This is a genomic window from Pseudomonas sp. CAN1, assembly GCF_030462585.1.
In the GTDB taxonomy this organism is placed as follows: Bacteria; Pseudomonadota; Gammaproteobacteria; order Pseudomonadales; family Pseudomonadaceae; genus Pseudomonas.
This window is the reverse complement of record NZ_JASMRU010000037.1, coordinates 1-43,590: the sequence shown is the minus strand read 5'-3', so window position 1 is coordinate 43,590 and position 43,590 is coordinate 1. Positions and strand designations below refer to the sequence as shown.

37 protein-coding genes are annotated in these 43,590 nt (G+C 67.6%); 22 read left to right on the top strand and 15 right to left on the bottom strand.

Annotation, left to right across the window (positions count from 1 at the left end):
* The 3 genes from QO207_RS27720 to QO207_RS27710 all read left to right on the top strand — a co-directional run.
* A partial coding sequence (locus QO207_RS27720; RefSeq protein ID WP_301535463.1) for an amino acid ABC transporter ATP-binding protein occupies positions 1 to 682 on the top strand: 682 nt, incomplete at its 5' end.
* On the top strand, positions 679 to 1,965 hold the full coding sequence (locus QO207_RS27715) for an FAD-binding oxidoreductase (RefSeq protein ID WP_301535462.1): 1,287 nt from the start codon (positions 679 to 681) through the stop codon (positions 1,963 to 1,965). The genes QO207_RS27720 and QO207_RS27715, both read left to right, overlap by 4 nt.
* 161 nt (positions 1,966 to 2,126) lie before the next feature.
* On the top strand, positions 2,127 to 2,804 hold the full coding sequence (locus tag QO207_RS27710) for a hypothetical protein (protein WP_301535461.1): 678 nt from the start codon (positions 2,127 to 2,129) through the stop codon (positions 2,802 to 2,804).
* A 19-nt stretch (positions 2,805 to 2,823) separates the two neighbouring features.
* On the opposite strand, the gene QO207_RS27705 is transcribed toward QO207_RS27710, so the two are convergent.
* Complete coding sequence (locus tag QO207_RS27705) at positions 2,824 to 3,288, bottom strand: hypothetical protein (protein WP_301535460.1); 465 nt, start codon at positions 3,286 to 3,288, stop codon at positions 2,824 to 2,826.
* 185 nt (positions 3,289 to 3,473) lie between these two features.
* On the opposite strand from QO207_RS27705, the gene QO207_RS27700 reads away from it, so the two are divergent.
* The gene (locus tag QO207_RS27700; RefSeq protein ID WP_301535459.1) at positions 3,474 to 4,091 is read left to right on the top strand and encodes a LysE family transporter; all 618 of its coding nucleotides are present in this window, start codon (positions 3,474 to 3,476) and stop codon (positions 4,089 to 4,091) included.
* Positions 4,092 to 4,126: 35 nt separating this feature from the next.
* On the opposite strand, the gene QO207_RS27695 is transcribed toward QO207_RS27700, so the two are convergent.
* From QO207_RS27695 to QO207_RS27665, 7 genes are all read right to left on the bottom strand, one after another.
* On the bottom strand, positions 4,127 to 4,831 hold the full coding sequence (locus tag QO207_RS27695) for an MgtC/SapB family protein (protein WP_301535458.1): 705 nt from the start codon (positions 4,829 to 4,831) through the stop codon (positions 4,127 to 4,129).
* Positions 4,832 to 5,186: 355 nt separating this feature from the next.
* Positions 5,187 to 6,497 carry a nitrate/sulfonate/bicarbonate ABC transporter ATP-binding protein gene (locus QO207_RS27690; RefSeq protein WP_301535457.1) on the bottom strand — a complete coding sequence of 437 codons (1,311 nt, stop codon included), beginning with the start codon at positions 6,495 to 6,497 and terminating at the stop codon, positions 5,187 to 5,189.
* Positions 6,498 to 6,506: 9 nt separating this feature from the next.
* On the bottom strand, positions 6,507 to 8,228 hold the full coding sequence (locus QO207_RS27685; RefSeq protein WP_301535456.1) for an ABC transporter permease subunit: 1,722 nt from the start codon (positions 8,226 to 8,228) through the stop codon (positions 6,507 to 6,509).
* A 164-nt stretch (positions 8,229 to 8,392) separates the two neighbouring features.
* Positions 8,393 to 9,298 (bottom strand): alpha/beta fold hydrolase, encoded by a 906-nt coding sequence (locus QO207_RS27680; RefSeq protein WP_301535455.1) that lies wholly within the window; start codon positions 9,296 to 9,298, stop codon positions 8,393 to 8,395.
* Positions 9,299 to 9,421: 123 nt separating this feature from the next.
* Complete coding sequence (locus QO207_RS27675) at positions 9,422 to 11,947, bottom strand: TonB-dependent siderophore receptor (protein ID WP_301535454.1); 2,526 nt, start codon at positions 11,945 to 11,947, stop codon at positions 9,422 to 9,424.
* A 312-nt stretch (positions 11,948 to 12,259) separates the two neighbouring features.
* Complete coding sequence (locus QO207_RS27670; RefSeq protein ID WP_301535453.1) at positions 12,260 to 13,228, bottom strand: FecR domain-containing protein; 969 nt, start codon at positions 13,226 to 13,228, stop codon at positions 12,260 to 12,262.
* On the bottom strand, positions 13,225 to 13,758 hold the full coding sequence (locus tag QO207_RS27665) for a sigma-70 family RNA polymerase sigma factor (RefSeq protein WP_301535452.1): 534 nt from the start codon (positions 13,756 to 13,758) through the stop codon (positions 13,225 to 13,227). The genes QO207_RS27670 and QO207_RS27665 overlap by 4 nt, the downstream gene beginning before the upstream one ends.
* Before the next feature lie 162 nt (positions 13,759 to 13,920).
* Here QO207_RS27665 and QO207_RS27660 point away from each other — a divergent pair, with 162 nt between their 5' ends.
* From QO207_RS27660 to QO207_RS27635, 6 genes are all read left to right on the top strand, one after another.
* On the top strand, positions 13,921 to 14,805 hold the full coding sequence (locus tag QO207_RS27660; RefSeq protein WP_301535451.1) for a LysR substrate-binding domain-containing protein: 885 nt from the start codon (positions 13,921 to 13,923) through the stop codon (positions 14,803 to 14,805).
* A 191-nt stretch (positions 14,806 to 14,996) separates the two neighbouring features.
* Entirely contained in the window at positions 14,997 to 16,100 is a 1,104-nt protein-coding gene (locus QO207_RS27655; protein WP_301535450.1) for a M14 family metallopeptidase, read from the top strand.
* Positions 16,101 to 16,220: 120 nt separating this feature from the next.
* The gene (locus tag QO207_RS27650; RefSeq protein ID WP_301535449.1) at positions 16,221 to 17,342 is read left to right on the top strand and encodes an AAA family ATPase; all 1,122 of its coding nucleotides are present in this window, start codon (positions 16,221 to 16,223) and stop codon (positions 17,340 to 17,342) included.
* Positions 17,339 to 17,770, top strand: coding sequence for a hypothetical protein (locus QO207_RS27645; RefSeq protein ID WP_301535448.1), 432 nt, complete (start codon positions 17,339 to 17,341; stop codon positions 17,768 to 17,770). Before QO207_RS27650 ends, QO207_RS27645 begins: the two co-directional genes overlap by 4 nt.
* Positions 17,770 to 19,602: a hypothetical protein gene (locus tag QO207_RS27640; protein WP_301535447.1), complete on the top strand. Its 1,833-nt coding sequence runs from the start codon at positions 17,770 to 17,772 to the stop codon at positions 19,600 to 19,602. Before QO207_RS27645 ends, QO207_RS27640 begins: the two co-directional genes overlap by 1 nt.
* On the top strand, positions 19,595 to 22,498 hold the full coding sequence (locus tag QO207_RS27635) for a bpX6 domain-containing protein (RefSeq protein WP_301535446.1): 2,904 nt from the start codon (positions 19,595 to 19,597) through the stop codon (positions 22,496 to 22,498). Before QO207_RS27640 ends, QO207_RS27635 begins: the two co-directional genes overlap by 8 nt.
* Before the next feature lie 8 nt (positions 22,499 to 22,506).
* On the opposite strand, the gene QO207_RS27630 is transcribed toward QO207_RS27635, so the two are convergent.
* The 5 genes from QO207_RS27630 to QO207_RS27610 all read right to left on the bottom strand — a co-directional run bounded on the left by QO207_RS27630 (position 22,507) and on the right by QO207_RS27610 (position 27,512).
* A complete protein-coding gene (locus QO207_RS27630) occupies positions 22,507 to 23,265 on the bottom strand; it encodes a class I SAM-dependent methyltransferase (RefSeq protein ID WP_301535445.1) in 759 nt (252 codons plus the stop codon).
* A complete protein-coding gene (locus QO207_RS27625) occupies positions 23,258 to 23,761 on the bottom strand; it encodes a MarR family winged helix-turn-helix transcriptional regulator (protein ID WP_301535444.1) in 504 nt (167 codons plus the stop codon). Before QO207_RS27625 ends, QO207_RS27630 begins: the two co-directional genes overlap by 8 nt.
* Before the next feature lie 250 nt (positions 23,762 to 24,011).
* Positions 24,012 to 25,289: an MFS transporter gene (locus tag QO207_RS27620; RefSeq protein WP_301535443.1), complete on the bottom strand. Its 1,278-nt coding sequence runs from the start codon at positions 25,287 to 25,289 to the stop codon at positions 24,012 to 24,014.
* A 143-nt stretch (positions 25,290 to 25,432) separates the two neighbouring features.
* A complete protein-coding gene (locus tag QO207_RS27615; RefSeq protein WP_301535442.1) occupies positions 25,433 to 26,587 on the bottom strand; it encodes an acyl-CoA dehydrogenase family protein in 1,155 nt (384 codons plus the stop codon).
* A gap of 58 nt (positions 26,588 to 26,645) precedes the next feature.
* The gene (locus tag QO207_RS27610) at positions 26,646 to 27,512 is read right to left on the bottom strand and encodes an IclR family transcriptional regulator (protein WP_253449983.1); all 867 of its coding nucleotides are present in this window, start codon (positions 27,510 to 27,512) and stop codon (positions 26,646 to 26,648) included.
* 243 nt (positions 27,513 to 27,755) lie between these two features.
* On the opposite strand from QO207_RS27610, the gene QO207_RS27605 reads away from it, so the two are divergent.
* From QO207_RS27605 to QO207_RS27550, 12 genes are all read left to right on the top strand, one after another.
* Complete coding sequence (locus tag QO207_RS27605; protein WP_301535441.1) at positions 27,756 to 28,532, top strand: enoyl-CoA hydratase; 777 nt, start codon at positions 27,756 to 27,758, stop codon at positions 28,530 to 28,532.
* Between the two features lie 2 nt (positions 28,533 to 28,534).
* Positions 28,535 to 30,064 (top strand): 3-hydroxyacyl-CoA dehydrogenase, encoded by a 1,530-nt coding sequence (locus tag QO207_RS27600; RefSeq protein ID WP_301535440.1) that lies wholly within the window; start codon positions 28,535 to 28,537, stop codon positions 30,062 to 30,064.
* A gap of 33 nt (positions 30,065 to 30,097) precedes the next feature.
* The gene (locus tag QO207_RS27595; RefSeq protein ID WP_301535439.1) at positions 30,098 to 31,300 is read left to right on the top strand and encodes a 3-oxoadipyl-CoA thiolase; all 1,203 of its coding nucleotides are present in this window, start codon (positions 30,098 to 30,100) and stop codon (positions 31,298 to 31,300) included.
* Positions 31,301 to 31,322: 22 nt separating this feature from the next.
* Positions 31,323 to 32,561: a CaiB/BaiF CoA-transferase family protein gene (locus tag QO207_RS27590; RefSeq protein WP_301535438.1), complete on the top strand. Its 1,239-nt coding sequence runs from the start codon at positions 31,323 to 31,325 to the stop codon at positions 32,559 to 32,561.
* A gap of 233 nt (positions 32,562 to 32,794) precedes the next feature.
* Positions 32,795 to 33,544 carry an electron transfer flavoprotein subunit beta/FixA family protein gene (locus QO207_RS27585; RefSeq protein WP_301535437.1) on the top strand — a complete coding sequence of 250 codons (750 nt, stop codon included), beginning with the start codon at positions 32,795 to 32,797 and terminating at the stop codon, positions 33,542 to 33,544.
* Positions 33,544 to 34,473, top strand: a complete 930-nt coding sequence (locus QO207_RS27580; RefSeq protein ID WP_301535436.1) for an electron transfer flavoprotein subunit alpha/FixB family protein — start codon at positions 33,544 to 33,546, stop codon at positions 34,471 to 34,473. Before QO207_RS27585 ends, QO207_RS27580 begins: the two co-directional genes overlap by 1 nt.
* 78 nt (positions 34,474 to 34,551) lie before the next feature.
* Positions 34,552 to 35,802, top strand: coding sequence for an OprD family porin (locus QO207_RS27575; protein ID WP_301535435.1), 1,251 nt, complete (start codon positions 34,552 to 34,554; stop codon positions 35,800 to 35,802).
* 155 nt (positions 35,803 to 35,957) lie between these two features.
* A complete protein-coding gene (locus QO207_RS27570) occupies positions 35,958 to 36,332 on the top strand; it encodes a cytochrome c5 family protein (RefSeq protein ID WP_301535434.1) in 375 nt (124 codons plus the stop codon).
* 16 nt (positions 36,333 to 36,348) lie between these two features.
* Positions 36,349 to 37,743, top strand: a complete 1,395-nt coding sequence (locus tag QO207_RS27565) for a D-arabinono-1,4-lactone oxidase (RefSeq protein ID WP_301535433.1) — start codon at positions 36,349 to 36,351, stop codon at positions 37,741 to 37,743.
* Positions 37,744 to 37,828: 85 nt separating this feature from the next.
* Positions 37,829 to 39,037, top strand: coding sequence for a DSD1 family PLP-dependent enzyme (locus tag QO207_RS27560; RefSeq protein WP_301535464.1), 1,209 nt, complete (start codon positions 37,829 to 37,831; stop codon positions 39,035 to 39,037).
* Positions 39,038 to 39,263: 226 nt separating this feature from the next.
* Positions 39,264 to 40,301: an AraC family transcriptional regulator gene (locus QO207_RS27555; RefSeq protein WP_301535432.1), complete on the top strand. Its 1,038-nt coding sequence runs from the start codon at positions 39,264 to 39,266 to the stop codon at positions 40,299 to 40,301.
* A gap of 93 nt (positions 40,302 to 40,394) precedes the next feature.
* On the top strand, positions 40,395 to 40,847 hold the full coding sequence (locus QO207_RS27550) for a universal stress protein (RefSeq protein ID WP_301535431.1): 453 nt from the start codon (positions 40,395 to 40,397) through the stop codon (positions 40,845 to 40,847).
* A gap of 18 nt (positions 40,848 to 40,865) precedes the next feature.
* Here QO207_RS27550 and QO207_RS27545 read toward each other — a convergent pair whose 3' ends face one another.
* The gene (locus QO207_RS27545; protein WP_301535430.1) at positions 40,866 to 41,264 is read right to left on the bottom strand and encodes an MAPEG family protein; all 399 of its coding nucleotides are present in this window, start codon (positions 41,262 to 41,264) and stop codon (positions 40,866 to 40,868) included.
* Positions 41,265 to 41,349: 85 nt separating this feature from the next.
* Positions 41,350 to 43,590 (bottom strand): transcriptional regulator (locus tag QO207_RS27540; RefSeq protein ID WP_301535429.1); only part of this gene is annotated, 2,241 nt, incomplete at its 5' end.

The following is a 43,590-nucleotide window of genomic DNA, read 5'->3' as shown; positions in this document are numbered from 1 at the left end:
CCTGTCGGTGGAAAGCGGCCTGGTGGTCTGCCTGATCGGCCCCTCCGGTTCGGGCAAATCGACCCTGCTGCGCTGCATCAACGGCCTGGAAACCTACGAGGGTGGCGACATCCTGGTCGGCCAGGAACGCGTCGACCGCCACGCCAAGAGCATCCATGAGATCCGCACCCAGGTGGCGATGGTGTTCCAGCGCTTCAACCTGTTCCCCCATCGCACGGCCCTGCAGAACGTCATGGAAGGCCCGATCTACGTGAAGAAGGAACGCCCGGAGGAAGCCCGTGAGCACGCCCGTGCCTTGCTGGAAAAGGTCGGCCTTGGCCATCGCATGGATGCCTACCCGGACGAACTCTCCGGCGGCCAGCAGCAGCGCGTGGCCATTGCCCGCGCCCTGGCCATGCGGCCGAAGGCGATCCTGTTCGACGAGCCGACCTCGGCGCTGGACCCGGAACTGGTCGGCGAAGTGCTGGCGGTGATGCGCAAGCTCGCCGATGAAGGCATGACCATGGTGGTGGTGACCCACGAGATGGGCTTTGCCCGCGAAGTGGCCGACAAGGTGTGCTTCCTGTATGGCGGGCGCATCGTCGAGGAGGGCGCGGCCAAGGATGTACTCGGCGCGCCGAGCCAGCCGCGCACCCAGGAATTCCTCCGCCGCCTGCTCAATACCGACGGGGGCCAGGCATGAACGCCCAGCCCCTGGTACTGCCGCCCTCGCTGTGGGCGGCCACCGCGAACCCTGCGCCGGCGACACCGGCGCTGGCGGAAGACAAGCAGGTCGACGTTGCCATAGTCGGCGCCGGCTACACCGGGTTGGTCACCGCACTGCACTTGGCGCGCAGCGGCGTGCGCGTCTGCGTACTGGATGCCGGCGAGCCGGGCTGGGGCGCCTCCGGGCGCAACGGCGGGCAGGTGATCCCCGGCCTGAAGCACGACCCCGAGGACCTGCGCCGGATGTTCGGCGGTGACCAGGCCGAGCGCCTGATCGAAGTCGCCGGTGGCGCCGCCGATGAGGTCTACGAGCTGATTCGCCGCTACGACATCGACTGCGAAGCCACCCGCCAGGGCTGGATTCAGCCGGCTGCCTCGCCAGCGGCCATGCGTGCCATCGAGAAGCGCGCCGAGCAGTGGCGCCAGCGTGGCGTGCCGGTGGAGATGCTCGACAAGAGCAGCGTCGCCCGGCGCATCGGCAGCAACGACTACCTCGGTGCCTGGGTCGACCCGCGCGCCGGCAGCGTGCAACCGCTGAGCTATGCCCGTGGCCTGGCCCGTGCCGCGCTGAGCGAGGGCGCCGCGATTCACGGCCACAACCGCGTGACCGGCCTGCGCCGCCACGGCAGCGGCTGGCAGCTGACCACCGATACCCAGCGCACGCTCACTGCCGAGCGGGTGATCCTCGCCACCAACGGCTACACCGATGATCTCTGGCCGAAATTGCGGCAGACGGTGATCGCCGCCAACAGCTTCATCGTCGCGACCAGGCCCTTGCCGGACAACCTGCGGCGCAGCGTGCTGCCCAATGGTGAAGTCTGCTCGGACGCCCGCCGGCTGTTGCTGTACTTCAAGCAGGACGCCCGTGGCCGACTGCTGCTGGGCGGCCGCGGGCCGTTCGCCGAGCCGCGTTCGCCGAGCGACTGGACGCACCTCAAACGCTCGCTGCTGGGCCTGTTCCCGCAGCTGGCCGAGATCGAGTTCGAGTACCAGTGGAGCGGCCGCGTGGCGCTGACCCCGGACTTCATGCCGCGCCTGCACGAACCGGCGCCGAACCTGAGCATCCTGCTCGGCTACAACGGTCGCGGCATCGCCATGGCCTCGACCCTCGGCCGGCATCTGGCAGAGCGCCTGCTGGATCGCGAGAAGGTGTTTCCCTTCCCGGTCACGCCGCTGCGGCCGATTCCCTTCCATGGCCTGCAGCGTCTCTATCTCGGCGTCGGCATCGCCTGGTACCGGCTGCTCGACGCCGTGCTCTGAGGGCACGCCGCCCATCTCGCGAGGGATGGGCGGCCTGCTCCTGCGCCTTTTGCGACAAGCCGATTGACTCGCCCGGGTATCGACGCTTAGCTATCGCGCCGCAGCGAACAGTGGCTGGGTAGACGGCAACGACGGCTTCAACCAGGCAAGGGACAGGCGCGATGAAGGGTGCAGGGAAATGGCTGGCGCTGGTCGGCGGCTTCGTGCTGTGTCTGGCAGTAGCCGCGCTGATCGTGGCTTTCAAGGTGCGTGACAGCGCCAGGGACGAATCGCGCTGGCTGGTTTCGGACATGTGGCAGGCCGAGTACTTCAATCGCGCCCGGCAACGAATCCCGGAAAACGAGGCAATCAATATCCTCAGCCTGCGGCCGGGGGCCTCGCGCCGGGAGAAACTGCTGACGTACGTGGCGTCTCACCAGTGCGGGGAGGCAGAGGCGCGTTGCCGGTTGAATGAACTGTCGAGCGCCAATCTGCTGGTCGATCGCGGAGAGCTGGATTCAGCCCTCAACCTTTTGGCCTCCGCGGTACTGCAGTTGGACAAGACTGGCGACTGCGCCATCGGTGTCGAGTCGAGTCTGTTGCGTTACCACGAGGCGAAGCTGCAGGCCCAGTCGCCCGCCGAAGCCCGCGTTGCCGCCGCGGGCCTGATCGTGAATATCCGTACCAAAGGTGGCCTGATGCGGAACCTGCGCACCGACGCCTGCAATGTGCTGGCGCGGCAGAAGCCCGACCTTTTCCATACTTATGTGGTGCTGGTCGGGCGGGTGATGCAGCAGGGCAAGCCGAGTCTGTTCAAGCAGGGTGCCTTTATCGACAGCACCAACAAGCTGGACTTCTGAACCCGGTGCTCGGCCGACATCAGGCCGTGGTATTCACGCTGTTGCCACTGGTACTGCTGCCCGACTCGGTGAGTGCTTCGGAGTAGGCGGCAGTGGCCGTGGCGACGGCCGCGGAAGCGGCCGACACACGCGCCTGCGCCGCCTGCACGGCGATCATCCTTGCCTGCTGCTGTTCATCGCTCTCGCTGCCGCCGCTCTGGTTGGCCTTGGCCAGGTCCTGTTCGGCTTCCTGCAGTTCCTTCTGCGCCTGCTCCACCGCCTGCTTGAGTTTTTCCAGGGTGCTGTCGGAGCTGCTACTGGAGCTGTCGCTGGCGCCGCCTGCGCCGCCGGCACCTGCAGCGCCCTGGGCGGCGGAGCTTGCGCCGGCCTGGGAGGTGCTGCTGGTGGCCGTACTGTCCTCGGTGGTCGAGGCGCTGGTGGCGGTCGAGTTGGTGCTGGAGGCATAGCGGATGCTGGTGTTGCCGACGGCGCTGATGCTGGTCATGAGAAGTCTCCCGTTGTGATGGTTAGCCGTCGTGGCGGCCGGCGCGGGAGGAAATTGAGAGTGACTTGTTATCGACTTGGTATCGCGGCCGATACGTACAGCGCTGCGCGCCCCGGCCCGCCCGCCGATGGCGGTGCTAGACTGCGGCGATTCTGTCTTCCCCACCCTGACCAGGAGACCTCCCCATGCTGGGCGTGACCGACTACGGCGCATTCCTCATCGCCTTCATCATCCTCCTGGCCATTCCCGGCCCCGGTAACCTCGCCCTGATCACGGCCACCGGCAAGGGCGGCATCCGCGCCGGGCTGGCGGCCACCTGCGGGGTGATCCTCGGTGACCAGGTGCTGTTGTGGATGGCGGTGGCCGGCGTCGCGACGTTGCTGGCAACTTATCCCGCGGCCTTCCATGCCGTGCAGTGGCTGGGCGCCGCCTACCTGGGCTGGCTCGGCCTGCGCATGCTGCTCAGCAAACCCGGCGGCGCGCCCCGTGAAAGCCGCATGGACAAGGGCCGCTACCTGCGCCAGACGATGATGATCACTCTGCTCAATCCCAAGGCCATCGTGTTCTACATGGCCTTCCTGCCGCTGTTCGTCGACCCGGTGAAGCACCAGGGGCTGGTCACCTTCGCTTTCATGGCCGCCACCGTGGCGGTGGTGACCTTCCTCTACGGCCTGATTGCCGTCGTCCTCACCCACAAGCTGGCCGAGCGCATGCGCGCCAACCCGCGCGTCGCCAACCTGCTGGAGCGCTTGGCCGGCGCCTGCCTGGTGGGCTTCGGCATCAAGCTGGCGGCGCTGCGCTAGGCCCGTGCCCCGTGCAATGAATGACGGCTGGCGGATCAGTCGCTGGCCATGCGGTACACCTGCCAGCGTACCGAGCTGACGCCTTTCTCCAGGCTGATGCGGCTCACCAGTCGCTCCAGCTGGGTGGTGGCGCCGTGGTCGCCGAGCAGTTCGGCGCGCACTTCCAGCTTGGCCGGGTTGGCCTGGTCTTCGCTGTGCAGCGATTGCAGGCGCAGGCTGGCGCCGTCGAGGCTGTGCAGCATCAGGCTGCGCACCTGGATCTCGTCCTCGGCGCGGCAGACGATCTCCACGCCGTAGCGCAGTTCGACTTCAGTGGCCGGCAGCACTTCCTGGTGGTTCAGGCGCTGGGCGATGTCGCGCAGCAGGATGTTGGCGCAGAGCACCACGAGGCTGCCGAGCGCGGCCTCCAGCAGCAGGCCCATGCTGCACAGCACGCCGATGGCGGCGGTGCACCAGAGGGTGGCGGCGGTGTTCAGGCCGCGCACGTTGAGGCCGTCGCGCATGATCACGCCGCCACCGAGGAAGCCGATGCCGGAGACCACGTACGCGGCGATGCGCGAGGCATCGCTGGCCAGGCCAGGGACGCTCTGGGTCATCAGCACGAACAGGCAGGCGCCGGTGCTGACCAGGGCGTTGGTGCGCAGGCCGGTGAGGCGCTGGCGCAGTTGGCGTTCGGCACCGATCAGGGCACCGAGAACGAGCGCTGCGGCGGCGCGCAGCAGGAAGATTTTCCAATCCATGATCCACCTCGATTCCGGGTAGAGGCCGGCCAGCAGCCGGCAAGGGCGCAGGCAGGGCCAGCGCGGCATTCGGGGGTATGGATTGCGCAAGGTCGCAAGGCTTCGCCGGAGGCGCCGAAGGTGGGCGCCGCCCGGTGAGGCGGGAGGAATAATGGAGAGGCGTCATCCCGCTCGGGATGCGCAGCGCCACTGTCCGCTGTGATCAGCGAGACAGTGGCAGGGAGATACTGCCGGACGTGCTCGCTGTTCAGACCTGTCGCAATCGACTGGGGCAACTGTCCAAGGCAGGACTCCTGTGTGGGGAACGAAACGCTGCCAGTATCGCCGCGCCTGGCTTAGCAGAGCCTTAAGGCGTTCACTCGGCCTGCGCGCTTTCCTCATGGGCGAGACTCAGCCGGCGAGTATGGAAGTCGTACTCGAACAGCTCGGCGTAGCGGCCCCATTCGATGGCGACCTTGAGCACCCGCTCGGCCAGTTCGGTGTCCATGGATTCCTGCAGGCGGTCGAGGATCGCCTTCTCGGCGATGCTGCCGGTGGGCTCGGCCTGCAGGCTGTCGAGGATGTAGCCGAGCAGGGCGACGCGGCCGCGGCACTGGCGGGCGAACAGGTCCTGGCGCCGCGCCTGGCGGGCAGTGACGTAATGCCGGCCCTGGCGGGTCAGGCGCAGGTCGCCGGCCACCAGCTGGGCCAGGCCGAGCAGGCCGAGGGCCTCGCAGACCGGCAGCAGCACCTCGTCGGGCAGCTCGGTTTCCTCGGCCAGGTGCGGCAGGTCGGCCTGGCCGTTGAACGGCTCGCCGGCCAGCAGCTCCAGCACCCGCTCCATGCGCACCACGTCGGCGTCGGGCAGGCGGTAGCCGGGCTCCACCGCTTGCGGCTGCTCGCCGCTGACGGCGGCTTCGGGGCGCTGGGTCATCAGCGCGTAGACCTCGTCGATCAGTGCGCGGACTTCCTCGGAATCGGCGTTGCGCGGGCGTGGCAGGTCGATGCGCAGCTCGGTGCGCACGCGGCCGGGGTCGCTGGAAAGGATCAGGATGCGGTCGGCCATCATCACCGTCTCCTCGATGTTGTGCGACACCACCAGGATGCAGCGGGTGGTGATGCGCTGCTCCTCCCAGAGTTCGAGCATGTCGTCGCGCAGGGTCTCGCCGGTGAGCACGTCGAGGGCCGAGAAGGCCTCGTCCATCAGCAGCACCTCGGGGTTCATCACCAACGCCCGGGCGATGCCGACGCGCTGGCGCATGCCGCCGGACAGCTCGCGTGGCAGCGCACCGCCGAAGCCGGCGAGGCCGATCAGCTCCAGCGCGCCGTTGGCCAGCCGCTCGCGTTCGGCAGGGCGCACGCCCTGGGCTTCCAGGCCCAGCTCGACGTTCTGCTGCACGGTCAGCCAGGGGAACAGGGCGAAGGACTGGAAGACCATGGCCACGCCTTCCACCGGCCCGTGGATCGGCCGGCCGCGGTAGTTGACCTGGCCACGGTCGGCGCCCACCAGCCCGGCGATGATCCGCAGCAGGGTCGACTTGCCCGAGCCGGAGCGGCCGAGGAGGGCGACGATCTCGCGCTCGTGGAGGTGGAAGTCGACCTGGTCCAGCACCGTGCGCGGGGTGCCGTCGGAGGCCATGAAGGCCTTGGCGACGGCCTTGAGTTCGATCAGCGGTTCGGCATTCATCGCGGGTCCTCAGCGACGGTTTTCGGCGAGCCGGTACAGCCGGCGCCAGAAGAAGCGGTTGAGCAGCATCACGTAGATGCACATGACTCCGATGCCCAGGGCGATGCGGTGGAAGTCGCCGGCATCGGTCATCTGCTTGATGTAGCTGCCCAGGCCGGTGGCCGACAGCGAGGTGTCGCCCCAGCTGACGTACTCGGCGACGATGCTGGCGTTCCACGAGCCGCCGCTGGCGGTGATGGCGCCGGTGACGAAGCTGGGGAACACCGCCGGCAGGTAGACCCGCTTCCATTTCAGCCAGCCGCGCAGGCCGAGGTTGTCCGCCGCCAGGCGCAGTTCATGGGGGATGCTGGCGGCGCCGGCGACGACGTTGAAGAGGATGTACCACTGGGTGCCGAAGACCATCAGCGGGCTGAGCCAGATGTTCGGGTTGAGCTGAAAGTGCACCAGCGCCACCACCACCAGCGGGAACAGCAGGTTGACCGGGAAGGCGGCGAGGAACTGCGCCAGCGCCTGGACCTTCTGCGACCAGCGCGGGCGCAGGCCGATCCAGATGGACAGCGGCACCCAGACCAGCGAGGCGAGGGCGATCAGCAGCATCACCCGCAGCAGGGTCAGCAGGCCCAGGCCGAGTACGTGGAAGGTTTCGGCCCAGCCCACATCCTGATGCACGAACAGCCCGAGGCGGACGAAGGCGAAGGCGCAGGCGAGCACCAGCAGCGCGTCCCAGGCGCGCGGCCACCAGTCCGGCAGGCGCAGCCAGGTGCGACTTGCAACGGTGCCGTCGTGGCGCTGGGGGAACCAGCCCATGGCCGCCTGGAAACCATCGCCGATGCGGTTGGATAGGGCGCTCAGCCAGCGGCTGCGGCGCAGCCAGTCGAGCAGCCAGGAACGCTGCGCGGTGTCGCCCTGGGACTCCTCGAAACGGAAGCGGTCGGCCCAGGCCAGCAGCGGGCGGAAGAACAGTTGGTCGTAGAGCAGGATGCCGGCGAGCATTGCGCCGATGGCCCAGGCGATGGCGCCGAGGTCGCGCTGGTCGATGGCCACGGCGATGTAGGAGCCGATGCCGGGCAGCTTGATGTCCTGTCCGGCCACCGAGATGGCCTCGGCAGCGACCAGGAAGAACCAGCCGCCGGACATCGACATCATCATGTTCCACAGCAGGCCGGGCATGGCGAACGGCAGCTCCAGGCGCCAGAAGCGCTGCCAGGCGGAGAGGCGGAAGATCCGCGAGGCCTCGCTCAGCTCCGCCGGCACGCTGCGGAACGACTGGTACAGGCTCAGCGCCATGTTCCAGGCCTGGGAAGTGAAGATGGCGAAGATCGCCGCGCACTCCACGCCCAGCAGGTTGCCGGGGAACAGGGCGATGAAGGGGGCGATGGCGATGGCCTGGAAGCCCAGGATCGGCACCGACTGCAGCACGTCCAGCAGTGGGATCATGGCCTTCTCGGCGGCGCGGTACTTGGCGGCGATGGCGGCGAAGAGGAAGGCGAACAGCAGCGAGAAGCCCAGCGCGGTGAACATCCGCAGGATGGTGCGCAGCAGGTAGTAGGGCAGGTACAGCGGGTCGAGGGAGATCGGCAGCGCCTCGCCGACCACGAACGGCCGGTCCATCTGCATCGCGCCATAGGCGGCGAGCACCAGCAGCGCGAGCACCAGTGGCAGCAGGCACCAGTCCCAGCGATTTGGCGCGGCATCCCTGAGCGCGGGCGTGGGAGTGAACAGCAAGGCCATGGTCGGGTCTCGTTCGTCAGCGCGCCGGTTGCCTGGGTTTGGGCAAGCATCCGGCGGGTGGCTGACAGGCTGATGACGGTGCCGGCGCAGAAGTCCGGGCGCTGTGCATCAAATGCCAGAGCAAGGTTAAGACCCGGTTAACCACCGGGTCTGCAACGCATTTTTCAGGGCGTGATGAAGCCGCGGATGGTGCTGGTGGTCTTCTCCGGTGCCTCTTCCATCAGCCAGTGCCCGGCACCGGCGACCACCACTTCGGTGACGTTGTCGGCGGCGTTGCGCATGACGATGGCTTCGTTGGCGCCGAAGGATTTTTCCCCGCCGATGGCCATCACCGGCATGCTCAGCCGGGTCTTCACCGAGGTCTCGTTGTCCACGGCGTCCTGGCGGATCGCGCGGAACTGCGCGAAGGCGGCGTGCATGGCGCCGGGGCGGGCGTAGAGCTTGGCGTAGTGCTGGCGGGTCGCTTCGTCGACCTTGTGCGGGTCGCCGGCGAATTCGTTCCAGAAGCGATCCAGGTAGATGCGCTCGCGCCCGGCCACCAGGCGCTCCATGTCCGGGCCACCGAAGTCGAAGTGCCAGAGCATCGGCGAGCGGACGATCTCGTTCCACGGCGGGATGCCCGGAACCGGCGCGTCCATCACCACGAGGCGGTCGGTCTGCTGGGGGTAACGCGCGGCATAGGCGTAGGCGACCATGGTGCCGATGTCGTGGCCGACCACCACCGAGTGCTCGATGCCGAGCTTGGCCAGCACCGCGCGCACGTCGCCGGCCTGGGTCTTCTTCTCGTAGCCGGCCGCGGGGATCGACGACAGGCCCATGCCGCGCAGGTCGGGGACGACCACGGTGTGGTCGCGCGCCAGGTCGTTGGCCAGCGGCGCCCACATGTCGCCGGTGTCGCCGAAGCCGTGCAGCAGCACCACGGCCGGCCCCTTGCCGCCGACCCGGACGTGGATGGTTGCACCGTCCACCGCGATGTCCTGGGTGGTGAACGCCGAAGAGAAGGGCTTTACGTCGGCCTGGGCGGCGAGGCTCAGGGACAGCAGGGAAGCGGTCAGCAGGGCGCGGATCATCGCGGTGACTCCCGTGGGATGGATGGGAGGAGCGTAGACCGCTTTGGCGAAGGTGAAAGGGGCGCGGGCGGCCACCCTGTGGGCCGCCAGCACCGTGGCTTTCACCCGCGCCGTGGCCGTCAATCAGTAGCTGGCGCGGACCGTCAGCATGAAGTTGCGCGGGTCGCCATAGACGTTGCCATAGGTCGAGGTGCCGACCGTCTGGTAGTACTTCCGGTCGAACAGGTTGTTGCCGTTGAGGGCGACGTTCCAGTGCTCGTCCACCTGGTAGTCGACCAGCGCGTTCCACACCGCGTAGCCGCTCTGCTGGTAGTCGAACGGCACGTCGGCCTGGGTCACGGCTCCGGTGCTGTCGTAGTAGGACGCGGTGCCGCTGACCTTGGTCGCGCTCTGGATGTCGACGCCGCCGCCGACGCGGAACTTCGACCAGTCGCCCGGCAGGCGGTAGGTGGTGAACAGCTTGGCCATGTGCTTGGGCGTGATGGTGCTCAGCTCGCCGCCGACGGTGCGGTTCTTGTTGAGGTTCAAGGTGTAGCTGGCCATGACCATCCAGTCCGGCAGCACCTCGCCGGAGATTTCCATGTCCACGCCCTTGCTGACGACTTCGCCGCCGTTGACGTAGCAGCAGTTGCCGCCGAACAGCACCGAGGTGGCGTCGTACTGCGGGTCGAGCACGGCCTGGTCTTCGCGCTTGGTGTAGTAGAGCGCCACGCTGGTATTGACCTTGCCGTCGAACAGCTCGCCCTTCAGGCCCGTCTCGTAGGTCTTGCCGGTCATCGGGTCGARGGTGCTGCCGCTGCCCAGCGGGCCGGCCATGTAGTTCTGCTGCGGCTTGAAGATTTCCGCGTAGCTGGCGTAGGCGGCCCACTCATCGGTGAGGTCGTAGACGATGCCGCCGAACGGGGTGGTCTTGGTCGGTTCGCGCATGTCGACGCGCGACTGCACGCCCCACACGCCGTTGGCCAGGGTCTGGTAGGTCTGGTCGAACTTGTAGCGTTGCACCCGTGCGCCGAGGATCAGGTGCAGCGGCTCGGCCAGCTGCAGGCGCAGGCTGGAGTAGAGGCCGTACTGGGTCTGGCTGTTGGGGCTGTAGTCGCGGGTGACGTCCGGGCGCGGGCCGGGGTCGGTCCAGGGCGTGGAGTTGGGGTCGAACACGTCCACCGCGCCACCGGCGGTGGCGAAGCGCGGGGTGCCCTGCCAGCGGCTGTCGATGTCCTGGTAGTCGCCGCCGACGGTGAGCTGGTGGTTCAGGCCGAACAGGCTGAAGTTGCCGGAGACGTTGGCGTCCCAGAGGTCCTGCTCGCTGCGCTGGGTGATCCAGGTGCCGTAGCGGGTGACACCGGTGCCGGTCACCGGGTTCACCGAGCCCAGGGTGGTGGCGTTGTTGGTCTCGATGGTGTCGTAGATGTTGGTGTAGCTGAGGTTGAGCTTCCAGTCGTCGTTCAGGCGGTGGTCGAGCTTGGCGAAGTATTCGCGGGAGAAACCATCGGCGTAGGCCCAGGTGGTGGACAGCCCGGTATGCCGCGGCAGGCCGAGGTCGACGCCGTTGCTGTAGCGCGGTACGGCGTTGGCGGTGCCGGTCTCGTGGACCTGGTTGAAGCGCATGCCGGCGGTGAGCATGGTGTCGTCGGTGACATCGGCTTCCAGCACGCCGTAGAAGATCGGCTTGTCGGTGGCGCGGTTGTCGGTGAAGTACTGGCGGTCCTGGTAGGCCACCACCGCGCGCCCGCGCAGCTTGCCGTCGAAACCCAGCGGCCCGGTCACGTCCAGCTCGGAGCGATAGTTGTCCCAGGTACCGGCGGAGGCGCTGAACTTCAGCTGGTAGGTATCCAGCGGGCGCTTGCGCACCAGGTTGATGATGCCGCCGGGGTCGCCGGTGCCGCCGAACAGCGCCGAGCTGCCGCGCAGCACTTCGACGTGGTCGAACTCGGCCATGTCGTAGACGTTGGAGGAGTAGAACGAGCCGGCGGTGGTACCCAGGGACATGGGCGCGGCGCCGTCGAGCTGGATGTTCTGGATGGCGAAGCCGCGCGAGTAGTAGTCCTGCAGGCGGAAGGTGCCGCTCTGCACGGTGATGCCCGGCACCGCCTTCATGGCCTCGTTGATGTCGGTGATCTGGCGGTCGTCCATCAACTGGCGGGTGATCACCGAGACCGATTGCGGGGTTTCCTTCAGCGAGGTCGGGGTCTTCGAGCCGACGCTGGTCAGGCCCGGCGTGTAGCTGCCGCTGTTCTCGGTGGCCTGGCCCATGCCCTGGCCCATGATGGTGGTTTCGCTCATCTCCAGCGCGGCGTCTTCCGGCGGGATCAGTACCAGCTGGTAGCGGTTGCCAATGCGCTGCGCGGCGAGGCCGCTGCCCATCAGCATCAGGTCCAGCGCTTCCTCGGCGCTGTAGTGGCCGCGCACGGCCTGGCTCTGGCGCTCGCGGGTCAGCTCGGCGTCGGCGGCCAGCAGCAGACCGGTCTGCGCGGCCAGCTCGTTGAGCTGGCGGGCGAGGGGGCCGGCGGGGATGTCGAAGCTCTGTCTTTGGGCTTGTTCAGCCATCGCTGCCGAGGATACGGACAGCGGAACGACGGCGGCCAGGCTCAGGGCCATGGCGAGGATCAGGGGATGCTTCTTGCTCGGGAAGTGCTGGTCTTGGCGTGACATTCCGGTTCCTTGGCGTCCGGTTATTAGGGGTGTTTCCTAGTAATCCGAAGCAGAACGGAAAATCGGAAGCATTCTCGAAAACTTTTTTCGGGGTGCCATCTGAGCCGGCAGGACGCTGGGCGGTTCGCGAGCAAGCTCGCTCCTACGAAGAGCTCGACCATTCAGGTAGGAGCGAGCTTGCTCGCGAACAGAACCCCAAACGTTGCCGGGCCAGGACGTAGGGCGCATAACCCGGAACGGGTTATCCGCCATCAAGCTCGCGGCGGATAACGCTGGCGCGTTATCCGCCCTACGAAAGCAGCCAGCGCCTGGCTAGCTCCGCGGAACCACCGTCACCCACCAGTCGAAACGCCGCTGCACGCGCACCGGCAGGGCCTCCTCCAGTTGCGCCAGGGCCTGGTCGGTGTCGGCCAGCGGGAAGCTGCCCATCACGCGCAGCCCGGCCACCGCCGGATCGACGCCCAGGTGCCCGCGGCGGTAGCCGCCCAGCTCCTCGATGAACTGCGCCAGGGGCATGTCTTCGGCCAGCAGCAGACCGCGGCTCCAGGCTTCGCGGCGGGCTTCGGCGCGGGTCACGGCGCCGGCCGCGCGGACATCGAAAGTCACCCCGTGGCCGGCCTGCAGGGTGAAGCTGCTGCCGCTCTCCAGGCAGGTGCCGCGCACCGCGCCCTGGTAGACGTTGAGCTGCGTGCGCGAACCTTCCTCGCGCACGCTGAAGCGGGTGCCCAGCGGTTGCAGCAGGCCGGCATGGGTGCGCACCTGGAACGGTCGGCTGTCGCCATGGCCGGTCTCCACCAGCACCTCGCCGGCGTAGAGCACCAGCTCGCGGCGCTCGCCAGTGAAGTCCACATCCAGCGCGCTGCCGCTGTTGAGCCAGATTTGCGTGCCATCGCTGAGACGTTCGCTGCGCCGCTCGCCGACTGCCGTGCGGTACTGCGCGCGCCAGGCGTGCAGGCTGTCGATCGGGTTGGCGGGCCAACTCAGCCAGCCGAACAGGCCGGCGCCGGCCAGCACGCTGAACTGGCTGAGCAGACGGCGCCGGGTCTGCTTGCCGCTGCGCAGGGTGCTGAGCGTGCGGTGCGCGGTCGGCCCCTGTTGCTGCAGGCCGGCAAAGCGCTGGCTGATGCGCTCGACGTAACCCCAGGCGAGGCGCTGCGATTCGCCTTGCTCCAGCCAGCGCTGCCACTGTGCGCGCAGCTCACTATCAGCGGGGGCGTCCTGCAGGCGGGCGAACCAGTCGGCCGCCTGTTCCAGGGTGGCGTGGTCGAGGCCCCGGCTCACAGCAGCACGCCGTCCAGCTCGGCTTCGAGCAGGGCGCAGTGGAACATGGCCTGGGCGATGTATTTGGTCACCGTACGCACCGAAACGCCCAGCTCCTCGGCGATCTCCCGGTAGCCCATGCCGTGCAGCTGCGACAGGCTGAAAGCCGCTGCGACCTTGGGCGGCAGGCGCTCCAGCAAGTCCTGCAGCTGGCCGAGGGTTTCCAGGATGATCGCCTGGTGCTCCTGGGACGGCCAATGGCTTTCCGGCAACAGCGCCAGGGCTTCCAGCCAGGCCTTTTCCAGCTGCTTGCGGCGCCAGAAGTCGACGCACAGGTGCAGCGAGATACGGCTCAGGTAGGCACGCGCATGCACGTCGCTCTCGAACTCGCGCGGCTGCACCAGCAGGCGCACGAAGACGTCCTGGGCCAGCTCCGCGGCGTCGCTGGCGTTGCCCAGGCGGCGGGCGATCCACTGCTGGATCCAGCTGTGGTTCTCGACGTAGAGGTTTGCCACTTGGGCGCGGTAGGCGCAGGCGATGGGTCGGGTCATGGGCGGCCAGGGGAGAGTGGGAATTTCGCAAATGCGAATAATTATCAAAGTAACCGATGGCATGTCACCAGGGCAACCGGAAAGCGCAGGAAAGCGCCTTTCAAGGGGCTTCGATAGCGGTTAAGGTGGCGCGCAATCGAGGGAGATAGCCGGTCGTTCGCCATGAAATTGCACCAACTGCGCGCCCTGCGCACCATCGCCGAGAGCGGCAGTATCCAGGAGGCGTCGCGGCTGCTGGAGATCACCCAGCCGTCGCTGTCCAAGGCGGTGAAGGAGCTGGAGGAAGAACTCGGCGTGCCGCTGCTGGTGCGCTCCAACCGTGGCGTGACGGTCACCGAATACGGCGAGCGGTTGGTCAGCATGGCCTGCACGGTCACCGAGGAAGTGCGCCGTGCGCGCGAGGAGATCGACACGCTCAAGGGCGAGATCGCCGGGCGAGTGGCCATCGGCGTCTCCCCGGTGACGCCCAACCGCGCGTTCTCCGAGGGCCTGCGCCGCTATCGCCAGATGTACCCCAACGTCCAGTTGCAGATTCACGAGTTGCGCTCGGTGCAGCTGTTTGACGGTCTGCGGGAAGGGCGCCTGGATGTGGTGCTGACCACCCAACCGCAGCCGGAGAATGCCGCGGGGCAGCTCTGGCGTGAGCTGGCACCGCAGCCTTCGGTCCTCGCTGTGCGCAAGGGGCACCCGTTGAGCGGGGCGCGCTCGCTGCACGAGTTGCTCGACCAGGAATGGCTGTTGTCCGACCCGCTGGAGGTGGCGCTGGCCGGGCACCTGTTCCGCGAACAACAGGTGGCGCCGCCCGCGCGTATCACCGAATGCTCTTCGGCGCTCCTTTATCTGGAGCTGGCCACCAGCACCGACGCGGTGAGCTTCTGGTCCGAGCGCATGCTCGCCCAGCCGATGGTTGCTCAGGCCCTGGTGCCGGTGCGGATCGTCGAGCCTACGCCGATTGCCAGCCTGTCGATGGTGTCGCGGCCGGCCGAGCTGATGACCCGCGAAGCGGTGCTGCTGGCCGAGGAGCTGCAACGCGCATTCAGCGACTAGCGCTGGCATAACCAGTCGCCATGCTCATGTGCAGAGAGCATTACTCGCGCCTCACCGCGCTGATGCATCCTGCCCGCCGTCGAACGCCGCTGGCTGAACCGCGCCGGCCAGCGTTCGCTCATTCCTGACGTTTCCGTGCTCCCGCTGCTGGCCCGAGGCCCGCTGCGTGGAGGCGTGCACCCGGAGTTTGCATGAGCGCATCCCAGTACTTCTCCCAGAGCTACGCCCAGGCGCGTGGCAAGTTCCTCGCTGCCTGCGCTGCTGCCGGGCTGACAGTGGAAACCCACGGCCATCCCCTGGCCGGCCGCGAAGGCGAGCCACTGGCGCTGGACGTGGCCCTCGACGGCGCAGCGGATGCCCGCCGACTGCTGATCATCAGCAGCGCCTGCCATGGCGTCGAAGGCTTCTGCGGCTCGGCGGTGCAGAGCGCACTGCTGGCGGACCCTGCCTGGCGCGACCACGCCCGCGCCAACCATTGCGCGGTGCTCTACCTGCACGCGGTGAACCCCTACGGCTTCTCCTGGCTGCGGCGCTGGACCGAGGACAACGTCGACCTCAACCGCAACTTCCGCGACTTCTTCGTCGCCGCGCCCGAGAACCCCGGCTACGCGCAGCTGGACGCAGTGCTGGCGCCGCGCCGCTGGCCCGACCGGCGGGGCGGTGTGCGCCTGCGCCTGTATGCGCTTCGCCATGGTCGCTGGGCGTTGCAACAGGCGATCTCGTCCGGTCAGGCCAGCCATCCGCACGGGCTGTTCTTCTCCGGCGCGCAGCCGACGTGGAGCAACCGCACGGTACGCGAAGTTCTGCGCCGCCATGCCCGGCAATGCCGTGAGGTCGCCTGGATCGACGTGCATACCGGCCTGGGCCCGCAAGGCTTCGGCGAATACATCTACTCCGGCGACCCTCGCCCCGAAGCCCTGGCACGCGCCCGCCGATGGTGGGGTGATGAGGTGCGCTCCACCGAGGAGGGCAACAGCGTCTCGGTGAAGCTCAGCGGCAAGCTGGTCCACGCCGCTTTCGACGAATGCCCGCAGGCCCTGCTGGTGTCCATGAGCCTGGAGTTCGGCACACTGCCGGGGCCGCAGGTGCTCGAAGCGCTGCGCGCCGATCAGTGGCTGCACAACAACCCCAATGCGCCGGCGGAAAAGACCCGGCGGATCAAGCAGCAGCTGCGCGATGCCTTCTATGTCGACACGCCGGAGTGGCAACAGGCGGCGCTGGCACGTTCGCGCGATGCGGCATGGAAGGCGGTCGAGGGGCTGAATACGGCAATCCCGGCCGAACTGGCGCGCTGATCATGATGCGGTAGTGACGCTTTCCTGAGGCCGTTGCTTGTTGCGTGCTGTGACCGGCTGCCTTGTGGCGGGGCGGCCGTGTCAGGCAACATTCGGCGCTCCAGTTCAAGGAAGAGCCCCATGATCGAAACTTTGCAGAGTGCTGCCGCGCAGATTCGCCAGGCCGTCCGCGCTGCCACCGAAGGCCTGGTGGGCCGTGAGCAGCTGGCCGAGCTGATCGTGCTGGCGGCGGTCGCCCAGGAGCACCTGCTGGTGATTGGCCCGCCCGGCACCGCGAAGAGCGCAGTCGTCCGCCGTGTTGCCCAGGCCATGGGCGGGCGTTACTTCGAATACCTGCTGGGGCGCTTTACCGAACCCTCTGAGCTTTTCGGCGCGGTCGATCTGAAGAAGCTGCGCGAAGGCCTGGTGGAGACCGATGTCAGCGGCATGCTGCCGGAAGCCGACATCGTCTTCCTCGACGAGGTCTTCCTCGGCTCCACGGCCATCCTCAATACCCTGCTGGGCGTACTCAACGAGCGGCGCTTCCGTCGCGGCCACACGCAGATCCACTGCCCGCTGCGGGTATGCGTCGGCGCGGCCAACGGCCTGCCGGACGATGAAGCCCTGGCAGCCTTCGGTGATCGCTTCCTGCTGCACCTGTTCGTCGAGTCGGTGCCCGACAACCAGCTCGAAGCGATGCTGGCCGGTGGTTGGCAATCCGAGCAGCGGCCGGTCCAGGCGCTGCTCGGATTGAGCCAGCTGGATACCCTCAGCCAGGCGCTCAAGCAGGTCGATCTCGACCGCGTACGCCCGGCGCTGGCGCAGGCGGTGCGCCAACTGCGCGAGGTCGGGATCAATCTGTCCGACCGCCGCATCGTCAAATCCCAGCGGCTGATCGCTGCGGCTGCGCTGCTCGGCGGCCGTCTCGAAGCCAGCGAGGCGGACCTCTGGCCGCTGCTCTATGCGCTGCCGACCAAGGAAACCCAGCAGCACGGCCGCGAAGTGCTGCGCGGCCTGTTCGCCCACTCCAGCAACACCTACCTGCTCAGCGCGGTGGAGGAGGCGACGCTGCAACCGATGTCCCGCCTGAGCCGCCTGCTGGAAAGTGCCGAGATGTTGCTGGCGCAAGCCGAGCCGGCGCAGGGTGCATTGCTGGAGGGGCTGCTGCGCGAAATCGACGCCAACTTCAACGAGCAGACCCTCCCCGAGCACCTGCGGGATGTGCGCGGAAGGCTGACGCGCCGGCTGACGGCATCGGCATGAATGGCCTGATCCAATGGCACTGGCGCCCGCGGGCCGAGGCGCCGGAGCCACGGGCGGCGGTCGCCTGGGGGCCAGCGGCGCAGGTGCTGCACCAACGCCTGCAATCACTCCCCGAATCCTCCTGGGAGCGCCTGATGGCGACGGCCAGTGGCGATGTGCTGGTGGTGTTCGGCCGGCCCAGTGAACTGCCCTGGGTAGAGGGCATCGGCTATGCCGCACCGGATGACGCAGCGCCGGGGCTCTGGCTGCCGACCAGTTGGGAGCCCGACGTGCCGGTGGACCTGCTGGGCCAGGCGCTGGCGCAGCGCTTCGCGCGCTCGCCTCTGTTGCTCTGGCCGAGTCCCCAGGCCGTGGTGCCCCTCGACCGCCAATTGCCGTTGAGCGCGCAGCACCTGCAGCGCATCGCGGCCAGCTGGGCGGGGCGCTGATGCAGCTACCTGAAGCGCTGTACCCCTGGCGTCGCTGGCTGGAATGGTTCGCCCCGGAGCAACTGCCGCTGTTCGTCGACCTGTTCGGGCGCCTCAATCCGCTGCTGGGGCCGTTGCGCGGCCTGCACCAGGGCGGAGTGCCGGAGCCCGATGGCCTGGGCGACCTGCAGCGCCGCGGCCCTTACGAGCGGCTGCTGTCCAGCGAGTGGCTGCTGGCCGATGAGTTGCCCGACGAGTTCCTGCGCCGGGCGGTGGTGGGTGAGCACCTGTTCCTCGCGCCGCAGTACCGCGCCCGCCAGGCCAGCCGCCTGATGGTGGTGCTGTTCGACGTTGGCCCACTGCAACTGGGAGCTGCGCGCCTGGTGCACCTGGCGCTACTGATCCTGCTGGCGCGCCGCGCGGAGGAAGCGGGTGCCGAATTGCGCTGGGGTGTGGTACAGCAGCCCGCGCGCCTTCACGAGTTCAACAGCGCCGGTCACCTGCGGCAGATGCTGGCGCTGCGGACCTATCAGGCAGCGACCGAAGAGCACTGGCAGACCTGGCGCGACGCCCTGGCCGAGCTGAAGTCCGTCGCTGGCGAGAGCTGGCTGGTGGGGCAGCGCTTGCCGCCGGTCGATGGCCATCTGTGTACGCAGAGGGTGCTGGTCCATCCCAGCCTGGATGGCCGTGGGCTTGGCGTGCAAATACAGCCCGGTGCCGCCCGGCGCGTCACCCTGGGGCAGCCGGACGAGCGTCTGGCCCTGCAGTTGCTCAGCGGCCAGTTCGCCGGCGAGCAGGTGAGCACCGGCAGGCTCCGGGGCGATGTGCCGCGCGTGGCGCTGACCTTGCCGCCGGTGATTTCCAGCTCGGGCAACCATATCGCCCTGCGCCTGCTCGACGAGCCCGGCGTAGCGGTGATCAAGCTGCCCGGCATCAACCAGAAGAAGCACCTGGATGTTCGCCGTGAGCTGTGGAGCAATGGCGGCACGGCGTTGACCGTCACCTTCATGGGCCGTGTCGTCGGCGCGGTGCTGAGCAGCCCCACCGAACTGCACTTCTGGAAGCTTGCCGGCCTGCGGACGGTGGCCAAGCCTGCCCTCGAAGAACTGCAGCTGCCGCCCGGCACCGCGAGCTACCTGCCGGCCGTGGCTCTGCGCAGCCGCAGCGACGGTCGGCTGTTCCTGCTCGACCCGCGCGGTCGCCTCGCGTTCTGGGTGATGGCGATTGGCGGCGCCTTGAGCAAGTCGCGGATCGGCGTCACCCAGTATCTGGCCGACGACGTGCTGGCCATGGCCAGGGTCGATGGCGACGTGGTCGCCTACGTCCGCCGCGATGAGGGACGGCTCTACGTGCACCGCGTCAACGCTGCCGGCATCGTCTCGTCTGCCCATGTCATTGCCGCCGCACAGGGGGTCAAGCGCGTACTGTTCGCCCACGGGCCGCTGTGGCGGCGCGGCTTCGGTGGCTGTGCGCTGCTGCAGGAAGAAGCCGGGCGTCAGAAGTGGCGCGTGGTGCCGGCCCGGGAAACCTCCCAGGCGGTGCTGGACATCACCCTCGACAAGGGCTGGAAGGCCTTGGGGTTGCTGTTCGAGGGCGACGAGCAGGTCTATTCGTTGCTGCTGCTCGGGCCCAATCAACAGACCGTGGCGGTGCACAGCGAAGGGCAGCAGCAGGTGCTGTTCACCACCAGCCAGGCCATCAGCCGCTGGAGTTTCTGCCCCGCGAGCGGCCTGCTGGCCGTCCTGACCAGCGCCCGTGAGTTGCTGGTGTACTCGGCGCCGCGGCGCACCCTGTGCCTGCAGGTGTTCTGCGACGGCAGCGGGCAACAGAACAGGGACGATGGCGATGCCTGAACAGGATGTGATGACGATCCGCCGACCGTTGCTCACCGGGCATCAGGCGGTCGAAGGGCTGTGGTTCCCGGCGGAGCGCTTCGACGAAGGCCAGCGGGCGCGCCTGTTGTTCGACAACTGGCGGGTCGGTGCCAGCGCCTTCCGCTTCGACGCTGGCGACCTGCTGCGCTTCAGCCAGCCGCTGTCGGCGCAGTGCGAAACGCTGCTCGGCTGGCCGCTGGTGCGCCAGGGTCGCAGCTTGTCCTCCGCGCTGCTGACAGCGGAAGAAGTGCGCGCGGTGCCGGTGGCAGACCTCTGGCTGGTCCGTGGCAGCCGCATCGACGCGCTGCACCTGAGCGACGCCAGCCAGCTCCAGCCAGGACAGTGGATCGACCTGGGCGCCTATGCGCTGCTGAATACCTACGATTGCAGCGGCACCCTGCCGGAGCCGGTGCTCGACCCCATCGAAGTGAACACCGACCTGCGCGTGATTCTCGGCGACGTCGTCGGCCCCGCCAGCCCCGAACGCGCGGAGGTGATGCGAGCGCTGCAGGAGCGCCGGCAGGACAAGCCGCAAGGCAAACCCGGCAAGCCCGGCAAGGTGGCGCAGGGGCGCGGCGGGGCGGCGCGGCCCGGTATTGCGCTGCCTGCGCTGCGCGGGCCGGCGTTCGCCGCGGCCATCTTTGCCCTGACCTTCCTGGCGCAGAGCGGCAAGCACGGCGGGCCAGTAGCAATCGACAGCGTGTCGGCGTCCACCGGCCTGTCGCTGGTGCCGCTGATGCTGGTCGGCGCATTGCTGTTCTTCCTGCTGGTGCTGGGCATCGGCCTCTGGCAACGCCGTCCGTTGCCGGGGCAGGTTCGCCCCGTTGCGACGGCAGCCACTCAACCACCGATTGCGCCACGCAAAACACCCGCCCAGCCCCGCACTGCCGCCTGGCGCCGCTGGGTTTCCCGGCTGACCCGCCACTCGCAGCTCAGGGCGCTGTATGGCAAGCGCCAGGCCGCCTATATGCGGCGCATGCTGGAAATGTTCGAGAACGGTGACCTGCAGGAAGCGCTGCGCCACGCCATTCCCCTGGGCGGCGAATTCAGCGGCGGCGAACAGGCGTTCGGTACGCCGGGACGGCGCCAGGAACTGACTGTCAGTGGCGAGCGCGGAGCCGGTCGCTCGATGATGTTCGAAGCCGACCTGCAGACGCACCTGAAGCAGATCTACCGGCACAGCTTCGAGCGCCTCGATCGCGAGGGGCGCATCGAGGAGGCGGTATTCGTGCTCGCCGAGCTGCTGCAGGTGCGCCAGGAAGCCCTCGACTATCTGGAAAAGCACGGCCGCCTGAAACAGGCAGCGGAGCTAGCTCTGGCCTGGGACATGCCGGCCGGGGTGATAGTGCGGATGCTCTGCCTGGCTGATGACTGGAAGCGCGCCCTGCAGGTCGCTCGCCGCGACGATGCGTTCGCTGCCGCGGTGACCCTGCTGCAGGCAAAGTGGCCGGAAAGCGCCAACCGCCTGCGCCTGGAGTGGGCCGAGGCGCTGACCGCCAAGGGGCTGTGGCTGCAGGCCGTGGAAGTGATCTGGGAGTTGCCCGAGGAGCGCGAGCGCGCCGCCCAGTGGCTGCTGAGCGCGGAGGAGGCTGGTGGCACGCTGGCCATTGGCGCCCTGGTGAAACGTGCGGTACTGCTCCCCGATACCCTGGTTGCCTACGGCCCGTGGGTCGAGCAGCTGCGTGACGATCCCGAGCGCTCTGCCGAGCGCGCTGCCCTGGCGCGAGCGCTGTTGCAGCACAAGACTCCCAACGGTTCCCTGGCCTGGTTGGCCCGGGCCGTGGTTCACGCCGTCCTTGCGGACCAGTCGGCGGGTGTTGGCCGCCTGGACCAACGGCAGCTGCAAGGGCTGGTCAAGCTGAGCCGGGACAAGTTGCTGCGCGCCGACCTGCCGGCCAAGGCGCCGACCTATCCGCCGGTGCTGTCGCTGGGGCAGCGCGATGTACCGCTGCGCTGGACGGCGCCGGAAATGGGCAGTCGGGTCATCTTCGACGCCGTGGTACTGGACGATGGCCGCTACCTGGTGGCGCTGGGCGAAGCCGGCAGCCTGGTGCTGGATGCCGGCGGCAGGACGCTGATCCATTTCCCGCTGCCGGCGCAGAGGATCGTGCTTGCCCATAGCCGGCAGACCGCGCTGGTGCTGGCGCGACGCGACGATGTCTGGCGGATCGGCAAGCTCGACCTGGTCAATCGCAGTGCCAGCGACCGCGGTGTGCTGGCGCTGGATGTCTTCGCCCGCTCATTCGACGGCATCGCCTGGACGGTGGGGCGCGGCACGCAGTTGCGGGTGGTGGACGTCGAGCGAAATTTCGAGACGCTCTGGCACGTCAGCGACCTGCCCGGCCGGCTGCTGGCCCTGCGCGAGGATGCGTACAACGAGTTCCTGCTGCTGGGCGCGGAGCGGGGCGGGCAGTTATGGCATTACCGCCTGCCCGAGCGCCGCCTGCTCAGTCGCTTACCCATGCCGGAGCAACAGCACCCGGACGGCTGCCAGCTGTTCACCACGTCGGCCTACGTGGCGGAGTACCGCCTCCTGCAGACCGAGGACGACGCAGTGGTCCTGTCGTTGAGCTATCCAAACGCCGACATCAGGCTGCCGCTGCCGGGGCTTGACCCGGCGTTGCTGTTCGATGACCCAGTCAGCGTCCATGAGCATGAGTACTGGCTGCTGGTCGGCCACAGGACGTCCGCCCAGGACACTGCATGGACGCTCGTGCATCGCCGCAGCGGGCGCCCACGCGCGCTGCTGGACTGGCCGCAGCACGCTGTGCAGGTGCGTTGCGACGGGGCTGACTGGCTGCTGTTCGACCAGCAGGGCCGGCTGAGCCACTTGAATGTCGAGAAAGCCAGCCAGCACAACCTGTCCATCAACTGAGGTGCGTGCTAGAGCCTGCCGAGTCGCATATTGATCGGCCAACTCACCAGCCGGCGCTGCGCCGGCTCGCCCCAGAGCGCGGCGAAGTCGGCGGCGAAGCCATGCAGCAGGTCTTCGCGGCCGGCTTCGCGGGCCTTGCGCAGCGCCGACCAGGTGGAAACGTAGCCGAGGAATTCGTCGAGGTTCCACTCAAGCTCGATGGCGATGTCAGGGCCTTGCAGTTCGTTGAAGGGGAAGTCGAGGGTGGCGTAGCCGCTGTCCACCAGCTTGCGTTCGGCGGGCCAGTAGGGACCGATCTCGTTCCAGTAGAACTGCTCGAAGCGCGTGCCCAGTTCACCGTCCAGGCGCAGGACGCCGTAGCTGATCAGCGCAAGGATCGCTCCCGGCTGCGCCACGCGCCGCACTTCGCTGTAGAAGCGCGGCAGGTCGAACCAGTGGGCGGCCTGGGCGGCGGTGATCAGGCTGGCGCTGCGGCTGAGCAGTGGCAGGTCCTCGGCCTGGGCGCAGGCGTAGTTGACGTTTTCCTGCGGCGCGCTGTGGGTGATCTGTTCGGAGCTGGGGTCCAGCCCGACCACGGCGCTGAAGTGCTCGGCCAGTTGCCGGGTCAGTTGGCCGCTGCCGCAACCGACGTCCACCGCCAGCAGCCGGTCCGGCGCCAGGGCGGCGAGGGAGGCCGCCAGCTGCGGCGGGTATTCGGGGCGGAAGCGCGCGTAGGACTGGCCGCCCTGGTCGAACCAGTTGCGCGGTGGCGTGGAGGGGCTATTCATCGTGCTGCTCATTGCTGGGCACTCCCGTGGCAAGGCGTTGTTTGGTGGCCTGCAGACGCTGGGAAAAGTCGCGCTGCTGCAGCGCCCGGGCGGTGTCTTCGAGCACGCGCCGCAGGGGATGGCCGATCTCGGTTTCCAGCTCTTCGATGGTGTCGAAGGTGGCGGCCCAGTGGGCGCTGAGCTTGCTCACCAGTTTCTTCCCCGCCGGGGTCAGCTGGATCACGCTCTGCCGGCCATCCTCGCCGCGCTGACGGAGGATCAGGCCGGCGCTTTCCATGTGGCCGACGCTCTGGCTGATGGCGCCCTGGGTAAGGTGGGTGCGCGCGGTGATCTCGGTCACCGTCTTCGCTCCCGCGCGAATCGCCCGCAGCACCGGCGTATAGCGTGCCCGGTAGTTCAGGCCCATCTGCTGGTAGTGCTCCTCGGCGCCCAGCTCCACCAGTTCGGAGACTTGCCGTAGCAGTTCGCCCAGGCCGGGTTGGTTCCTTTTGGTCATCGCATGCGCTCGTGGACAGTCGTTGCAAAATTACATTAGCGCTAATGTAATTGGCAAGCGGTCAGCGAACTCGGACTGGCGTGTTTTGTGATAGCGGGGAGAGGTGGATGTCGCGCGGCGGTAGCCAGACTCAATCGTTCGGCCTGGGCTGGCAGCGGGATAGGAGAGGGAGGGGAACAGGCAACCAGGGCCGCCTTGCACGGCCCAGGCACGAGAGCAGAGCGGCCCGCCAGGCGGGCCGCTTGGGTCGTCACTCGGTTTGCGGGTCGAACTGCTTGTCGCGGATCAGCAGGGCAGGGATGACGCCGCAGATGAAGTACGCCGCGCCCATCACCAGGAAGCCGACGCCAATGGACATCTGCGTGGCAAGGAAGCCGATCACCGCCGGGGCGATGGCTGCGCCGATGCGGCCGATGTTGTACGCACCGCCCACTGCCGTGCCACGGAAGGCAGCGGCAAAGCTTTCGGTCATGTAGGTCGCGTTCACGCCGTAGGGGATGCCGTAGAGGAAGCCGAACACCACCAGCATCCAGAGGATGTTTTCCGGGCTGTGGAACAGCACGATCACCGGCAGGAACACGGCGGTGCCCAGGGCGCCGAAGGAGAACACGGTGCGCCGGCCGAACCAGTCGGCGGCGACGCCGGCCAGCACCTTGCCGAGGATCATCGCGGCGTAGGTGCCCACCAGGTAGGCGGTCATGGCCTTGAAGTTCATGCCCATCTCGGTTTCCAGGTACGACGGCATCCAGTTGTTCACGCCGTAGTAGCCGAACTGCAGGAAGCCGGCGGTGAGTGCCCAGAAGGTGAACATGCGGCTGGCCTTCGGGTCGGCGAAGATCTGTTTGAAGGCATTCTGCCGCGGTGCAACCGGCTGGCTCGACGGCCCGGCGGACTTGCGCTGCTGGCGCTCGGCCTGGGCCTGTACCCAGGCGGCCGGCTCGGGGATCAGCTTGCGCATGGCGATGGCCAGCACCACCGGGATGATGGCGATGTAGAACAGGTAGCGCCAGCCGTGGTCCGGCAGGATCCAGCCGGCCAGCAGGGTGGCGACGATATAGCCGACCGACCAGCCGGCCTGCAGGGTGCCGAGCACGGTGGTGCGGTACTTGGTCGGCACGTATTCGGCCATCAGCGTGTTGCACGCCACGTACAGCGCGCCCAGGCCCAGCGAGGCGACGAAGCGCGCGGCCGCGAACTGCCAGTAGTTGTGGGTGAGGCCGAGGATGGCGGTGCCGACCGAGAACAGCACGATGGTCCAGACCACGGTCTTGACCCGGCCGAAGCGGTCGCAGGCCCAGCCGCCGTAGATGCCGCCGAAGGCCATGCCGGCCAGGGTGACGCTGCCCAGGCTGCCGGCCTGGAGGTTGCTCAGGCCGAACTCGGCCTTGAGGCTGGTGAGGCTGTAGGAGAGCAGCATCAGGTCGGCGCCATCGATCAGCAGGCCGATGAAGCAGAAGGCGAAGACCAGGACCCAGGTCTTGTCCTGGGTGGCAGCGGTTGCAGCCGTTGCAGAAGCAGTGTTTTCCATGAACGAATTACCTGTTGTAGTTGTTGGCGGGGCGGTTGGCCGACCCTCGGTAAGCGTGCGTACGAATCCTGCCGGCGGGCGCGTGGTGCGTGGTCACGCGCCGCCGTGGTGGGTTGTCGGAACGGTTGGAGCAGGCGGTGCAGTCAGCCCTGGGCGGCGCGGATCATGTTGCGGGCGATGATCACCTGCTGGATCTGCGTGGTGCCCTCGTAGAGGCGGAACAGGCGGACGTCGCGGTAGAAGCGCTCGATGGCGTACTCGCTGACGTAGCCGGCGCCGCCGTGGATCTGCACGCAGCGGTCGGCAACGCGGCCGCACATCTCGGTGGCGAACATCTTCGCGCAGGAGGCTTCGGTGCTGACGTTGCGGCCTTCATCGCGCTTGCGCGCGGCGTCCAGCACCATGCAGCGGGCGGCGTAGATCTCGGCCTTGCTGTCGGCAAGCATCGCCTGGATCAGCTGGAACTCGGCAATCGGCTGGCCGAACTGCTTGCGCTCCAGGGCGTAGTTGAGCGCGTCGTCGAGCATGCGCTCGGCGGCGCCGACGCTCAGCGCGGCAATGTGCAGGCGGCCCTTGTCGAGCACCTTCATGGCGGTCTTGAAGCCCACGCCCTCGACGCCGCCGATCAACTGGCTGGCAGGGATGCGCACGTTGTCGAAGATCACGTCGCTGGTGTGCGCGCCTTTCTGGCCCATCTTGTGGTCCGGCTTGCCCAGGGAGATGCCCGGCGTGCCGCGCTCGACGATGAATGCGCTGATACCGCCGGAACCCTTGATCGCCGGGTTGGTGCGCGCCATCACCGTATAGATGCCGGCGTGCGGGGCGTTGGTGATGAAGCGCTTGGTGCCGTTGAGCACATAGAAGTCGCCATCGCGCACGGCGGTGGTCTTCAGCGAGGCGGCGTCGGAGCCCGAGTCCGGCTCGGTCAGGCAGAAGGCGCTGAGCAGTTCGCCGCTGGCGAGCCGGGGCAGGTAGTCGGCCTTCTGTTCCGCCGTGCCATCGATGAGGATGCCGATGGAGCCGATGCCGTTGTTGGTGCCGATGTAGGAGCGGAAGGCGGGGGAGGTGCGGCCGAGTTCGAAGGTGATGTTCACCTCTTCTTCCATGGTCACGCCCAGGCCGCCGAACTCTTCGGGGATGGTCAGGCCGAACAGGCCCATCTCGCGCATCTGCTCGACGATGTCCTGCGGGATGGCGTCGGTCTCGGCGACCTCGTTTTCCCGCGGGATCAGCACTTCGCCGACGAACTGGTGGATGGAATCCAGAAGTATCTGCAGCGTTTCTGGGTCTCGGATCATGTGCACTCCTCAACGGCCCACGAGCGGGCCTGTATTCCGAGGCACCGTCACCCGAGATTCAGCGAGCGGCGGCACCTATGTTGTTGACCATGTTGATCAGGCGAGGCCCGATGTCGTCCTCGAGCTTCTCCCGTGTCAGCTGGAAGCTCGGGCCGCCGCAGTTGAAGGCCAGCAGGCCGTACTGCGGATGTACCAAGGGCACGGCGACGGAGTTGACGTCGCGGTGCCATTCGCCGATGGACAGGCAGTAGCCGTAATCGGTGAAGTCCCTGAAGGCACGGTCCAGACCCTTGCGGATGGCCGGCCAGTTTTCCGGTTCGCGTTCACGAACGTGGTCGAGCAGGAATTCCCGCTCGTTCTCCGGCATCGCCGCGAGGCACGCGCGGCCCACCGAGCTCGCCGCCAGCGGCAGGTAACTGCCGATCTGCCGGCGCATCGTCATGTTTCCCTGGCCCTGCACGACGTCCACGTAGACCATCTGCAGTCGGTCGCGGGCGGCCATGGCCACCGCGGCCTGGGCGTGGTTGGCCAGCTCCTCCATCAGCGGATGGGCCACCGCGCGGATCGACAGGTTCGACAGCATCGCGTAGCCGAAACCCAGCACGCCGACGTCCAGCTGGTACTTGCCCGAATGCACCTCGCGCTTGAGGCAACCCAGGCGCATCAGGGTGTTGGTCAGGCGTGTCACGGTCGGCTTGGGCAGGTCGGTCTTGCGTGCCAGGTCCTGGTTGCTCAGCACGTTTTCCCGTGGCGTGAAGCAACGCAGGATCTCCAGGCCGCGAGCCAGGGCCGTCACGAACTGGCCGCTGTTTTCCTCTTCGCTCAGTGCCGTGGCGGGGTCATACAGTCCCCGTTCCAGCAGGCCGATCTCACCTTCGTTTTTCGTCGGCGCAGCCGAGTCCATCTCCGTCTTGTTGCGGCGCATGGTAGAACCCCTATTCACGGAAAATCAATAAAATAAAATGCAGTTTCGTCAGGCGAAATTGTAATGGGTCTGGAGAAGTTAGTACAGGCGTGCCCTTAAAAATATTCCAGGCCGCGTATTCATTGGCTTTTAGCGGGTGTCTCGATCTTCACCGTTTACAGGCTGGATGGGGTGTCACTATGATGAAATCGAAATACGGAATGTAGTTTCGTCAGACGAAACAACTATGAGGTCAAAGCTCCAATGAATACCAGCGTGGTTCATCTCGATATCCAGGCCGATGGTGTGGCGGTCGTCCGCATCGACCGACCGGAAGCCCGGAACGCCCTGAATGCTGCCGTGCGCCAGCAACTGGCCGAACACTTCCGTGCCCTCAGCGACAACCGCGAGGTTCGCGCGGTGGTGCTGACCGGGGGCGAGGAGTGCTTCGTCGCCGGGGCGGACATCCGCGAATTCGCCCAGGCCAGCCCCATCGAGATGTACCGCCGCCATACCGAACTGCTGTGGGAAGCCATCTCGCGCTGCCCGAAGCCGGTGATCGCCGCCGTGAATGGCTTCGCCCTGGGCGGTGGCTGCGAGCTGGCGATGCACTGCGACATCATCGTCGCCGGTGAGTCGGCACGCTTCGGCCAGCCGGAAGTGAAGCTCGGCCTGATGCCCGGCGCCGGCGGCACCCAGCGGCTGATCCGCGCCGTGGGCAAGTTCCAGGCGATGCGCATCGCCCTGACCGGCTGCCTGATCAAGGCGCCGGAAGCCCTGGCCATCGGCATGCTCAGCGAAGTGGTGGAAGACGCACGCACGCTGCCCCGCGCGCTGGAACTGGCCGCCGAGATTGCCGCACTGCCGCCGCTGGCCGTGGCGCAGATCAAGGAAGTGATGCTCGCCGGCGCCGACCTGCCGCTGGAAAGCGCCCTGACCCTGGAGCGCAAGGCCTTCCAGCTGCTGTTCGATTCGCAGGACCAGAAGGAGGGCGCCGCCGCCTTCCTGGAAAAACGTAAAGCCAGCTTCCTGGGGGAATGAGCATGACCCTTTCTATCGAGTGTATGGCCATCGTCGGCACCGGCGTCATGGGCAGCGGCATCGCCCAGATCGCCGCCCAGGCCGGCATCCAGGTGAAACTCTTCGACGCCCGTGACGGCGCCGCGCAAAGCGCCCGCGACAACCTCGGGCGGACCCTCGCCAAGCTGGCGGAGAAGGGCAAGATCACTGCCGCCGAGGCGGACGCCACCCTGGCGCGCCTGCTGGTCGCCGGCTCCCTGGGCGAGCTGGCGGATTCCGACCTGGTGGTCGAGGCAATCATCGAACGCCTCGACGCCAAGCAGGCGCTGCTGGCCGAGCTGGAAGCGGTGGTCAGCGCCGAGTGCATCCTCGCCACCAATACCTCGTCGCTGTCGGTCACCAGCATCGCCCGTGGCTGCCAGCACCCGCAGCGGGTGGCGGGCTTCCACTTCTTCAACCCGGTGCCGCTGATGAAGGTGGTCGAGGTGATCGACGGCCTGGCCAGCGACCCGCAGGTCGGCGACCGCCTGGTGGCGCTGGCTGCGCGCATGGGCCACCGCGGCATCCGCGCCAAGGACACTCCCGGCTTCATCATCAACCATGCCGGCCGCGCCTACAGCACCGAAGCGCTGCAGATGCTCAAGGAAGCCATCGCCGAACCGGCCGATATCGACCGTATCCTGCGCGAGGGCCTGGGCTTCCGCATGGGCCCGCTGGAGCTGTTCGACCTCACCGCGCTGGACGTTTCGCACCCGGTGATCGAGTCCATCTACAACCAGTTCTATCAGGAACCGCGCTATCGCCCGGCGGCGCTGACCCGGCAGATGCTCGAAGCCGGCTTCGTCGGCCGCAAGGTCGGCCGCGGTTTCTATCGCTATGCCGACGGCAAGATGATCGATGCGCCCGCACCGCAACCGGTGCCGAGCGTGGACGCGCTGCCGCCGGTGTGGATCGGCGCGGAGAATGACCAGGACCGCGAACGGCTCGGCGAACTGCTGAAGCAGCTCGGCGCGAAGCTGGAGCAGGGCGCCCAGCCGAGCAGCGAGGCGCTGTGCCTGCTGGCTCCCTATGGCGTCGATGCGACCACGGCCTGCCAGAACTTCTCTACCGACCCGGCGCGCACCCTGTGCATCGACTTGCTGCTGGACCTGCAGCGCCACCGCTGCCTGATGCAGAACCCGGCAACTTCCGCCGCCATGCGCGATGCCGCCCATGCCCTGCTGGCGGCTGACGGCGTGGGAGTCACGGTGATCAATGACAGCGTCGGCTTCGTCGCCCAGCGCGTGCTGGCGCTGATCGTCAACCTCGCCGGCGACATCGTCCAGCAGCGCATCGCCAGCGTCGACGACCTCGACGAAGGCGTGCGCCGTGGCCTGGGTTACCCGCAAGGCCCGCTGGCCTGGGGCGACAGCGTCGGCCCGGCGCGCCTGCTGACCATTCTCGAACGCATGACCGGCCTGGCCGGCGACGCCCGCTACCGCCCCGGCCCCTGGCTGCGCCGCCGCGCCGCGCTGGGGTTGTCGCTGCGCCATGCCGAGCCCGCGCTGGGCTGAGGCCCGGCGTCCACCTCTTTCAAGGAGACTTCCATGCTCAATGCCTTTATCTACGCCGGCCTGCGCACCCCCTTCGGGCGCCTTGGCGGCGCCCTGGCTCCGGTGCGCCCGGACGACCTGATCGCCCAGGTGATCCGCGAGCTGCTGGCGCGTACCAGCGTGCCCGGCGAAGCCATCGAGGACGTGATCCTCGGCAACACCAACCAGGCCGGTGAAGACAGCCGCAACGTCGCCCGCCATGCCGCGCTGCTCGCCGGCCTGCCGGTGACCGTGCCGGGGCAGACGGTGAACCGCCTGTGCGCCAGCGGCCTGGCGGCCGTCATCGACGCGGCGCGTGCCGTGACCTGTGGCGAAGGCGAGCTGTTCGTCGCTGGCGGCGTGGAAAGCATGTCCCGCGCGCCCTTTGTCATGGCCAAGGCCGAGGCCGCCTACAGCCGCGACCTGACGGTGTTCGACAGCACCATCGGCGCGCGCTTCCCCAACCCGAAGATCATCGCCGGGTTCGGCAACGACAGCATGCCGGAGACCGGCGACAACGTGGCCCGCGAGTTCGGCATCAGCCGCGAGCAGGCCGACCGTTTCGCCGCGCGCTCCCAGGCCAACTTCGAAGCAGCCCGCGAGGACGGCTTCTTCGCCGGGGAAATCCTCCCGGTCAGCGTGCCCACCGGGCGCAAGACGCCGCCGAACGTGGTGGAGCAGGATGAGCATCCGCGTCCGTCTTCCGACGAGGCCGCGCTGGCACGCCTGAAGCCGCTGGCCGAAGGTGGTGTGGTCACCGCCGGCAACGCTTCCGGCGTCAACGATGGCGCCGCTGCGCTGCTGATCGGTTCGGCAGCGGCGGGCGAGCGCCACGGCCTCAAGCCGCTGGCGCGGATTCTCTCGGCCGCGGCGGTCGGCGTGGAGCCGCGCATCATGGGCGTCGGCCCGGTGGAGGCGATCAACAAGGCGCTTGCCCGCGCCGAACTGACCCTGGCCGACATGGACATCATCGAGATCAACGAGGCCTTCGCCTCCCAGGTGCTCGGCTGCCTGCACGGCCTGGGCGTGGACTTCGACGATGCGCGGGTCAACCCCAATGGCGGCGCCATCGCCGTCGGCCACCCGCTGGGCGCTTCCGGCGCGCGGCTGGCGCTGAGCGTGGCGCGACAACTGCAGCGCACGGGTCAACGCTATGCGGTGATCAGCCTGTGCATCGGTGTGGGCCAGGGGCTCGCCATGGTTATCGAGCGCGCGTGAGCGCGCCTGCGAGGAGTTGAAGATGGGTGCTTTGAGCGGATACCGCGTACTCGACCTCAGCCGCGTGCTGGCCGGCCCCTGGTGCGGCCAGGTGCTGGCCGACCTGGGTGCGGAAGTGATCAAGATCGAACGTCCCGGCGTGGGTGACGACACCCGCGGCTGGGGCCCGCCCTACATGAAGGCTGCCGACGGCTCGGACAGCTCCGAGGCGGCGTACTACCAGTCGACCAACCGCAACAAGCTGTCGGTGGCGCTGAACCTGGCGACGCCGGAAGGCCAGGCGCTGGTGCGCGCGCTGGCCTGTGAATGCGACGTGCTGATCGAGAACTACAAGGCCGGCTCGTTGGCCAAGTACGGGCTGGATTACGACAGCCTGTCGAAGGTCAACCCGCGCCTGGTCTACTGCTCCATCACCGGCTTCGGCCAGACCGGCCCTCGTGCCGAGGAGCCCGGCTACGACTTCATCATCCAGGGCATGGGCGGGCTGATGAGCATCACCGGCGAGAAGGACGGTGTGCCCGGCGCCAGCCCGCAGAAGGTCGGTGTCGCCGTGTCCGACGTGATGACCGGCCTCTACTCGGTGGTCGCCATCCAGGCTGCGCTGCTGGCGCGGGAGAAGACCGGCCGCGGCCAGCACTGCGACATGGCGCTGCTCGACGTGCAGGTCGCCATGCTCGGCAACCAGAGCCAGAACTTCCTCGCCACCGGCCGCTCGCCGGGGCGCCAGGGCAACGCCCACGTCAACATCGTGCCGTACCAGGTGTTCAGCGCGCAGGACATGGACTTCATCATCGCCTGCGGCAACGACAGCCAGTTCGTCTCGCTGTGCGATGCCATCGGCCTGCCCGAGTTGCCGAAGGACCCGCGCTTCACCCGTAACGCCGACCGCGTGCGCAACCGCGACGTGATCGTCGGCAAGCTGGCCGAACACTTCCAGGGCGACACCGCCGACAACTGGGTGCGGCGCATCCACGCGATGAAGGTGCCGGTCGGCGTGATCAACGACATCGGCCGCGCGCTGGACGAGCCGCAGGTGGTCGCCCGCGACATGCTGGTGGAGATTCCCCATGCGCAGAACCCGGCGTTCCGCATGGTCGGCAGCCCGCTGAAACTGTCCGAGACCCCGGTGGAATACCAGCGCCCGGCACCGATGCTCGGCGAGCACACCGATGAGGTGCTCAAGCGTCGCCTGGGCCTCGACGACGCGCGCCTGGCTGTGCTCAAGGCCGAAGGTGTGATCGAGCAGCTGGGCAAACCCTGACGCTTCAATGGTCGCAAGAGAGTAGGGCGCATAACGCGCCAGCGTTATCCGCCGCCCCGTATGACGGCGGATAACCGCAAGCGGTCATTCGCCCTACGGTCGTTGAGTTCGTTCGCGAGCAAGCTCGCTCCTACAGGTGTTCCCCCATTGCTCTTCGTAGGAGCGAGCTTGCTCGCGAACCCATCGCAACCGCAGCGCCGATGCAAACCGGCGTTAGCCAAGGAAACAACCGAATGAAAGTACTGGTCGCGGTAAAACGCGTGGTYGATTACAACGTCAAGGTCCGCGTCAAGGCGGACAACTCCGGCGTCGATCTGGCCAACGTCAAGATGTCCATGAACCCCTTCTGCGAAATCGCCGTGGAAGAAGCCGTGCGCCTGAAAGAGAAAGGCGTCGCCACCGAGATCATCGCGGTCTCCGTCGGCCCGACCGCTGCCCAGGAGCAACTGCGTACCGCCCTGGCCCTCGGCGCCGATCGCGCGGTGCTGGTCGAGAGCAATGACGAGCTGAACTCGCTCGCCGTGGCCAAGGCCCTGAAAGCCGTTGTCGACAAGGAGCAGCCGCAGCTGGTCATCCTCGGCAAGCAGGCCATCGACAGCGACAACAACCAGACCGGCCAGATGCTGGCTGCGCTGACCGGCTACGCCCAGGGCACCTTCGCCTCCAGGGTCGAAGTCGCTGGCGACAAGGTCAACGTTACCCGTGAAATCGACGGCGGCCTGCAGACCGTTGCCCTGAACCTGCCGGCCATCGTCACCACCGACCTGCGTCTGAACGAGCCGCGCTACGCGTCGCTGCCCAACATCATGAAGGCGAAGAAGAAGCCGCTGGAATTCCTCCCACCCGATGTACTGGGCATTTCCATGGCCTCCACCGTGAAGACCCTCAAGGTGGAAGCACCCGCCGCGCGCAGTGCCGGCATCAAGGTGAAGTCGGTGGCCGAACTGGTCGAGAAACTGAAGAACGAAGCGAAGGTGATCTGATGGCTGTCCTGGTTGTTGCAGAACATTCCAATGGCGCGCTGGGCGCCGCAACGCTGAATACCGTTGCCGCCGCGCAGAAGATTGGCGGCGATATCAGCGTGCTGGTCGCTGGCCAGAACGTCGCTGGCGTGGCCGAAGCCGCTGCCAAGATCGCCGGTGTCGCCAAGGTGCTGGTCGCCGACAACGCGGCGTATGCGCACCAGCTGCCGGAGAATGTGGCTCCGCTGATCGCGTCCATCGCTGGCGACTTCAGCCACATGCTGGCCCCGGCCACCACCAACGGCAAGAACTTCCTGCCGCGCGTTGCCGCCCTGCTGGACGTCGACCAGATCTCCGAGATCACCGAAGTGGTCAGCGCCGACACCTTCAAGCGCCCGATCTATGCCGGTAACGCCATCGCTACCGTGCAATCCTCGGCTGCCATCAAGGTCATCACCGTGCGTGGCACCGGCTTCGACGCCGTGGCTGCCGAAGGTGGTTCGGCTGCTGTCGAAGCCGTTTCCGGCCCGGCCGATGCTGGCAAATCCGCCTTCGTTGGCGAAGAGCTGGCCAAGTCCGACCGTCCGGAACTGACCGCTGCCAGGATCGTCGTTTCCGGCGGCCGTGGCATGGGCAACGGCGACAACTTCAGCATTCTCTACTCCCTGGCCGACAAGCTGGGCGCTGCTGTCGGCGCTTCCCGCGCTGCCGTCGACGCCGGCTTCGTGCCGAACGACATGCAGGTCGGCCAGACCGGCAAGATCGTCGCTCCGCAGCTGTACGTGGCCGTCGGTATTTCCGGTGCCATCCAGCACCTGGCGGGCATGAAGGATTCGAAAGTGATCGTTGCGATCAACAAGGACGAAGAGGCGCCGATCTTCCAGGTTGCCGACTACGGCCTGGTCGCCGACCTGTTCGAAGCCGTACCGGAGCTGGAACGGACTCTCTGATCCGGCTCATTCCCCTGGCCGGGCCAGCGTCATCGGCCCGGCGTTTTGCCAACACCTCAGTAGAAAGAAACAACAACAATGAATACTCGTCGACTCCCTGTGCTGGTCTCCGGACTGGCGCTGCTGCCCCCGTTCGTCCACGCCGATTTCCTCGCCGACAGCAAGGCCAGCATCGAAACGCGCAATTTCTACTTCAACCGCGACTACCGCCAGAGCGGCGCCGCCCAGTCGAAATCCGAGGAATGGGCGCAGGGCTTCCTGCTGCGCTACGAATCGGGCTACACCGACGGCACCGTCGGCGTTGGCGTCGATGCCCTCGGCCTGCTGGGCCTGAAGCTCGACTCCAGCCCGGATCGTTCCGGCTCCGGCCTGCTGCCGTACTCCGCCAGCGACAAGCGCGCCGCCGATGACTACAGCGACCTCGGCCTGACCGCCAAGCTGCGCGTCTCCAAAAGCACGCTGAAGGTCGGCACGCTGCTGCCCAAGCKGCCGGTGGTGCAGTACAACGACACTCGCCTGCTGCCGCAGACCTTCCAGGGCGCGCTGGTGGAGTCCAAGGAGCTCGACGACCTCGACCTGCAGCTCGGCCAGCTGCGTGAAGTGAAGCAGCGTGATTCGTCCAACGACGAAGACCTGTCGATGACCCGCGGCAACAAGCGCAATATCGTTGCCGGCAGCCACCTCACCAGCGACCGCTTCAATATCGCCGGCGGCACCTACCGCTGGAGCAACCAGCTCAGCACCAGCTATCACTACGCCAACCTCGAAGACCTCTATCGCCAGCACTACGTGAGCCTGGTGCACACGCTGCCGATCGCCGAGGGCCAGTCGCTGAAATCCGACATCCGCTGGGCGCGCTCCACCGATGACGGCGGCAGCAACGTCGACAACCGCGCGCTCAACGCCATGTTCACCTACAAGCTCGGCAACCAGGCATTCGCCCTCGGCCTGCAGCGCATGTCTGGCGACACCGGCTTCGCCTACCTGTCCGGCACCGACCCGTACCTGGTCAACTACGTGCAGATCGGCGACTTCGCCAACAAGGACGAACGCTCCTGGCAGCTGCGCTACGACTTCAACTTCGCCACCTACGGGCTGCCCGGCCTGAGCCTGATGACCCGTTACCTGCGTGGCGACAACATCGACCTGCTGAACGGGCAGGGCAATGGCAAGGAGTGGGAGCGCGACACCGACGTCGGCTACCTGGTGCAGAGCGGCCCGCTGAAGAACGTCGGCTTCAAGCTGCGCAACAGCACCTTCCGCAGCAGCTTCGGCAACGACATGGACGAAACCCGCTTCATCGTCAGCTACACCTTGCCGATCTGGTAAGCCCCAGGGCCTGGCGGGACACCACGCTGTCCCGCCAGGCCCCCTTGTTGTCCGCGAATGTCCTCAGCGGCAATCGCTGTCTGCCTTAACGTTCTCCTCTACCCAGACAACAAGAATCCGCACCGCCTGCCGGCGCGGGAGAAGAGGGGAGCACCATGCCAAGACCCGCCACATCTTTCTTGCCGACCGCCTTGCTCGCCGTGGCCCTTGCCGCGCTGCTCGCCGGCTGCGGTGACGACGCCGCACCACCTGCCTCCCGCAACGCCGCCGCCCTGAAGCCCGCCGACCCGGCCCTGGCGAAGATCTACGACAGCAGCTGCAAGACCTGCCACGCCAACCCGGCCTCCGGCGCGCCCCAGAGCGGTGACGCCAAGGCCTGGCAACCCCGCGTCGCGCAGGGCAGCGACAGCCTGCTGGACCACAGCATCAACGGCTACAAGGGCATGCCGCCGATGGGCATGTGCATGCAGTGCTCGGAGGAAGAGTTCCTCGCGCTGATTTCCTTCATGTCTGGCCAACAGGTCCAATAAGTACGGGGGCTCCTCGATGGCTATTCATCTCACTCGCCGCCAACTGCTGCAGCACGCTGCCGTTGCCGGCGCGCTCGCGGCCATGGCCGGCAGCCCGCTGGCGGCAGAACTGGCACGGCCGAAACGGCTGATCCCCTGGCGCAACTGGTCTGGCGGGCAGAGCTGCCTGCCGCTGGCGCGCCTGGCGCCGCAGAGCCTCGACGAACTGGTCCAGGTGATCCGCCAGGCCGAGGGCAAGGTCCGCCCGGTAGGCTCGGCACACTCCTTCAGCGCCCTGGTGCCCACCGACGGCACGCTGGTCTCGCTGGCCTACTTCAGCGGGCTGCTCAGCCATGATGCGGCGACGCTGCAGGCGGAGTTCGCCGCCGGCACGCCGATGTCGCTGATGGGCGCGGCGCTGAAGGAGGTCGGCCAGGCACTGCCGAACATGGCCGACATCGACTACCAGACCCTGGCCGGGGCGATCTCCACCTCGACCCACGGCACCGGCGTTGGCTTCGGCTCCTATTCCTCCCGCGTCACCGGCCTGCAACTGGTGACCGCCGGCGGCGAGGTGCTCGACTGCGACGCCCAGCGCCACCCGGAAGTCTTCAATGCCGCGCGGGTTTCTCTCGGCGCCTTCGGCGTCGCCACCCGCGTGCGCCTGCAGAACCGCCAGGCCTACCGTCTGCACGAGCGGCAGTGGGTCGCCAGCACCGAGGAACTGCTGGAGGACGTGGAGAAGAACACCCGCGAGAACCAGCACTGGGAAATGCAGGTCATGACCCATTCCGACTACGCGCTGTCCATCGCCCTCAACGAAACCACCGACCCGGCCACGCCACCGCTGGACCCGGCCGAGGAGGGCGGCAACCAGTTCGTCAGCATCATCGAGGGCCTCGACAAGTACGGCAGCGACTTCCCCGCGGCGCGGCGCTTCCTGCTCAACAGCCTGCGTCATGTCGCCAGCTTCGATGACCGCGTCGGCGACTCGTACGACATCTACGCCAACGTGCGCAACGTGCGCTTCAACGAGATGGAGTACTCCGTCCCGGCGGAGCACGGCCCGGCCTGTCTGCGCGAGATCCTCAAGCTGATCAACGACAAGGACCTGCGCACCTGGTTCCCCATCGAGTACCGCTACGTGAAGGCCGACGATATCCCGCTGAGCATGTTCGAGGGCCGCGACAGCTGCTCGATCTCCGTGCACCAGCACTACAGCATGGACCACCACAACTTCTTCGCCGCGGTCGAGCCGATCTTCTGGAAATACGCCGGCCGGCCGCACTGGGGCAAGCTGCACACGCTCAATGCGCGCACCCTGCAACCGCTGTATCCGCGCTGGAAGGAATTCACCGAGGTACGCCAGGCCCTGGACCCGCAGGGCAAGTTCCTCAACGCCCACCTGTCGTCGATTCTCGGCGTGGCCTGACAAGGAAGAACAACCCATGAAACGACGCAATTTCATCGTCGGCGCGGCCGGGGCAGGCGTCCTGCTCGCCGGTGCCGGCGCCTGGCTGCGGCCGTCCGACCACGGCGCCCCGTACGACGACTACTTCGCCAAGCTCAACCGCGAACTGCGCGAGCACGGGCCGATGCGCCCGGTGATGCTGATCGACCTCGACCGCCTGGATCACAACGTCGACAGCGTCATGCAGTCGGTGCGCCGCACCGGCAAGCACCTGCGCGTGGTGGAGAAGTCGCTGCCGTCGCCGCAGCTGCTCGACTACATCGCCAAACGCGCCGGCACCCGGCGGTTCATGTCGTTCCACCAGCCGTTCCTCAACCACGACGCCGAACGCTTCGCCGATTCCGACCTGCTGCTGGGCAAGCCGCTGCCGGTGGGCTCGGCGCAGCAGTTCTACCAGAGCCTGCGCGGCCCCTTCGACCCGACCCGGCAGTTGCAATGGCTGCTCGATACCCCCGAGCGCCTGCAGCAGTACCTGACGCTGGCCCAGGGGCTGAACACCCGCATGCGCATCAACATCGAGTTGGACGTGGGCCTGCACCGCGGCGGCGTGGCCGATCACGAAACCCTCGGCAAGATGCTCACCATCATCGGCGCCAACCCACAGCACCTGGAGTTCGCCGGCTTCATGGGCTACGACCCCTTCGTCGGCATGGGCGTGCCCGGCATCCTCGGCTCGCCGGAGGAGCTGTTCGCCAAGGTCATGACCCTCTACAACAGCTTCGTCGACTACGCCCGCAGCCAGCACCCCACGCTGTGGAAACCGGACCTGACGCTGAACACCGCCGGCAGCCCGAGCTTCCGCATGCATGAGAACGAACGCACCAGCAGCGAAGTGTCGGTGGGCTCGGCGCTGGTCAAGCCGACCCACTACGACCTGCCCTCGCTGGTGGAGCACCAGCCCGCCGCCTTCATCGCCACCCCGGTTATCAAGAGCACCGGCGCGGTGCGCATTCCGGCGCTGGACGACAAGTCGAAGCTGTTCTCCTGGTGGGACCCGAACCAGCGCGAGACCTTCTTCATCTACGGCGGCAACTGGCTGGCCGAGCCTGAATCGCCGAAGGGCCTGCAGTTCAACGAGCTGTTCGGGCGCAGCTCCAACCAGGAAATGGTCAACGGCTCCAGCGCCGTCGGCCTGAAGGTGGACGACCAGGTATTCCTGCGGCCGACCCAGTCCGAGTCGATCCTCCTGCAATTCGGCGACCTGCTGGCGGTGCGCGGGGGGCGCATTGTGGATCAGTGGCCGGTGTACGACTGAGCACCGCGTCGAATCAAGCCCAGGCCAGCGATCTGGGCTTTTTTCTGTCCGCAGTTCTCTGGCGGAAGGGGCGCCACTCTCGGGCCGCGCGGCCAGGCGTTGCGAGGGGGTACTGTAATATTCTGTTACGCCTGCCCTTGATCTGCCGGCGAACGCGTTATGATGCGGCCATCGCGCGCCGGCCACATAACAACAACTGCCGGCGCCCCGTTCGAGAGCAGCCTGCATGCCCCACACAAGCATCGATGCGCAATTCGACCTGGCGCTGGTTTCGCCCTTCCTGCTGCAGACCCTTGCCGAGGTCGCCAGCGACCTGGGCGTCAGCGACGAACGGCTGTGCCTTGGGCTGGGCTTTACCGCCGAGGAGCTGCAGGACCCGGCGCAGCGCATCAGCTACCGGCAGACCGTGGCGATGATCCAGCGCGCCCTCGCGGCGTTGCCCGAGCGCGGCCTGGGCCTGCTGGTCGGGCACCGCAACGTGCTCGGCACCCTGGGGCTGCTCGGCCATGTGCTGTCGCTGTGCAGGACCCTGCGCGATGCCTTCGAGCTGGGCCGGCGTTTCCAGCACACCACCGGCGGCATTGCGTTGTGCAACCTGATCGAGGGGCCGCAAGAGAGCTTCATCGAAGTCGAGTGCCGGCTGCCGTATGCCGATATCCAGGTGTTCGCCGTGGAGGAGTTCTTCGCCAGCCTGCTGGTCTACAACCGCACCCTGATCGGCCCGCAGTTCCAGCCGCTGCGCTTCGAGTTCACCCATGCCGCGCCCAGCTACGAGGCCGAGTACCAGCGTCTTCTCGGGCCGAACCTGCAGTTCGGCTGCCTGCACAACCGTGTGGCCATCGCCAGCCACTGGCTCGACGTGCAACTGCCCAGCCACCATCCGGTTGCCCTGCGCCAGGCGCTCAGCCTGCTGGAGGCGGAGTCCGCCCAGGGGCAGAAGACCGACCTGCTGGAAACGGTGGAGCGCGCCATCGCCCGCGACCTGGCCCAGGGCAGCCCGATCGACAAGGTGGCCGGCGAGCTCAACATCAGCAGCCGCACCCTGCGGCGGCGGCTGGGCGAGCACGGCGTGACCTTCGATGCGCTGCAGGACCAGGTACGCCGCGCCCGTGCCATCAGCCTGCTGGGCAACCCGGACATGCCCATCGAGCGCATCGCCGAAGCCCTCGGCTACAGCGACGTGCGCGGCTTCCGCCGGGCCTTCAAACGCTGGACCGGGCAGAGCCCGTCGGCCTGCCGCGACGAGGCGGCGTCGGCGCACTGAGCCCAACTCCTGCGGGCTTTCATTGACACGGCACAAGGGTGGGGCGCGCCTCGGCGGTTAAGGTCATGAGGACCCATCATCGAGGAGCACAGCATGTACGAGCATGTCCTGGCCGCCGTGGACGGCAGCCCCGTTTCCTTCCGCGCCCTGGCCGAAGGCGCCCGACTGGTCCGCATGAGCGGCGGCGAGCTGCACGTCATCACCATCGTCGACCGCCCCCTGGGGCACCTGCCTTACTACGCGAAGTACTACGACGCCGAGGCGCTGCACGCCGCTGCGCTGAAAGCCGCCGACGACATCCTCGGCAAGGCGCGGGAAGTCATCGCCGAATACGCCGTGCCGGCCACTTACCAGCGAATCACGATGGAGACCACCGGCGAGGAAGTCGCCGACCGCATCGAGCGCGAAGCCGACGCGGTCAAGGCCGACGCCATCGTCATGGGCACCCATAGCCGTCGCGGTGTGCATCGGCTGATGCTCGGCAGCGTCGCCGAGGGCGTGCTGCAGTCGAGCAAGCGCCCGGTGTTGTTGGTCCGCAATCAGTAGAACGGCCGTCTGCCGCGCTCAGACGCGCAGCGCGGCCAGCGCCACCAGCCACAGGCCGAGGGTGGCGAGGAAGTTGATGGTGAACACCAGCCCGCGCAGACGCACGTTGCCGGTGAAGATCTGCACGGCGCTGTGGGCGAGGCGCCCGGCGACGAATATCCAGGCCAGCCAGAGGGCGGCGGTGGGCGCGGCGTGCTGCTGGATCAGCAGCAGGCAGGCGATGTGGAAGAACAGCGGCCACTCGAACTGGTTGGACAGGTTGGCGCTGATGCGTGGCTCCAGGGTCGCCCAGGGGTTGCTGCCATCCGCGCGCTGGCCGATGCCCCAGACCTTGGGCGCGCGGGCGACAGTCAGCAGGACGTAGAGCAGGGCGGCCAGCGCAACGTGTGCGGCCATCGGCAACAGCAGTGGGTGCATGGGCGGTGATCCTTCACGGGCTAGGAGGGGCGGATCGCAGTATGGCCCATGAGCGGGAGCCGTCGCAGCAGCATTCGCGTTGGCTTCAGCCGGCGCCGCTCGCGCAGTCCTGCAGGCACTGCCGGGCCTTGCGCAGGTCCGGCGAGGCGAAGCCTTCGCTGAAGCGCTGGCAGACCGGCTGCAGTATCTGGCTGGCCTGTTCTGGCTGCCCCTGCATCCGTAGCAGCTGCGCCAGGCTGGTGGCCGCGCGCAGTTCCCAGGCCAATGCGCCTTGCTCACGGGACAGCGCCAGGGCGCGGGTCAGCAGGGTTCCAGCGCCGAGCAGCGATTCGCGGTCACCGCGGGCCAGCAAGGCCTCGGCTTCATTGCGCAGGATTTCCGCCGCGCACCAGCCGGCCGCGCCGGTGCGGGCGCGCATCAGCTGCGCCTGGTCGCCGGGCAGCGGTCGGCCGCCGAGGGTCTGGACGATGTCACGGACCAGCCCGACCGCCGGCGCGGCGCCAGCGGTCGAATCCTCGAAACCCATGGCCCAGGCATAGTGCCGCGCCCAGTCGGTGAACAGCGGCACGCGGTGCTGCTCGGCCACCTCGATCATCAGCTGGACGCGGCTGCGGGCCTTCTCCAGTTCACCGTTGTAGAACGCGATCACGCAGCCGGCGGCCGCCAGGCTATACGCGATGGAAGCGCTGTGGCGCATCTGGCTGGCCAGTTCGATGGCCTGGGCGGCCATGCTTTCGGCCTGCTCCGGCAGGCCGCGTAACCAGAGAGTGCGGGCCTGGGTGGCGAGGGAGGCAACCTGCTGGTCGTACTGCACGCCCAGGCACGGCGCGAAACGGTTGGCTCGGCTTTCGTGTTCCAGCCGCTGCAGCACCCGCGCACCCACCGCTTGCGCCTGAACCTGATCCCCCGAGTAGTGCAACGCCAGCACCTGCAGGCGCAGGGCGCTGGTGGCGAGCAGTTCGCCCTGGCCTTCGCTGAGGCGTGCGAAGTCCTGGCTACGTTCGGCGGCCTGCTGGTACTGGCCGGCCCAGAGGGTCACGGCGAGGCCGCCGGAGAGAGCGGTCAGCTCGCCATCGCGGTCGCCGATCTGTTGGGCCAGGAAGCGCGCGTTCTGGAAGGCTTCGTCAGCCTGGCGGTTGCGCACGTCATGGTAGGTGGTGTTGCCCAGGGCCAGCTCCAGGCGCATCGCCAGCGGCAGCGACGAGGTGGATTCCGCGCTGAGCAGGCCCAGCGCGGCACTGACGAAGGGGCCATATTCGTGCAGCAGCGACAGCTCCTGCCACAGCGGCGAGGAGCTGGCCGTCAGGCTGATCGCCAGGCTGTGCCGGACCTCCGCTCCCAGGCCCCAGTCCAGCGCCGCACGCACCTCGGCGAGCCAGGGCGAATAACGCTTCAGCCAGCCCTGTGCGGTGGCTTTCTCCCATTCATCCTGGGCGCGCTGCATGACGCTCTGGCACAGCGCCAGGTGGCGTTCGCGCGCCGCCGCTGACTCGCCCTCGGCATCGAGCTTTTCCAGGGCGTAGAGGCGCGTCGGTTCCAGCAGGCGATAGCGTGCTTCGTCGTGGCGGATTTCGGTGATCAGCAGCGATGCGGCGCTCAACTGATTCACCAGCAGGAAGGCCGTAGCGATATCGGCCGGCTGGCTGATCACGGCGGCGATGGAGTCCAGCGAGAAGCTGCCGCGAAACACGCTCAGGCGGCGCAGGCAGTTCTGCTCGGCTGGGCGCAGCAGTGCGTAGCTCCAGTCGAGCATGGCGCGCAGGTGTACGTGGCGGTTCAGTGCGTCATCGGACTGCAGCGGCAGGTCCAGGTAGCCGCCCTGCAACAGCGTTTCGATGGCGTCATCGTCGAGGTGCCCGGCCGCCAGTTCCAGGGCCAGGGGAATGCCGTCCAGGCGCCGGCAGATTTCACCGATGCGCGGCAGGTCCTCGGGGCGCAGCTCGAAGTCTTCGCGGCTCTCCCTGGCGCGCTCGACCAGCAGCGCAACGGCCGGGTAGCCCAGGGCATCCTCGATGCTGGCGAGCTGGGCGGGCGGGCAGGCCAGCGGACGCAACAGGTGGATGTGCTCGCCATTGGCGCGCAGGCCTTCGCGGCTGGTGGCGAGGATATGAAGGTGCGGCGCCTGGCGCAGCAGGCACTCCACCAGGCGCGCGACGGCGTCGATGAGGTGCTCGCAGTTGTCGATCAGCAGCAGCATCTGCCGGTCGGCCGCCTGGGCACAGATGYGCTCCAGCGACTCGCCGGCCAGGCCCGGAATGCCCAGGGCGGAGGCGAGGGTGCTGTGCAGCGGGCGGGCGTCCTGCAGCTGGGTCAGGTCGAGCATGCG

Excerpts from the sequence above, each read along its gene's own strand:
- QO207_RS27705 (WP_301535460.1), bottom strand. The coding sequence starts at position 3,288 with ATGACCAGCATCAGCGCCGTCGGCAACACCAGCATCCGCTATGCCTCC.
- QO207_RS27545 (WP_301535430.1), bottom strand. The coding sequence starts at position 41,264 with ATGCACCCACTGCTGTTGCCGATGGCCGCACACGTTGCGCTGGCCGCC.
- QO207_RS27565 (WP_301535433.1), top strand. The coding sequence starts at position 36,349 with ATGGCTATTCATCTCACTCGCCGCCAACTGCTGCAGCACGCTGCCGTT.
- QO207_RS27715 (WP_301535462.1), top strand. The coding sequence starts at position 679 with ATGAACGCCCAGCCCCTGGTACTGCCGCCCTCGCTGTGGGCGGCCACC.
- QO207_RS27595 (WP_301535439.1), top strand. The coding sequence starts at position 30,098 with ATGCTCAATGCCTTTATCTACGCCGGCCTGCGCACCCCCTTCGGGCGC.
- QO207_RS27710 (WP_301535461.1), top strand. The coding sequence starts at position 2,127 with ATGAAGGGTGCAGGGAAATGGCTGGCGCTGGTCGGCGGCTTCGTGCTG.
- QO207_RS27640 (WP_301535447.1), top strand. The coding sequence starts at position 17,770 with ATGCAGCTACCTGAAGCGCTGTACCCCTGGCGTCGCTGGCTGGAATGG.
- QO207_RS27655 (WP_301535450.1), top strand. The coding sequence starts at position 14,997 with ATGAGCGCATCCCAGTACTTCTCCCAGAGCTACGCCCAGGCGCGTGGC.
- QO207_RS27610 (WP_253449983.1), bottom strand. The coding sequence starts at position 27,512 with ATGCGCCGCAACAAGACGGAGATGGACTCGGCTGCGCCGACGAAAAAC.
- QO207_RS27700 (WP_301535459.1), top strand. The coding sequence starts at position 3,474 with ATGCTGGGCGTGACCGACTACGGCGCATTCCTCATCGCCTTCATCATC.
- QO207_RS27650 (WP_301535449.1), top strand. The coding sequence starts at position 16,221 with ATGATCGAAACTTTGCAGAGTGCTGCCGCGCAGATTCGCCAGGCCGTC.
- QO207_RS27615 (WP_301535442.1), bottom strand. The coding sequence starts at position 26,587 with ATGATCCGAGACCCAGAAACGCTGCAGATACTTCTGGATTCCATCCAC.
- QO207_RS27570 (WP_301535434.1), top strand. The coding sequence starts at position 35,958 with ATGCCAAGACCCGCCACATCTTTCTTGCCGACCGCCTTGCTCGCCGTG.
- QO207_RS27660 (WP_301535451.1), top strand. The coding sequence starts at position 13,921 with ATGAAATTGCACCAACTGCGCGCCCTGCGCACCATCGCCGAGAGCGGC.
- QO207_RS27630 (WP_301535445.1), bottom strand. The coding sequence starts at position 23,265 with ATGAATAGCCCCTCCACGCCACCGCGCAACTGGTTCGACCAGGGCGGC.
- QO207_RS27680 (WP_301535455.1), bottom strand. The coding sequence starts at position 9,298 with ATGATCCGCGCCCTGCTGACCGCTTCCCTGCTGTCCCTGAGCCTCGCC.
- QO207_RS27600 (WP_301535440.1), top strand. The coding sequence starts at position 28,535 with ATGACCCTTTCTATCGAGTGTATGGCCATCGTCGGCACCGGCGTCATG.
- QO207_RS27695 (WP_301535458.1), bottom strand. The coding sequence starts at position 4,831 with ATGGATTGGAAAATCTTCCTGCTGCGCGCCGCCGCAGCGCTCGTTCTC.
- QO207_RS27555 (WP_301535432.1), top strand. The coding sequence starts at position 39,264 with ATGCCCCACACAAGCATCGATGCGCAATTCGACCTGGCGCTGGTTTCG.
- QO207_RS27620 (WP_301535443.1), bottom strand. The coding sequence starts at position 25,289 with ATGGAAAACACTGCTTCTGCAACGGCTGCAACCGCTGCCACCCAGGAC.
- QO207_RS27665 (WP_301535452.1), bottom strand. The coding sequence starts at position 13,758 with ATGACCCGACCCATCGCCTGCGCCTACCGCGCCCAAGTGGCAAACCTC.
- QO207_RS27625 (WP_301535444.1), bottom strand. The coding sequence starts at position 23,761 with ATGACCAAAAGGAACCAACCCGGCCTGGGCGAACTGCTACGGCAAGTC.
- QO207_RS27645 (WP_301535448.1), top strand. The coding sequence starts at position 17,339 with ATGAATGGCCTGATCCAATGGCACTGGCGCCCGCGGGCCGAGGCGCCG.
- QO207_RS27690 (WP_301535457.1), bottom strand. The coding sequence starts at position 6,497 with ATGAATGCCGAACCGCTGATCGAACTCAAGGCCGTCGCCAAGGCCTTC.
- QO207_RS27580 (WP_301535436.1), top strand. The coding sequence starts at position 33,544 with ATGGCTGTCCTGGTTGTTGCAGAACATTCCAATGGCGCGCTGGGCGCC.
- QO207_RS27605 (WP_301535441.1), top strand. The coding sequence starts at position 27,756 with ATGAATACCAGCGTGGTTCATCTCGATATCCAGGCCGATGGTGTGGCG.
- QO207_RS27635 (WP_301535446.1), top strand. The coding sequence starts at position 19,595 with ATGCCTGAACAGGATGTGATGACGATCCGCCGACCGTTGCTCACCGGG.
- QO207_RS27550 (WP_301535431.1), top strand. The coding sequence starts at position 40,395 with ATGTACGAGCATGTCCTGGCCGCCGTGGACGGCAGCCCCGTTTCCTTC.
- QO207_RS27590 (WP_301535438.1), top strand. The coding sequence starts at position 31,323 with ATGGGTGCTTTGAGCGGATACCGCGTACTCGACCTCAGCCGCGTGCTG.
- QO207_RS27685 (WP_301535456.1), bottom strand. The coding sequence starts at position 8,228 with ATGGCCTTGCTGTTCACTCCCACGCCCGCGCTCAGGGATGCCGCGCCA.